We start from the raw sequence: 57,671 nt of genomic DNA, 5'->3' as shown, positions 1-57,671 counted from the left end.
GCTACCAGGTTCACGGTTGCCATCGCGGCCATGGCGACGTCCGCCAGCGCCCACACCGTCGTGAGCGCGGACAAGGAGCCGAAGCCGATGGCTGCAAGGACGATGGTGCGCAACAAATTCAGCAGTTTGCCCTCGACTCCGAGGAAGTTGAGGTTGATCTCGGCGTACGAATAGTTGCCGAGGATCGACGAGAACGCGAACGTGAAGATCAGCAGTGTCATCGGAATCGTCGTCCACGTTCCCAACTGAGCCGAGATCGAGTCCTGAGTCAGAACTGCGCCCGCCACCCCGCTCGGGTTGCTGATGTCGTACACACCGGAGACCAGGATGATGAAGGCTGTCGCACTGCAGATGACGATGGTGTCGAAGAAGACTCCGAGCGACTGGATCAGACCCTGCTTCACCGGATGGGACACCGTCGCGGTCGCTGCGGCGTTGGGGGCGCTGCCCATGCCTGCCTCGTTGGAGAACAGGCCGCGCTTGACGCCGTTGAGCATGGCGGCCAGGATTCCGCCCGTCGTCCCGCCGATCGCCTCGTTCAGGCCGAATGCGCTGGAGACGATCTGACCGAAGACCGTCGGGATCTCGCCGATGTTCATTGCCACGATCACCAAAGCGAGCAAGACGTACACCAGCGCCATGATGGGAAGGAGGTATTCGGCCACCCGAGCGATTCGCCGGACGCCACCGAAGAGGATCGGAGCGGACAGCACCACCAGGAACACCGCGATCCAGCCCGCATCGATGTTCATCGTGGACGAGAACGATTCGGTGATGGTGTTCGCCTGAACCATGTTGAACGCGAAGCCGAAGGCGAAGATCAACAGGCACGCGAAGACGATTCCCCATCGGCGCGAACCCAGACCCAATTGGATGTAGTAGGCGGGACCGCCCCGGAAGCTGCCGTCGGGATTGCGCACCTTGTACATCTGCGCCAGCGTCGCCTCGATGAACGCCGTAGCCATGCCGACCACCGCTACCAGCCACATCCAGAAGATTGCGCCCGGTCCGCCGAGAGTGATCGCGATGGCGACGCCGGCGATGTTTCCCGTACCCACCCGGGACGCCAGACCGACGCAGAAGGCCTGGAATGCCGAGATGCCGCCCTCGGCGTCGGACCGAGATCCACCGATTGCCTTGAACATCGACGGAAGAAGTCGAATCTGAACGAATTTGGTGCGAACGGTGAAGTACAGTCCGACGCCGATCAACAAGTAGATGAGGAAGACGCTGTAGAGACGATCTGCCAAGAAGTCGATCACTGAACTGACGGTATCCACGGTGCCATCCTGAAGCGCTCGGTGTGTGGGTGCGTCGACAGCACTTTACTCGCAGATGGTCGAAAGTTTGCACCGAACTCAGATGCACCGGATGGGGTTCGGCGCATGATGTCAGTGCTCCGCAGGGCCCCAGATGTCGCCGAACGGTACCGAATGCCCCAGAATGCGTTCTGCTGCACGATGTCCCGACTTCAACGCCGCCGTAACCGTTGCCGGATCATCGGTCCAGGTCGCCTCACCGGCGAGGTGAAGTACATCTCCGATCGGAGTGGCAAGGTCGTCGTGATCGCGCGTGCGTGAGCCCACCGTCATGTACGAGTACGAGCCGTACGCGAACGGATCGTCCTGCCAGCGAGTGACATACACGCGGTCCGGTGTGAGGACTCGGTCGCCGTACAGGCCGCGCAGTGCGTCGATTACCGAGTCCGCGATGCGCGCGTCCGACCAGTGCCGAGTCTGCTGCGCGCATGCGCCCGCTGCGAACGTCAGAAGCGTCGGACGTCCCTGCGGCATGGTCACGTCGTACCAGGAGTGCCACCAGCGCCCGGCTTCGCCCTGCTGCCGTACGGCATAGACGTTCTCGTCCCAGAACTTGCTGGGAAACTGGAGGAACACTTTCTCGAAGGCATTCATCTCCAGTCGTTCCAGCGCACCCGAAACAGGTTCCGGCAGAGGGGGTTCCACAGTGAACTCCGGCGACTTCAGTACTCCGATCGGCACCGTCACCACAGCGCGCTCGGCCGAGAACGTCCCGGAACCGGTATCGACGAGAACTCCGTCTCGACCCCAACGGACCTCAGTCACCACGTGTTCGAGCCGGACGTCGAGTCCCTCGGCCAGGTGAACGGCCAGTCGATCGTATCCGTCGGGGAACACGACCTCGTCGCCCTCGATGGCGTCGTCGTCCAAGCCGTGCGCGTCGAGGAGGTCCTTTCCTACGCCCAACTGCTCCTCGGCTCGATGTCCGAGAAACTCACGGACTCGTTCGAGTCGGTCGTCGTTCCAATCCAGTTGCGTCAGAGTTGCTTCCACGGCGTCACCGAACGAGGTTCCCGGGGACGACTCCGCGATCGTCCTGGCGAACAGTTCGTCGAAGTGGTGAACGTCGGTGCCGAATCGTGCGGCAGCCTCATCGCTCAACCTGGTCCCGGTGGGGGAGTAGTAAGCGATGGGTCTGCCGTCCGGCTGGTAGCTGCCGACGGTGAATTCGACGGTACGCATTCCGAAAGCGTGCACGGCGTCGGTGAGAGGGTTGTCGTCTGTTCCGTGAATCCAGGAAGCGCCCACGTCGAGGGTGCCTTCGTCTGTGCGCATCGTCCAGACCCGACCGCCCACGCGGTCTCTGGCCTCGAGAACGGCAACGCGCTGACCGGCGCGATGCAAGAGTGTCGCAACGACCAAGCCGGAAATGCCTGCTCCCACCACGAGGGTATCGACGTGTGTCACCGTCGCTCCTGTCTGTCGACGGCCGTGGGGTCAGTTCCCCCGGCCGGAGTTGCCATTGCCGTTCCCACCGTTCCCGTTCCCGTTCCCGTTTTCCGAGTTGCCGGAGTTTCCGTTGCCGTTGCCGTTGCCGGAGTTCCCGTTCCCGTTTCCCGAGTTCCCGGTGCCGTCACCCGGCAATATCGGGGCCGGCGCAGCCGGCTCGATCGGAACCGGATTCGTCGTGGAGGCGGGAGCGGGCTCGGGCGCGTTCGAGAAGACCGGAATCGAAGTCGCAGGTGCAGGTGCAGATGCAGGTGTTGTGGGCGCAACGTTCGTCGACTTCACGAGGGTCGGAGTCGGTGTCGACGGCGTCATGGGCTCCGGCTCGTCGCCGGTGCCGACTGCGACCCAGACGATCGCCGCTCCCAGCGAACCGAACAGAGCCGCTGCGGCCGGGATCATCCATCGTCGGTGTGGAGATTTCGCTGCAGCCGACGCTGGAACTGCCGTTGTCGCAACCATGTTCGCGGGTTCGGCGGGTATCACGGCAGTGCGGGGCAGGTTGGTGTCGAAGCGGGGTGTCGTGCTGCGCGAGAGCCCGCGCAGTCGGTGGGCGACGGCGGCTGCGGCCGGCCGATCCTCCGGGCGTCTGGACGTCATGTCCGTCAACAGTGCGTGCCAGTCCGATCCGAGCCTCTCGGGGACGTCAGGATCGCGGTGTAGGCGCGCCACCGCTGCTGCCACGGCGCTTCCCTCGAATGCCATTGTGCCGGTGAGGCACTCGATGAGAACGAGCCCCAGCGTGTAGACGTCCGTCGGTGGCCCTGCGGACGTACCCGTCGCCTGCTCCGGGCTGAGGTAGTGCGCAGTACCGACTGTGGTGCCGTGCTCGGTGAGTCGTTCGGAATCGACGATGCGGGCGATGCCGAAATCGGCGAGTTTGGCGCACTGTCCCACGCCGACGTCCGGAGACTGCGCAACGAGGATGTTGGCCGGTTTGATGTCGCGATGCACCACACCCTGATCGTGGATGTAGGCGAGAGCCTCCGCCAGCTCGAACCCGATCCGCGCGACGTGGGAGCCGTCCATCGCTCGGCCCTGGCGATACGCACTCAGAGTAGGACCGTCGATCAGCTCCATCACCAGGTACGGCACCGGCACCCCGCTGGCATCGAGTGCAGTGCCCGCGTCGTACAGCGTCACCAGACCCGGGTGCGACAGCGACGCGAGAGTCCGAATTTCTGCATCGATGCGCTGGGCAGTGTCCGGCGGCTCGTCGTGGCGGAATATCTTCACCGCTACGGATCGGCCGAGAACGTGGTCGTCGGCGTGCACGACGTCGGCCATCGCGCCGCGTCCCAATACGGTGCCCAGTCTGTATCGACCCGCGAAGACGTTGTCGAGAGGGGCACGAGCGCGAGAGTCCGCTCCCACCATCGGTCACCGCCGTTCGTCGAGTCCTTCGAGCACCTTATAGCCAGTCGATCGACGCACAGACCGCAGTCGAGTAACGACATCACGGTGCGGTCGGGCATGATGATGCCGCGGGTGGGGACCGATCGATCGATATCGAGGGAGGTTCCACCCATGCGTCGACGTACGACGAGGGCCGAGAAATCGCCGATGTCGATCGATATCACGTCGGTCTACCAGCCGATCGTCACACTGGACGGACGCGCCGTCGTGGGGTTCGAAGCGTTGGTGCGGACCTGCGGAGACGGTCCGCCGATTCCGCCGCCGGAACTGTTGGGCGTGGCACGTGCACAAGGCGTCGCTGCAGATTTCGATTGGCGGTGCCGACTCAGCGCGCTGCGCGGTGCCGTCGAGTCCGGCTATCCCGACCGGCTCGCGCTTTTCGTCAATGCCGAACCCGTCGCCCTCGATGCACCGCCTCCTCGGGACTGCCTACCGATGCTCGCGGACGCGTCGCGGCTGTCCATCATCATCGAGATCACCGAACGAGACCTGATGGGTGATCCGGCAGGTCTGCTGCGAGCGGCCGAGCACGCTCGAAACCTGGGGTGGCGAGTCGCCGTCGACGATGTGGGGGCAGATTCGTCCAGCCTGGCGCTGATTCCACTGCTGCGTCCCGACGTGATCAAGCTGGACATGGCTCTCGTACAGGGGCGTTCGAGCCGCGAGACCGCCGCCATCGTTGCTGCCGTTGCCGCCGAGGCCGAACGGACCGGTGCCCTGGTTCTGGCCGAAGGGATCGAAACCGAGCACCACGAGAGTTCTGCACGAGCCATGGGCGCGGTTCTGGGGCAGGGATACCTCTACGGCGCACCGGACGCTCTCCCGGATTTCGGTGAGGTGCAGGGGCCGGTCCGTTCGCTCGATCTGGATGGAACGGTGACCGTGCGTGCCCCCGTTGCAGTCACTCCGTACGGGCTCACCCACTCACTCGGTGCCCGCAGACAAGCGGATTCGACGTTGCTCGACGCCATCGAGAACAGCTTGTTGCACAGTGCGTACGGCACCGGCTCCTCGACTGTCGTACTGGCGACAGTGAGCGCGTCCACCGGCCTGACGCCTGCGCGGCGTGCGATCTTCGACGACCTTGCCGCACGTACTGCGCTCACGGCTGTCTTCGATTCGCACGCCGCGCCGCCTGCCTCCGGCTTCCGGACCGTGGCCGTGGGCGCGGACGAGCCGTTGGCGCTGGAACGTTCGATCGTGATCGTGGCTCCGATGTCGAGCGTGGCGCTCATCGCCGTGGAGCGTGGAACGGCCGAGGACGGTACCCCGATGTACGACTACCGCCTCACCTACGACCGACATGTCGTACTGGATGCTGCAACAGTGCTTTTGAGGCGAATACCCGCCCGATCTGCGGTGTGAGCCCGCGGGCTCTCGGTCAAGATCACGTAAATTATTGCTAGAAATTCGGTAAATCACGTCCTCTGCCGTCCACGTGCTGTTCACTCGAAGCCATGAGCTCTCACCCCCTCGCAACCGATGTACTGGCCGCGGACGGAGGCACGATCAGCTCCATCGAGACGGCGATCAACAATGCCTTCGATCCGATCTCCGCTGCCGTGTCGAATGTCGTCTTCTTCACCGTGAATATCGGTGGAGCCGCCGTTCCACTGATCGTCCTCTGGCTCATCGTCGGTGCCGTCGTCTTCACGGTGGCGTTCAAGTTCATCCAGGTCCGCGGAATCAAGAGAGCGTTGATTCTCGTCAGCGGCAAGGAGGACGAGGCGGACGCGCCCGGTGAAGTCAGCCACTTCAGAGCTCTCACTGCCGCGGTGTCCGGAACCGTCGGGCTCGGCAACATCGCCGGTGTCGCCGTCGCCGTGACACTCGGTGGACCCGGTGCCACACTCTGGATGATCCTCGCCGGCTTGCTGGGCATGGCATCGAAGTTCGTCGAGTGCACGCTCGGCGTGAAGTACCGAGACATCAACGAGGACGGCACCGTCTCCGGCGGACCCATGAAATACCTGACCAAGGGTCTCGCAGAGCGGGGACTCGCCAAGGTCGGCAAGGTCATGGCCGTCTTCTACGCCATCGTCATCACGTTTTTCGCCATCAGCGGCGGCAACATGTTCCAGGCCAATCAGACGTACGCACAGGTCCGTTCGGTCACCGGCGGTGACGATGGGTTCCTCGCTTCCGACGGAGCCAAGGCAGTGTTCGGTATCGTCGTCGCGCTGATCATCGGACTGGTCATCATCGGCGGCATGAAGTCGATCTCGGCGGTGACCGCCAAGCTCGTACCGACCATGGCGCTGATCTACATCGTCGCGTGCGGCGTCGTCATCGCCGTCAACTTCCGTTCGGTCCCCACGGCGTTCACCGCGATCTTCGAGGGTGCGTTCTCGCCCGAGGGCGTGGCCGGCGGCGTCCTCGGCGTCATGATCATCGGATTCCAGCGCGCCGCATTCTCGAACGAGGCCGGATTGGGTTCGGCGGCCATCGCGCACTCGGCCGTCAAGACCAGGCATCCGGTCACCGAGGGCTTCGTGGCCATGCTCGAGCCCTTCATCGACACGGTCGTCATCTGCACCGCGACCGCACTGACCATCGTGATCGCCAATACCGTCACCTGGCAGGACCAGCGCGCGATCGTCGCCGAGACCGGCGAGCTACCCGCCGGAGGTGTCACCCTCACCTCCGACGCCTTCGAGACCGTGCTGCCGTGGTTTCCGTACGTGCTGACTCTTGCGGTGGCTCTGTTCGCACTGTCCACTGCCATCACCTGGGCCTACTACGGACTGCAGGCGTGGACGTCGTTGTTCGGACGCAGCCGCTTCTCGCGCACCTTCTTCAACGTGATGTTCTGCATGTTCACCGTCATCGGAACCGTGCTCTCGCTCGGCTCAGTGCTCGATTTCGCCGACGCGACCCTGTTCCTGCTGGCGTTGGTCAACATCACGGGCCTGTACCTGCTGTTGCCTGTGGTCAAGCGCGAACTCTCCGAGTACCTGGCCATGCGCCGAGGCGAGACGGACAAGGTCGACGCCGAGGTGTGAGAAGGATCGGTCGACGGGTCAGCCGCCAGGGCCGGTACTGCCTTGGCGGCGGGCCTGTTCGAGAAACACCGCAGTGGCGATCCCCGGGAATCGAGGGGAGCCTGCCGGCAGTGGACCGAGAACGTCGAAGAGCCTGTCGAGCCGTTGGTAGAGCGTTTGCCTCTGTATCCGAAGGCTCTTCGCGGTCTCGGTCTTGCTACCCCAATGGGTGATGTACGCCAGCAGGGTCGCGAACAACTCTCCGTGCCGCTCTCGATCGTGAGCGAGCAGTGGTCCTATCTGCTCGTGGACGAACTTCTCGACTGTGGATTCCCCCGACATCGACTCCACCAGAAGGGCAAGCGCGAAATTGCGCGCATCGCGGATGCGGTCGTCAGGGCCGAGGTCCAGCGCGAGCACTGCTGTGGCCGTGCCGAAACACCGACGCAGACCGTGGCGGTCGGAGGTTCCAGGACCGACACCTGCTCGCCTGATACGCACCTGCGTCGCCTGCAACATCGACAGCACAACCGGCCGTTGGGCGTCGAGCATCTCGTGGCCGGCGAAACCGAGAACCGCGACGTGTCGGTCGCCGATCTTCTGACACCAGATGTTCGGTGACACCGAACTCAACAAGCGCTGCAACGTGCCCGCTTCCGGGTCGTCGTCGAATTCGACCGACACGGTCAGGTAGGCGTCGTGTTCGGGCATACCCATACGCTCGGCGACGCCGTCGAGATGGTCGGTGACATCGGAGGCAGGGTAATTCATCGCCGACAACAGAGAGAAGAAGCGGGTACGCAGTCGGTCCTCCACCCTGGCCGGGCGCGCGCTGAGCAACGCGATCGACAGGATTTCCGGAGCTCTCTCCAATCCGGCGTTGATCGAGTAGATGTCCGCATCGGGGCCCGGAGTCACGGTCAACACCGCGACGTCCCGACCGACACTGGTGACGGGTACCTCGAACGTGGTGAAATCCGATGGCTCGGTGACGAGTCCGGATTGCCCGATCAGATCTCCCGACGCAGAACGCAGCGTCACCGACGACCGAGTCTCGACGCCGAGCACATCGAGAACGGCGTCCACCGCTCCGTCCGTTTCGATCGACGCCGACAGCAACCGAGACATCCGGTTTGCCATCTGCAGCCGACGCAGAGCCGAGTCGGCAAGCTGGCTGTTGATGCTCTCGCATACCTGTACGAACGGCACCCGCCGTCGAAGATGCACCACGGGAAAGTCGATCCGCTCGGCATGCTCGACCAGTAGCGGCGGAATGACGTCGAGTGTTCCCCCCGTCTCCACCGCGATTCCGACGACTCCCGCGGCATCGATCGAGTCGAGGTACGTCACCAGATCGGCGTCGGAACAGGCGCCGAAGTACACACCCTCCATCAGAATCAGCTCCCCGCCGCGCAAGAGCGGTGCGATGTCGAGTTGCTCGCTGGCGTGAACCCACCGCAGAGATCGCGTCGACGAACGCCTTCCCGCGACGAGTTCGGGTCGCGCCGCGGACAGATAGACGTCGTCGAAGGCGTCGAGCACATTCATACGTGACATTTTGTCCACCCGCTGTTACGAGTGGCTTACATTACGTAAGGGTTCGGGAAACACACGGGCACGAGGCTTCTCACCAGGCCGACCGAACCGCCGGTCGACCGCATCCCGAGGAGCTCACGGTGACCACACATTCCCACGACATCGAGGATTCGCTGCAACCGATTCCCGAGAGCCAGAGAACCACCGTGCTGTCCGGTCAGTTCTGGATATGGGCGGGTGCGAACATCGCACCGATCAACTGGGTGCTCGGCGCGCTCGGCATCAGCATGGGCCTCGGCCTGGCCGATACGCTGACAGTGCTCGTCCTCGGAAACGTCATCGGAATGGCGATCTTCGGATTCTTCGTTCTGCTCGGGCAACGAACGGGAACGACCGGAATGCTGTTGGGCCGGTCGGTCTTCGGCCGTCGAGGCAACTATGTCCCCTCCGCCGTCCAGGCCGTGGTGGTCGTCGGCTGGTGCGCGGTGAACACATGGATCGTCCTCGACCTGGTGATGGCTCTGTTCGGCGAACTCGGCTGGGTCGACCCGGATGCCGCGAACGTCGGATGGAAGGTAGCGGTGGCCACAGCCATCATGGCGGTCCAGGTCGGTATCTCCATGGCCGGATACCGGGCGATCGCGGCGTTCGAGCGCTGGACGGTGCCGCCGACCGTCGTGGTGCTGGTCTTGATGTCGATCGTGGCCTGGTTCCACCTCGACATCGACTGGAGTTACTCCGGTCCGGACGGCGTCGCCTTGGCCGGCACCGAGCGCATCGTCGCCATGTCGGCCGTGATGACGGCCATCGGAATCGGCTGGGGCCTGACGTGGCTGACCTACGCCGCCGACTACTCCCGCTTCGTCAGTACGCGTGTTCCCCGACGCAAGCTGTACCTGGTCAGTGCATTGGGACAGTTGATCCCCGTCGTGTGGCTCGGTGTGCTCGGAGCGACGTTGGCGACCACCAACGGCTCCATCGATCCGGGCAAGCTCATCGTCGAGAACTTCGGTGCGCTCGCCATACCGGTGCTGCTGTTGGTTCTGCACGGCCCCATCGCCACGAACGTTCTCAACGTCTACAGCTTCGGTGTGACGGCGCAGGCCCTCGACATCAAGTTGAGTCGGCGCACTTTGAACCTTGTCGTCGGAGTTCTCGCACTGGCCGCGAGCGTGTTCTTCGTTTTCCAGGAAGATGCGGCGCAGACCCTCGACGCCTGGCTCGTGGGTGTGGTGGGCTGGGTGGCGACGTGGGGCGCGATCATGCTGGTGCACTACTACGTCTTCGAGCGCGCCAGCACCCGTTACGGCCATCTGTTCGACGACGTGGGCTCGACGAGGATGCAGGACGTCAACTGGCGTGCACTCGCGGCGTTCGCAGTGGGAATTTTCGGCACCTGGATGTTCCTCAACGGTATGGTCCCGGCATTGCAGGGGTTCGGTTCGCAGGCACTCGGCGGTCTCGACATCTCGTGGCTCGTCGGCGGTAGTGCGGCGGCGGCCACCTACTACCTTCTCGCACGAAAGTCGCATCGGCAGTGGATAATTCGTCAGCAGCAGCCCGAAGAGCAGGCTCCGACACCACAGCCGGTCGAATAGCTCCTCGCCGTCATCGCACCGCGCAGTCAAGGAAGGAAACATGGGAATCTTCATCAGGAACGCGCACGTCATCACCATGGACGCGTCCACCGGTTCCGAGCCGATCGTCCGTAGCATCCGAATCGAGAACGACGTCGTCACTGCAGTCGCCGGTGATCTCGAACCCACCGACGGCGATACGATCATCGACGGCACCGACAGGCTGGTGACACCGGGTTTCGTCAACGCACATACCCATTCCTGGGAGACGTTCTACAAGGGCAGATACGACAACATGCCCCTCGAGATGTGGATGGCCATGGCCTACCCGATCCTCGGCGACAGTCGCGTCGAACCCGATCTGGTTCGTCTGCGCAGCACGTTGTTCGCAATCGAGTCCCTCGAAGCGGGCGTGACGACGATCGTCGACGACGTCCTCGAAAACCCGACTCAGGATTGGGCGCAACTGTCGGCGGTGTTCGACGCCTACGAAGAGATCGGCATCCGAGCGAACATTTCCGGCCATGTGATCAGCAAACCGTTCGTCGATACCGTGCCGTTCGTCCTCGACCACCTACCGCAGGAGATCACCGCCGAGATCCTGTCACATCCCGTTCCCACGACGGGGGAGTATCTCGCCTTCAGCAGGCAGGCATTCGAGCAGTATCACGGTCGAGGCAACGGTCGTCTGCGATACATGGTCGCGCCGTCCGCACCCCAACGGTGCGGTGCGGAGCTCCTGGTCGGTGCCACGCAGTTGGCGACCGAATTCGACGCCGAATGCCACATTCACGTCCTCGAGACCAAGACCCAGTTGGTCACGGGAGCGGAGATGTACGGCGGGTCGCTGGTGGAATACATGGATCGGATCGGCGCGCTGTCACCCAATACCACCCTGGCGCATGGCATTTGGCTGACCGAAGACGATATGTCGATGATCGCCTCGGCGGGCACGTCTATTTCGCACAATCCGATCTCGAATCTCAAGCTCGGATCGGGAATCGCTCCGTGGCACGCCCTGCGTACCGCAGGCGTGAACCTCGGATTGGGAACCGACGGATGCTCGAGCAGTGATTCCCCCCGGATGCTCGACGTCGTGAAAGCTGCTGCGCTGCTGCACAAGGTGACCAACCCGGACTTCACCACCTGGCCGACGGTGGACGAGGTACTGCACGCAGGCACCGTCGGCGGGGCCCGCAGTGCGCTCCTTCAAGACACTGTGGGCACGGTGGAGGTGGGGATGCAGGCCGACCTGGTGATCTTCGATCTCGACACCATGGCTTTCACGCCTCGGCAGAAGCTCGACCGGCAACTGGTGTACTCCGAGAACGGCTCCTCGATCGATATCGTGATCGTGGCAGGCCGGATCGTCGTAGAGGGCGGACGCGTCACCACGGTCGACCGTTCGGCGGTGCTGGCCGAACTCTCCGAGCGCCTCGACGAGATCGTGGCACGCCAGAATGCACTCGATTCGCTGAACAAGCCCCTGCTGGACGCGCTGGCGACCATGTACGACAGGGCGATTGCGACCCGCGGGACCGTCAACCGATTCAGCGACGACGAACGCACGTGGCTCGTCTGAACGGTCGTCTCAGGGACCGTGCCGGAGGGCGCGCAACGTTCGGTACGGTGAAATCCACGGTCGAATGGGAACGGGTGTCATGAAGATCGATTTCAAGAAGACGCTCGACGCATATTCGGTGCGGCACAACACCTTTCGCACCCTTGTCGTTCCGCCGCTGAGCTACCTGATGATCGACGGGCACGGCGACCCGAACACCGCTCCGCAGTATGCGGAAGCGATCGCCGCGCTCTACCCCGTCGCCTACGCGCTGAAGTTCGCCAGCAAGAACAATCTCGACCGCGATTACGTCGTCCCGCCGCTCGAGGCTCTGTGGTGGGCCGAGGACATGAACTCGTTCACCACCGCGAGGGACAAGAGCGAGTGGAACTGGACCACCATGATCATGGTGCCCGACTGGATCGACCGTCCGATGTTCGAGGCGGCGGTGGCGACCGCCGCCTCGAAGAGCGACTCGGATGCGTCGAGCAGGGTTCGGTTGGAAACTCTCGACGAGGGACTGTGCGTGCAGACGCTGCACATCGGGTCCTACGACGACGAGACGCCGGTACTCGAGGAGCTCCATCGTCGATACATCCCCGAATCTGGATTGACGATGACGGGCAAACATCACGAGATCTACCTGAGCGATGCGCGCCGGGTCGAACCCGCGAAGCTGCGCACCATTCTTCGCCAGCCGGTAGCGCATTCGGCGAAATCGGCCTCGCTCTGACACGATGACCGGCATGACCAACGCGGTGCGCCCGGCGTCGTTCACCGCCGGGACCCTCACTCTCCTGGGTGCGCTCTACTTCGCGCAGGGACTGCCGTTCGGATTCTTCACCCAGGCCCTTCCGGTGGTACTGCGGGAGTCGGGGTTCTCCTTGGTGAAGATCAGCGCGACCGGTGTGCTGTTCCTGCCGTGGGCGCTCAAGTTTCTCTGGGCGCCGTATGTCGATCGGTACGGATCCCGGCGGCGGTGGCTGCTGTCGCTGCAGTGCTCGGCCGCGGCGGTGGCACTGGCGTTGTCGTTCCTCGATCTGTCCTCGACATTGCGCTGGCTGTTCGTCGGCATCTTCGTCATGAATGCTCTCTCGGCGACGCAGGACATCGCGACCGACGGCATCGCAGTGCGTACGCTCACGGTGGCGCAGCGCGGGTTGGGCAACGGTCTGCAGGTCGGTGCTTACCGTATCGGGATGGTGTGCGGTGGCGGACTACTGTTGTGGCTGTTCACCTTCGCCGGATGGCGGGTGCTGTTCGTTGCGATGGCGCTGCTGATCGTGCTGACGACGATCCCCGTGTGGTGGATGCGCAGACAACTCGACGCGGCGGACGGGGACTCCGATCCACACGCCGAGCGTCCGACGCCGGGGCGGCTCGCCGGCGCGTGGTGGTCGCGGCTTCGCAGACCCGGAATGGTGGCATTCATTCTGCTGATCATCGGGTTCAAGTTCGGCAACTCGATGGGATCGGCACTCGTGGGTCCGTTTCTGTCGGACAGCGGACTGTCGCTGCCCCAGATTGCGCTGGTCGAGGGCGGACTGTCGTCGGTGGCTGCGGTCGGGGGAGCAGCCCTCGGGGCATGGTTGGCGTTTCGGCACGGACGCCGTCGGGCGCTGCTGGTGGGCGGAGTGAGCCAAACGCTGAGCCTCGCGCTGTATGTCGTTGCGTCCCTGGGCGTCGGCGGCTTTCCTCTTCTCGTCACCGCCAACATCACCGAACACGTGCTCGGTGGTGCGGCCACCGTTGCGGTGTTCGCGCTGATGATGGACGCGTCCGAGAAGCGTTTCGCAGGAAGCGATTACACACTGATGGCGTGCGCGATCGTCTTCGCGCAGGGAGTGGCCGGAATTGCCGCCGGTGTGGTCGGAGACCTGTTCGGATACACGGCGATGTTCGGTTCAGCACTCGTCCTGTCCGGTCTCGGCTGCGCGTTGTTGCTGGTGGCACTCGACCGGGGCTGGGGGCCCGAAGGTCTCCGGCAGGTGATCCCGCCGAAGACCGTCGTCGTGTAGAGGCGGTCAGCTCCCAGTGCTCGAGCCTGCGATGTTGACCATCCACTGCACACCGAACTTGTCGGTCAACATACCGAACGCGTCACCCCACGGAGCCTTCTCCAGGCCCATCGTGAACTGCGCGTCGACGGCCAACTTGTTCCAGTAGCCGGTCAGTTCGTCCTCCTCGTCGCCGCTGAGCGAGACGCTCATGGTGTTGCCGGGGGTGTGCTCCATCGACGACGGCGTGTCGGCTCCCATCAGAGTGAAGCCGTTCGGGGTGGTCAGCTGGCCGTGCATGATCTTGTCCTGATCGGCGGGATCCTCGCTGGCATTGGCCTCGCCGAGCGTGGTGACGGTGAGCTCGCCACCGAAGACCGACCGATAGAACTCCATCGCCTCGCGGGCATTGTCTCGGAACGACAGGTATGGATTGAGAATGGACATGATCGAAGTCTCCTTCTTCGCTGAACGAGCGGGCTGAACTACGTCGACGTCATCCGTCGAAACAGTAGACACGCACTGCGATAGAAAGTCACCGCGGACGATCAGATGGAGGCGTCGGTGTCGGCCAGGATGGTGCGCAGTGCAGCCACATGACGTCGATACGCCGATCTACCGTCCTTGGTCAACGACAACCACAGTCGACGCGAGTCCGTGCGTGATCGCTGCTGCTCGATGTATCCCGCATCGACCAGAGCGGCGACCTGTTTGCTGAGCGCGGACGCGCTCAACCCGCTGTGTTCCTTGACGATCGAGAGTTCGAGAGTGGTCGCCGCAACCAGTAGAGCGCAGATCCGTAGCCGATGTGCCGGATGAATGATCGGGTCGAGGTCGTCCGTCATCGGCGTGTGCTGCGGTAGTGCAGGACCGATCCGGTCGAGAAGATCGCCGCGGCCGCGGCCGCGAGCAGAACCACCGGCCAGGCAGGTCCGCTTGGATTGCCGACAGCCTGTGCCAGTGCGACGCAGAGCGCCGAGAGCGCCACGCAGGTGAGGAAGCCTCGGTTGGTGGGTAGGGCCCACGGCGTCCCCATCCGATATCCGGTGATGACGTTGACCGCGACGATCACCGCGGCGATCCCCAGGAAGGCGGCCCGGCTGTCGAGCAGGGCGGTCAGTGCGAACAGTGCGAGCAGCGCGGCGTTGATCGGATACAGCCACACCGGCCACGGAGTGTCTCGTACCGCGCGCTGGACGCGGTCGATGTCGTCGAGAGCTGTTCGTGCTTCGGCAGGTGTGGGTCTTCCGATGCTTTCCATGGTGGAAACTGTATTGGATAGTTTCCACCATGGCAACAATCCGACGAGGGTCAGGTGTCGGCAGGCCGCGATACTTCCGATTCCCATCGGGCCCGTCGTTCGTCGTCGGACTGCTCCCACCACGGTGTTCCTCGCTCGCCGAGGGCGACTTTGGTGGCCTGCACACCTGCACGAGATTCCGGTGCGCCCGACGTGCGTTTGACCTCCCTGCGCCACGCCATCAGAATCGACCGCAATTCGGCATTGCGATCCTCCGGGATGTCAGGATCCGTTGCGCGCCAACGCCGACCCTTGATGACGATGTAGTGACCGTCCTCGGTGCGTTCCGGTTCTTCGGCCATGGGTCCACACTGCCATGTGTCAGCTGCTCAGATACTGCGGCACTGCAATTCCGTCGAGTCCGAGCGCCACCGCGGCACGAGCGGCGACCGGTCCGACCAGATTGCCTGTCCCGTTGTAGCCGCCGAATGCGATCACGGTGTCGTCGACGAATGTGCACAGCGGGCGCCCATCCGCGGTGAACCCGACGGATGCTGCCCATCGCGCACGAACCGAGACAGGTTCTCCTGCAAACGATGTCGCAACAGATTCGATGTAGTTCTGCACCTGAGCTGTCGGTTCACCGGACGGTGTCCACTCGTCCTCGGCGAAGAGGTCACGACCGCCCCCGACGTACAGCCGTCCGGACGCATCCTGCTGCGCGTAGTCGTAGCCCCATCGTCCGTACACGGGGCACGGCAGTCGTCCCGGCGGGACGGGCGAGGTGGCGAGCATCTGCAGACGTGCGGTCCGAACCCGGCCGTCGAGCTGGGGGAGTACCTGTTCGAGGCGACCGTCGACGGCAACGAGAACCAGGCCGCACCGAACCACCCCACTCGGCGTAGTGACCGTTCCTGGCCCGATGGTGGTTGCGGGCGTGTGCTCGTACAGCCTGGCGCGGCCCGCGAGGATCGACGCCAGCCCGATTGCGCGACGTGCAGGATTCATCGCCGCGTCGTCCGGTAGGAAGATGCCGCGCCCCAACTCGCCCGAATAGTGCTCGACGGCAATCTCGTTCTCGCGCAAGCACTGTGCCAGCGCGTCGCAATCCTCCGAATCGGCGTGCTCGATCGGCGCACCGGGAACTCCCGCGAGCCTGATGGATCCGGTGCGGCGGACGACCTCGGATCCGAGAAGACCTTCCAGAGAGTCGATCTCGGCCAGAGTCGCTCGATACAGATTCACGGCGCACGGACCCCATGCTGCGAGCGCAGTGTGCAGAAAGGTCGCAGGACCGCCGAGCAGGAAGCCACCGTTCCGACCCGCGGCTCCGGCAGCGATACGCCCTGCGTCGATTCCGACCACATCGAGACCACGGTCGACGAGGTCGGCGACAGCGGCCAGACCCGACCCTCCGAGGCCGACGACGCAGACGTCCGCGGTGCTCTCACGCTCCAGTGCGGGTAACCCCGCCCAGCCGGACACGACCGGGTCGTCGTCCCACGCCGGGCGGGAGCTGTCACTGGCAATCATCGGTCGATGGTATCGGCGGATTCGGCAGGCGGATGGTTTACGATTCCGGCACCCGCATCCCAGCACCGGTAAGGACCGTCCATGCGCACTGTGATCGTGACCGCGTTCGTTTCACTCGACGGCGTGATGGAAGGACCGGGCGGCGAGGTGGGCTATCGCAACTCCGGGTGGACGTTCCAGGGCATCGAATTCGACCCGGCAGCGTACGAGATCAAGGGCCGTGAGCAGGAAGAAGCCACTGCGCTGCTGTTGGGCCGCACCTCGTACGAGGCATTTGCGCCGATCTGGCCCACCATGGACGATTTCGCCGGGTACAACGCGATGCCGAGGTACGTGGTGTCGTCGACGCTCGAACAGGACGACTCACGGTGGCCGGCAACCATTCTGCGCGGTGTCGACGACGTTGCCGAGCTCAGGAACTCCGATGGTGGGCCGATCTCGATACACGGCAGCGCCACCCTGGGAAGAAGTCTCGCCGACGCCGGGCTCGTCGATCGGTACCACCTGCTCGTCTTTCCGCTCCTGCTCGGGGCGGGAAAACGACTGTTCAGTGAGGCCGACAAGGACACCACGCATCTCGAACTGGTCGAACACGAGGTCTACGGCAACGGAATTCAGAAGCAGGTGTTCGACGTACGTCGATGAGCCGGCGGGGCAGGCCTCAGACGTCGTCGCTTCGGATGGTGCGCCGCCGAACGGAGACGAGTTGCAGCTCGGGACGTGAGGCCGCCACGCGCTCGATGCGGTCGAGAACATCGGTGACGTGGTCGCGATCGCCTGCCACGACGGACGCGCCGATACCCGCTCGTCTGTGCAACTCGCGGTGATCGGTCTCCGCGACCGACACCGCGAACTTGCGTTGCATTTCGGAGATCGCCGGCCGGATCACGGAGCGCTTCTCTTTGAGAGAATGAACATCTCCGAGAAGGAAGTCGAATTCTATCCATCCAATCCACATATGCCGACCATTCTAACGCTGGGGGGATACCCGAGCGCTCTGGATTCGACTCGGCGATGTTTTCCGATGCGCACCATTCGCCGAACATGTTCGTACACTGGCGTCATGGCTGCACCGGCGGAACACGGCTCCTTGCCGCCGAGCCTTGTCGAAATGGCGACTCGCCAGGTCCGATCCGAGGTTCTCAGCGGTGCGCTCGAGCCCGGATCCCGAGTGGTCGAGGAAACCCTGTGCGCGCGCCTCGGGATCAGCCGAGCACCGGTACGTGAGGCGTTGCGCCTGTTGGCTCAGCAGGGTCTGGTCGAGCATCTCCCACGTCGCGGGTTCCGAGTGACGGTGTGGTCGGCAGAGGACATTCTCGAACTCTTCGAGCTGCGTCAGGTTCTCGAACGACATGCGCTCGAACGTGCGCTCCCGCTCGCGTCGTCTCGCGGCGATGCGTTCGCTCCGGTACGAACGGCGCTCGACGAGATGCGTGACGCGGATGCGCGGGGCGACACCCTGGAGAAGGACGACGCCCACCGACGTTTCCACGAAGCCATCGTGGCGTTGGCCGGCAGTCGGCAACTCGATGTGGCGTACGCACCGATCCTGCTGAAGTTGCAGCTACCGATGGCCCGCAATCTCAGGGAAGAAGCCCGAGTCGCCAATCCGGTCGACGGGATCCGGCGTCACGAGTGGTTGCTCGGCGCCATCGAATCGAACGACGTGTCGGTGGCGCTCGCCGCGTTGAAGCAGCATGGCGAGCTGACCTACCTCCATCTCGAGAGTATTTCCTAACAGACTCGAAACACGGCAACAACCTGCAGTAACAGAAAACTGTCGACAATCGACGGTATGAATTCAGACCCCGGACCAGCGCTCGGCCCGACCGTTACCGAGATGCTCGCGGCGTACCGAACCGGCGCGTCGACTCCCACTGCAACGGTGGAGGCGTTCTCGACCGCCGTGGCTGCACGCGGCGACGACGGTACGTGGATCACCGTCGTGGGCCGTGCGGAATTGCTCGCGGCCGCCGCGGCTCTGGAAGCGCGACCCGACGCGGTGTCGCTACCCCTGTACGGAATTCCCTTCGGAGTTAAGGACAGCATCGACGTGGCGGGATACCCGACCACCCTTGCCTGCCCCGACTACGCCTACACGCCGGATTCGACGGCCCCGGCAGTGCAGGCGTTGGTCGACGCCGGAGCCATCTTCGTCGGTAAGACCAGCCTCGACCAGTTCGCGACCGGACTGAACGGAACCCGAACGCCGCACCCGATTCCGCGAAGCGTCTACGGCAGCGACATGATCTCGGGTGGCTCCAGTTCCGGTTCGGCACTGGCAGTTGCCCTCGGGCAGGTGCCGTTCTGTGTGGCCACCGACACCGCAGGATCGGGTCGAGTGCCTGCCGCGCTCAACGGCATCGTCGGATACAAGCCGTCACGCGGCCTGATCAGCACCGTCGGACTCGTCCCCGCGTGCAAGTCACTGGACTGCATCACCCTGATGGCGACCACGATCGAGGATCTCGACCTCGTGTTCGACGTCATGTGCACCGAGGATCCGGCCGACGGTTGGTCACGTCCGCGCGGAGGGCGGTACGACGGGCGAGAGATCACCGTCGGACTACCGGACCTGCAGCAGCTGGACTTCTTCGGCGACGCAGCCATGTTCGATGCGCATTCGGTCGCGCGCCGGTCGCTTCCGGAGCGTGGATTACCAACCACAGCAGTCGATCTCACTCCGTTTCTCGATGCCGGATCGCTGTTGTACCAGGGGCCGTGGGTCGCCGAGCGGCTGGTCGAGTTCGACGAATTCCTCAGCGAACGACCCGATTCCATCGTTCCGGTCGTACGCGAGATATTCCTGGGAGGGCGCCGGTACAGCGCCGTCGATGCCTTCCGTGCACTGCAGACGCTGCAAGACCTCCGCGCCCGGGTCGCGCAGCTCTGGACGTCGATGGACGTGATGATCGTGCCGACGATCGGCACCACCTTCACCGTGGCGGAGGTGCTGGCAGACCCCATCGCGTGCAATACGAAGCTCGGTCACTACACCCACTTCGGGAACCTTCTCGACCTGACGGCCGTAGCGGTTCCCGTAGGGCTCACCGAGGACGGTCGACCGGTCAGTCTCATGGTGATCGGGCCCGCGCTGTCCGACGATACGATTCTCGCGGTTGCGGCCCGGTTGCTCGGGGAAGGGCGCGCCGACTCACCGCCTCCCGCGGCCGAAGGGTCGACAGTCGAGACCATCGACATCGTGGTTGCCGGGCACCACCTGTCGGGGGAGCGGGCCAACCCGCAGCTGCTCGAGCTGGGTGGCTCCCTGGTCGAAGCCACGTCCACCGCGGCGACGTACACCCTGCTTCGGATCGGAACCGCCGATCCGACACCCGGACTGCTGCGAGTTCCATTCGGCGGCAGCGCAATCGACGTGGAGAGGTGGCGTCTGCCCGCCACTTCTCTTGCGGTACTCGCGGGCAGAATGCCGGCGGTACTCGCTCTGGGACGAGTACTGCTGGCCGACGGTTCCGACGTTCTCGGCTACGTCTGCGACGCCACTGTGCAGACCGGCGCGGACAGGCACACCGTCGACGACATCAGCGAGTTCGGTGGCTGGCGGGCATATTCCCGGGCGATCAGTTCTGCTCACGAAAATTCCATTGCAGCACAGGAGATCTCATGACCTCAGCACCCACACCGGTAACGTCGATACCGTCGGCGTCACCATCCGAGTTCACCATCGATGCCGCAACGACGGCACTGATCGTCATCGACATGCAGAGGGACTTTCTGCTCCCCGGGGGGTTCGGTGAGAGCCTCGGCAACGATGTCGGTCTGCTCCGGACCGTGATCGAACCACTCGCAGGTCTCATCGCTGTCGCAAGAGAAGCCGGGATACCGGTGATCCACACCAGGGAGGGGCACCTCCCGGACCTGTCGGACTGCCCGCCTGCGAAGTTGCGCCGAGGGACGCCCTCGCAGCGCATCGGCGATCGAGGAGCGTTCGGCCGCATCCTCGTTCGCGGTGAGTACGGTCACGACATCGTCGACGAGCTGGCACCGCTCGAGGGCGAGACTGTCATCGACAAGCCCGGCAAAGGGGCGTTCTACGCCACCGAGCTCTCCGAGGTTCTGACGAGCGCCGGGATCACGACTCTGCTCGTCACCGGTGTGACCACCGAGGTGTGTGTGCACACCACGGTTCGGGAGGCCAACGATCGAGGATACGAGTGCCTCGTGGTGACGGACTGTGTCGGTTCGTATTTTCCTGAGTTCCAGCGAGTGGGCCTCGAGATGATTTCGGCTCAAGGCGGGATTTTCGGTTGGACCGCGCCGTCGGAGGACGTCGTGGCCGCGTTGGTTGCGTTCGTCCCCTCTACTGCGAGTCGATAGGACCGAGAACATGACCATGGATGTCAAAGACACACCCGCTGCAGGCTCCCCGTCCTCGTTCACTCTGTCGTGGTGGACGAAGGGCGACACCAACGCATTCTTCGGACTCGGTTTCAACATTCTCGTCAATGTGCTCACTCTGACGACATTGAGCATCGCGGTGGTCGGAATTCCAGGCAGTGACGTCCTCGGGACGCTGCTGCCTGCTCTCGGGATCGCCCTGATCCTGGGGAACCTGTACTACATGGTTCTCGCTCGTCGACTTGCCAAGCGCGAGAATCGAACCGACGTGACCGCTCTACCGTACGGTCCGAGCGTTCCGCACATGTTCATCGTCGTGTTCGTGGTCATGCTCCCGGTCTACCTGGCCTCGGGCGACGCGCTTCAGGCGTGGGCGGCGGGGCTCGCCTGGGCCTTCATGATCGGCATCATCGTCATGATCGGAGCGTTCGTCGGGCCCTACATTCGCAGGATCACCCCGCGTGCGGCGATGCTCGGTACCTTGGCCGGCATCTCGATCACGTTCATCGCGATGCGCCCGGCCGCGCAGATGTGGGAGGCCGCCTGGATCGGGTTGCCGGTTCTCGCCATCATTCTGATCGGCTTCTTCACGGATGTGAAGTTGCCCGGCAACATTCCGGTCGGGCTCGCCGCGCTGCTGGTGGGCACAGCGATCGGCTGGATCGGCGGATACATGTCCGTGCCGGACGTGACCGAGGCGGCGAGCAACATCGCGCTCGGTCTTCCTGATCTGCGCCTCGACCTGCTCCTCGACGGTCTCGGCAATCTGGCACCGCTGCTCGCGACCGCAATCCCGCTGGGCGTCTACAACTTCACCGAGGCGATGAGCAACGTCGAGAGTGCATCTGCTGCCGGAGACAACTACAACCTGCGCAGTGTGCTGCTCGCCGACGGCTTCGGTGCGATCGTCGGCTCGGCGTTCGGATCGCCGTTCCCGCCCGCGGTCTACATCGGCCATCCAGGCTGGAAGGACGCAGGTGGCCGGACCGGCTACTCGGTCGCGTCGGGCGTCGCGATCGGGTTGATGTGTTTTCTCGGATTGTTCGGATTGCTGGCAACGTTGCTGCCGATTCCCGCGATCGTCCCGATTCTGCTGTACATCGGACTGCTGATCGGTGCCCAGGCATTCCAGTCGGTGCCGAAGCTGCACGCCATCGCGGTGGTGGTGGCACTGCTCCCCAATCTCGCAGAGTGGGCGGTGGGTCTGATCGACAACGCACTCAGCGCGGCAGGCACATCTGCGACGGAAGTGGGAAGCGAGGCATTGGGTCAGGCGGGTGTCGTGTACGACGGGCTGAAGACGTTCGGGTCGGGAGCGGTACTCGCCGGACTGATGTTGGGCACCATCGTCACGTTCGTTCTCGACAAACGGTTTCTCGCCGCCGCAGCAGCGGGTGGAGTGGCCGCGGCACTGTCGTGGGTCGGCCTGATCCATTCACACGAAGTGGGTTGGGCTGCCAATCCCCAAGTTGCCCTTGGCTACCTGTTCTTCGGACTCGTGTGTCTGGCGTACTCCCGGCTCGTTCCTGCCACGAATCCGACGAGCGAACCACAACCGGTCGGGGAGTAGGACTTCCCGATGCGGGCCGCGTGGCCCGCATCGGGAATCGCTCTACCGCGTGCTCACGAGCTCGAGCGCCACGAGATCGGAGAGATACTTCTCGATCAACTCGCGCCCGAGGTGCGGAATATCCCCGACGGCCGAGGCGAACTCGTCGGCGGGCAGCATCGCCCCGGACGACGGGTGTTGCGGGTGTGCGTACGAATCGATCAGGGGGAGCAGCGAGTGCGAACGCTGCTTCTCCGGAAGAGCCTCGACTGCTGCGTTGAAACGCTCGAACCACTCGTCGTAGTTGTCGACTATCTCGATGTCGCGACCTGCGGCACGGATCCAATCGACGAACGTGTCCAGCGAGATGTCGTCGTCGTGTGGGTTGAGGATGTCGAAGGTTCGGTAGCCCGAGGTATCCCCACCCGCAATCGACGTGATGGCCGACGCACTGAAATCGGCAGGCAGTCCGTCGTAGTGGGCCAGCGGTCGGCCCTTCTCGTCGGTCGGTGCCCCGGTGTCGGTGGCGTAGAACGTGTGCGGAGCCAGACCGGTTTCGACGACCGACAGGATCAGACGGGTGAACACATCCGGCACGTTGAGCTGCCCCGTCCACGTGCTGTGCGCAAGAATCATGTCCGAGCGAAAGACCGACACCGGTAGGCCGAACTCGTCGAATGCGTTGCGCAACAGCACTTCACCGGCCCACTTGGAGTTGCCGTACCCGTTGGCGTAGGAATCGTCGACAGCCCGCGACGGGCTGTCAGCGCGAATGTCGCCGTTCTCTCGGAAATCCTCGACGCCCGCTGCGACGGCCACCGTCGACAGGTAGGTCACCGGCTTGACGTGGTGAGTGAGCGCCAGCCGGATCACCTCGGCCGTGCCGACGACGTTGGGGCCGAACAGGTGCTCGTAGGGCAGGGCGTGGTTGACCAGCGCGGCGGGATGGACGATGCGATCGACCCGCTCGGACAGCGTCCGGAAGTCCTCGTCACCCAGTCCGAACCGGGGCGTGCCCAGATCGCCCGCCACGACCTCGAGCGCAGCGTCGGCCAAGGTTCGATACCGCTCCGACAGCTCGGCGTCTCCACTGTCGAAGGCTGCGTCGAGTCGGGCTCGCGCGTCGGAATCGGAGCGTCCGCGCACGAGGCAGACCACCTTTCCTCCGATCTCGGCCATGCGCTCGAGCCATTCCAGGCACAGGAAGCGACCGAGGTATCCGTTGGCACCGGTCAGCAGGACCGTGCTGGTCTGTTCTCGCGGGCCCGGAATGTGGTGCGCGGCGTCGAGGAGGGCGTCGTCGAGGAATGCCGACAGCCGCAGGTCGGACGCGTCGGCGACGGTTGCGCCGCGACCGTGGATCGATGCGAATGTGGCCGTGTCGGGATCGTTGTCGCGGGCGGAGGAGATGTACTCGGCCAGTGCTGCCAGGTCCATGGCGGGCCCGGTGATCACACCGACCGGAACATCGACATCGTAGATCTCACGGAGGAGCGTCGAGAACGTCAACGCCGACAAAGAATCTCCGCCCAAGTCGCTGAAGTGAGCATCGGGGCGAACATCGGACCCGGCGCATCCCAGCAGAGCCTGTGCGGCATGGCCGACCGTGGTCAGGACAGGGGCATCGGCACCACTGCGCCTGAGCTCACGCAGGCGCTCGTTCTGACCGGATTCGAGTTCTGCGTAACGACGCTCGAGTTCGTCTCCGTAGCGCTCGACCAACTTGGGTCGCAGTTGTTTGCCTGCACCGGACAAGAGCCCGTTCTCCTGTGTGAACGGCTGGTGCTCGACGGTCACGTCACGCGGAATTTCGTACGAGTTCAGCGATTCCTGGCGAGCGATCTCTTGCAGCGATTCGATGACCGAACCCGCGGTTGTGTCCGGTCGAGCCGGAACGACGACTGCCAGGAGATACGCCCGTTGACTGTTGCCGTAGAGGAATATCTGGTCGACCAGCTCACTGGTACCGAACAGCGCTTCGAGGCGGGCGAGGGCCACGAACTCACCCTGGGCCAGCTTCAGCACGTTCTTGCGTCGGTCGACGTAGGCGAGTCGGTCCGGCTCGAGCTCGGCGACGACGTCACCGGTGCGATAGAAGCCTTCGGAGTCGAAGACGTCGGCCGTGACGTCCGGTCGCTTGTAGTAACCGGGAATGATGGACGCCGTCTTGAGTAGGAGCTCACCGCGCGGATGCGGTGTGTCGGTGGAGAAGTAACCGAGTTCGGGCACATCGTCGAGCTTGTATTCGATCACCGGTGGGCGTTGAACGACGCCGTCGTGCAACACCATTCCGGCCTCGGTGGAGCCGTAGTTGTCGCGCACCCGAATATCGAGCAGTTCCGAGACGAAGTCCTTGACCTCGGGAGCGATCGGTGCGGTGCCGACCATCGCTGCCAGGATACGTCCACCGAATTGTTCGATCCTGTTGCGTTCGAGTACCTCTCGACGCGTGCTGTCGGCATCGCCACCGGCAGAGCGTTCGACCTCTCGGTCGATCTCGGCGAGGACGTTGTGCCGAATCATCTCGCACACCCGCGGGATCAACAGGGCCATCGTGGGCCGAGCGAGCGCGAAATCCTCGAACAGGGTCGACAGGTCGCTCGCTCCTGCGAAGTGGACGGTGCCGCCGGCCGCCAGCGTCGAAAAGACCAGGCCGCGGCCGGCCAGATGGCTCATCGGAAGGTAGTCGAGGGTGATGACCGGGAAGGCCGGCCGGTCGCTGGCTTCGGAGGAAGCTCCGGTGTGATGCCAGGCACCGGTCCATGCTCCGCACACGATTCGTTCGGTGTGCATCGCCCCCTTGGGGGTTCCGGTGCTGCCGGAGGTGTAGATCAGCGTCGCGAGTCGGTCGGGATCCTCGTCGTCCGGAAGCGGAACCTCCGGGAGTTGCGCGCCGTCGCCGACCAACTCGGTGAGCGGCCGAACGGAGACTCCCACCCGGTCGGCATCGCTGCGCGCGGACTCCATGATCCGTGCATGTGCGTCGATCGCCCCGTCGTGGTCGAGGACGACGATTCGCCGAATGGACCTGCACTGCGTTGCGACCTGGACCGCGACGGACAGGTTGTCGACATCGGCTGCGAGGACGACAGGTTCGACCTCGTCGGCGATGGCCGAGAGCTGGCCCGCGGTGGCTCCGGCCTGCAACGGAACGGCAATCGCGCCGAGTCGGATAGTGGCCAGTTCCGCTACGACATAGTCGGCACTCGCGAATCCCAGCGTTGCGAAGAAGTCTCCCGAAGCGATACCGATTGCGTCGTGGGTCAGCGCCGAGGCGAGTGCACCGGCGTCGCTCCACGCCTGGCCGTAGGTGACAGTGTCGAAGCGGGGGAGCAGGCGAAGAGTGTTCTTGTCATCGATTCGTGCGATCTCTCGAGCTCGGCGGCCGAGGGCAGGCCGATCGGAGTAACGCGTCATGATCTCGGCGACCACGCGGGCCAGGTTCGGCGACAACTCCTGGGCGGCGTCGGCCACTGCGCTGTCCGGCTCTGCCGCTCGGAACTCCCGATCGGACCGGTGGAGCTCGGTGAAGCGGTCACGCTGTCTGATCTCCCGCTCACGTTCGCTGTCGACGGCCAGTGTGTGCGTCATGCTCGACTCCCCTCCGACGATGCGCACCGGAACTGCCGGGCGCTGTCGATTGTTCGATCAAATATCGTTATCAAAGGTAAGCATATGCCGATGAAGCTTCTTTCAATCGTGATGCTGCTCATAGTCCGGTTCGCCGTAAATGTCTGCCCTGCTGCGGCTTTGGACGTCCAACCGATCAACAGCCCGCAGGCCGGACGGTCTGTCGCGATGCTCGGCGTGGCCGGCGAAACGTGACTTGTATGGTGAGGAAAGTAGTCACGTGCGTCACAGCGCTCACGCAGGAGTGGAACCTCTACGGAACGACCCATGCGGCGGCGGTGCCCCCTCTCGATCGGAGAAGTGAATGTCGGACGTCCTCTCGCGACGCGACCTGGATTTTCTGCTGTACGAATGGCTGGACGTGGCGGCACTGACTGCTCGACCTCGCTTCGCGGAGCACTCGAAGGAGACCTTCGACGCGGTCCTCGACCTCAGTGCGGACATCGCCCGCAAACACTTCGCGCCGCACAACAAGAAGGCGGACGCGCAGGAGCCGACAATGAATGCGGACGGTTCGGTCGAGCTGATACCGGAAGTCAAGGAAGCGCTCGATGTCTATGCGTCGGCGGGTCTGATCGCCGGGCAGTTCGACGAATCGATCGGCGGCATGCAACTGCCCGCGACCGTCTCCCGGGCAGCTATGGCGTTCTTCCAGGCCGCCAACGCCGGGACGTCCTCGTACCCGTTTCTGACCATGGCCAATGCCAACCTGATCGCGACGTACGGCACGCCGGATCAGGTGCGTGACTATGTCCGGCCCATGCTGGACGGGCGCTGGTTCGGAACCATGTGTCTGTCGGAGCCGCAGGCCGGATCGTCATTGGCGGACATCACGACCAAGGCGGTACCGCAGGGCGACGGTAGCTTCCGCATCACCGGTACAAAGATGTGGATTTCGGGCGGAGATCACGAACTCACCGAGAACATCGTCCACCTGGTGCTCGCCAAGACCCCGGGAGGCCCTCCCGGTGTCAAGGGAATCTCGCTGTTCATCGTTCCCAAATTCCTCCCGAACGGCGACGGAGGTACAGGCGAGCGCAACGACATCGTGTTGACCGGCCTCAATCACAAGATGGGCAACCGCGGCACCACGAACACCCTGCTGGCGTTCGGCGACGGAACCCACTCTCCCGGTGGGCAACCCGGAGCAGTCGGCTTCCTCGTCGCAGAGGAGAACCGCGGATTGTCGTACATGTTCCACATGATGAACGAAGCCCGGATCGGCGTCGGATTCCTCGCGATCGCCCTCGGGTACGTCGGCTACTTGAAGTCGGTCGAGTACGCGAAGACCCGCACTCAGGGCCGACCGCTCGGCGCCAAGGATCCGGCCGCACCTGCGGTCGCGCTGATCGAACACGCCGACGTTCGTCGAATGTTGTTGGCGCAGAAGTCCTACGTCGAAGGTGCGCTGGCGCTCGGACTCTACTGCTCGCGTCTGGTCGATCATCAGGACTCGGCGTCCGACGATGCCGAAGCGGCGCGATCGACACTGTTGCTCGACGTACTGACGCCCATCGCCAAGAGCTGGCCGTCACAGTGGTGCCTCGAAGCCAACAGTCTCGCCATTCAGGTGCACGGCGGCTACGGATACACCCGCGACTACGACGTCGAGCAGCACTACCGCGACAATCGCCTCAATCCCATTCACGAGGGCACACACGGTATTCAAGGTCTGGACCTGCTCGGGCGCAAGGTGATCATGCAGGGCGGCGCGGGATTGGCTCTGCTGTCCGAACACATCGGAGAAACAGTCGAGCGGGCGCACGCTGCGGGCGGTGACGCTGCTCGGTACGCCGCCGAACTGCACGCACGCTTCGGCAGAATCGTCGAGGTGACCGCGGCAGTGTGGGGTACCGGCGACGCCGCTGTGGCGCTGGCGAACTCCACGGCCTACCTCGAGGCGATGGGGCACACGGTCATCGCCTGGATGTGGCTGGAGCAGTTGCTGGCGGTCGGCACGAAATCCGGAGACTTCTACGACGGAAAGCGTTCTGCAGCAAGATACTTCTACGTCTACGAATTGCCGAAGGTGGATGTTCAGCTCGATCTGTTGGCGAGGCTGGACCGCACCACCCTCGATATGTCACCCGCTTGGTTCTGAGTCGAAAACAAGGAGATTCATCGAACATGTCGATCTTGGACAAATTTCGCCTGGACGGTCGCGTCGTCATCGTCACCGGTGCATCCTCCGGACTGGGCGTGGCATTCGCCAAGGCAGCCGCCGAGGCAGGAGCGGATGTGGTGCTCGCCGCACGACGAGTAGACAAGTTGGCGCAGACCGCCGAGTTGATCGACAGCGTCGGAGGTCGGTCGATCACGGTCGCCACCGACGTGGTCGACCCCGATCAGTGCACCGCGATGGTCGAGGCCGCGATGACGGAGTTCGGAAAGGTCGACGTTCTGATCAACAACGCCGGGGTAGGCACGGCCTACCCCGCAACCCGTGAGACACCCGAGCAGTTCCGCTCGGTGATCGACATCAACTTGAACGGGTCGTACTGGGCAGCGCAGGCCTGTGGACGGGTGATGGCACCCGGCAGTTCGATTGTGAACATCTCGAGCATTCTGGGGCTGACCACCGCAGGCCTTCCGCAGGCGGCCTACAGCGCCAGCAAGGCAGCCATCATCGGCCTCACCCGCGATCTCGCGCAGCAGTGGGGCGCGCGAAAAGGCATCAGGGTCAACGCCATTGCGCCAGGTTTCTTCCAGAGCGAGATGACGGACTCGTACCAGCCCGGATACCTCGACTCGATGGCTCCGCGAATGATTCTCGGCCGCAAGGGCGATCCGGAAGAACTGGCCGCAACCGCGATTTGGCTCGCCTCGGACGCCGGGGGATACGTGACGGGTCAGACCATCGCCGTCGACGGTGGGATCACGATCACCTGACGGCTGTCACGGCACTGCCGGGACAGCAATCCCCTCGCGGATGAGTCTGCGCGCGACCACCAACGCGTCGTCGGTGTCGAGTCCGGGCAGCGCATCCAGGCGGCACGGTGCTCCCCGGGTCAGCAGGTCGAGAGCGTCCGCGCACTGGAGCGGCATCGTCACGGTCTTGGCGCGCACGATCACGGACACGGCATCGGCCGATCGCACGACGCGCGCGAACACACCGGGCCGAAGTCGGATCGAATCCTCGCCCCGCAACGCTCCCATCGCGGCGATGCTTGCCAGTGGGCGCACCGGTTCCGGTCGGACGAGATCGTCGTGACGATCTGCGACGCGTTCGGCCAGTCGACGTACTGCGTCGGGGTCTCGGCCGATCTCGTCGAGCGCCGCGCGCATGGCGTCCACGACTCGGTGGACATGCGGAACGATGGACTCCGGGTCGGAGTGGTCGAGGCCGGCGGGGAGGGGAGCACGCAGACTCTCGACGTCGCCCAGCGACTTCAGCACGTGGTGGGCGAGGTCGTAGTCGTTGTACGACGCCACTCCGATGGTCAGGTGCACGGTGGTGTCGCCGAGTGCTTGCGCCGAGTGGATCCACCCGCGCGGTAGGTAGAGCACATCGCCGGGCTCGAGGACGACGTCCAGTTCGGGGGTGCCGAGCGCGTGTGCTTCGACGGCCGACCGTCGGTCCGACCACGGTTGGTTGTTGAGCGGATGAACGTGCACCGGCGAGTGAATGCTCCACCGCTTGGTGCCCGCGATCTGCACGACGAACACGTCGTGCACGTCGTAGTGCGGCGAGAAGCCCTGCGACGCAGCCGGTGTCACATACGAGTTGACCTGCACAGGGTGGCCCAGCTCGCGGACGAGATCGCCGACGAAATGAATGAGCGGCGGCCACAGCCGGTGCAGGCCCTGCAGAACCAGCGTGTTCCCGGCCGCGAACGCCGCCAACACAGCGCCCGAATCCACCTGATCGGTCACCTCGGCTCCGAACCCGCCGGACGCCGTGAACTGCGTTCTGTCCAGCAGACGCCCGTCCTTGGCCATGCGCACGAACGGGGTACGTACACCGCGTTCGGCTATCAGCTCGTCCACCGAGTCGAGTGTCATCAGATCGTCGAACGATCCCGACAGCTCGGCGGATCGGGTGAGCTTGGGTGCGATTCCCCAGTGCTGGTCTGCGAACGTCCCGAAGTCGGTACCGGTGAGACGACGGAGCGCGGACCGATGATCCGATCCGCGCTCGCCGCTCGAGTCAGTGCTCAAGCGGTACCGTCCGCACCGCCGTCGTGTCCGTTGGGGTTGGATCCGCCGTCGGCCGGGCCCTCGCCCGCTCCGGCGGGGCCGTCTGCTCCGCCGTCGTGACCGTCGGGGTTGGATCCGCCGTCGGCGGGTCCTTCACCGGCTCCGGCCGGGCCGTCTGCTCCGCCGTCATGGCCACCGGGGTTCGATCCGCCGTCGGCGGGTCCTTCGCCTGCGGCTCCGCCCGTGGTGGTGATGTCGTCGTCGTTGATGCTCATCGAGGTCCTTCCGGTCGTGGAGGTTCGTGTGCCCGCGCAGCGCGAGAACATCGGAGGTATTGACGCAAACTCTGTTTCTCAAACAGCGGTGGCGTGGCGAATTTCAGGCAGAGTCATCGGCGATCTCGGGGGCGTTCTCCCGCGTCGCCATCCCGCCTCCGCCGCCGCCGTCCACAGGTCCTGGTCGGCCGCCTTTCGGCGTGTCCGATGTCTTTTCGGTCTCTGTCGGGTTCTCGTTGTCGGTGTTCTCGTCACGTCCCATGGTTCGACAGTAGACCGCCGCGGAGGCCGTGGGACCATGGAACGATGGATCGATCCCGAGCGCAGCACGTGGTGCTGCTGGACGACGAAGGCCGTGCCGTCGGTACGCATGACAAGACCACCGTCCACACGCAGGACACGCCCCTTCACCTCGCGTTTTCCAGCTACGTGGTGAGAGCGGACGGCGCTGTTCTTCTCACGCGCAGAGCGTCGAGCAAGACGACCTGGCCAGGAGTGCTGACCAATACGTGCTGTGGCCACCCGGCTCCCGGTGAGAAGCTCGACGACGCCGTACTGCGCCGAATCGGTGAAGAACTGGGCCTGCGTGCGCAATCCGCCGAGTTGGTACTGCCGCACTTTCGGTACCGCGCCGTCATGGACAACGGAATCGTGGAGAACGAGATATGTCCCGTGTACCGCGTGAGAGTCGACGAGCACGCGACACTCGATCCCGATCCGGCCGAGGTGGAGGAGACTCGATGGGTGTCGTGGCCCGAGTTCTCCGCGGGAGTGCTGGACGGCACCATCGACGTATCACCCTGGTGCCGAACGCAGGTGGAGCAGCTGACCGCTCTGGCCGACGAGCCACTCGGTTGGCCGGCGTCGCCGGACGATCTGCTTCCCCCCGCCGCCCGTCTTGCCGGTACTCACTGAGCTCCCCGGGCCTCTAGGGTCGTGCTGTGACTGTCGACGATTCCGGTAGGCCGAAAGAGGACCTGCTCGACCGGGCTTCCGTCGCGCGCGAACTCGCCCGTTTCGCCCATCGCACCGCCGAAGCCGACGGATTGCGCGCCGCTGCCGTCGCCGTTGCGATCGGTGGGCCGCCGGGGGACAGGCGGATGCTTCTGACGAGGAGGCCGGATCGGTTGCGCGCGCATCCGGGCCAGTACGCGTTGCCCGGCGGCGGTGTGGACCAGGGCGAATCCAGGATGCAGGCCTGTCTGCGGGAATTGGCCGAGGAGTTGGGGATTCGAGCCGATGAGACCGACGTGCTCGGCAGGTTGGACGACTACGTCACTCGATCCGGGTATGTCATCACGCCGTTCGTGGTGTGGGTCGGCGACTACTCGTCCTCGTTGCAGCCCAGCGAGGACGAGGTGGCCGAAGTGTTCGAGGTGACGGTCCACGAACTCGACGTCGACGCCCAATTCGTGTCGATTCCCGAATCGACGCGTCCGGTCATTCGATGGCCGTACCGATCCGGGGCCATCCACGCTCCGACCGGCGCGATCGTCCACCAGTTCCGTGAAGTGGCACTGCACGGTCGACACACCCGAGTCGCGGACTTCGAGCAGCCGGTGTTCGCGTGGCGCTAACGTGGCCGCAGGCCCGGGTGGGCAGACCACGACGAGCAGGACGAGAAGGAGGTGATCGCCGATGACGAACGATCGTGAGCTCGAGGTGTCGGATCGCATCGCGACCATCCCCAACCTGCTCAGCGCAGTCCGGCTGTTGGGCGTTCCTCTGTTCCTCTACCTCATGCTGGGCCCCCAGGCCGACGGGTGGGCGCTGGTGATCCTGCTCGTCAGCGGTGGAACCGATTGGCTCGACGGCAAACTGGCTCGCATGCTCGGCCAGGCATCGAAGCTGGGTGCCATCCTCGATCCGCTGGTCGATCGGCTCTACGTCGTCAGCACCCTGGTGGCGTTCGTTGTGCGCGGCATCATTCCCTGGTGGGTTGCAGCGATACTCATCGGGCGCGATGCCGTACTCGGATTGACGATGTTCGTCTATCGCCGCAGATCCCTCCCGCCTCCGGACGTCATCTACCTCGGTAAGGCCGCCACCTTCGTGGTGATGATCGCGCTGCCGGTCCTGCTGGTCTCCGCCGGCAGCAATTCGGTGGCCGACGCTGCAGGACCACTCGGATACGCGTTGCTGATCTGGGGCACGGCGTTGTACGTCTGGACCGGTCTGCTGTACCTCGGTAAAGCGATCGCTGTCGCGAGGTCAGTCGAGCCGACTGTGGCCGGCACCTGACGGTGGAGCCTGCGGAACGACCGGCCAGGTCAGGAGTGGAGCCTGCGGAACGACCGGAAAGGCAGGTCAGGAGGAATCCCGTCCCGTCGCTGCTGACGTCCTTGTTGACCGACCATCTGGACCCGGGATACGGCGCAGCGGCCGCCGAACGTACGGCGCAGCACACCCGCAAGCCGCGGGTACCTGCGGCGCTCTGGTTGTTGGGCGGTGCCGTCGTGGTCGGGGTGATCTTCGGTATCGCGTTCTCGCAATTGGCTTCCGGCGCCGACGTGGACCGTGCAGGTTCCGATGCGTCGGCTGCTGTCCGCGCCGCGCAGGATCGCAGTGCCGAATTGGAAGCGACGCAACAGGCTCTGGCCGAGCAGGTGTCCTCGGAGCGTGACAGAGCCCTGCAGTCCGATGTCTCGGGCAGTGCGTTGCTGGACCGGTTGAGCGCTGTCGAATCCGCCGCGGGCATCGATTCGGTGTCCGGTCCCGGGCTCTCGGTAGTCGTCACCGAACCGGTGGCCGAGGACGGCGCGTCGGATCGGTCGGTTCGCCGGGGTTCGGGCGCGGCCGTGCTCGATCGAGACATCGCAGCGATCGTCAATTCGTTGTGGGTGAGCGGTGCCGAGGCGGTGTCGGTGGACGGTATTCGCGTCGGACCGAACGTGACCATCCGGCAGGCAGGCGGGGCAATGCTGTTGGACAATCGTCCTATCGACTCGCCTTACGAGATCGACGCGATCGGGCCGCCGCAGCGCATTCAGGTCCAGTTCGTCGTCAGTGACGCCTATCTGCGGATGAGCACGGTGGCGCAGTTGTACGGCGTCGGATTCACGGTGCGCCCGGCAACCGATCTCGAGTTCGGTCCCGCCGCTGTGAGAGAGTCGTTCCAGGCAGAGGAGGCAGGCCCACGATGACGGAGCACGATCCACCGAATGCCCTACCGGCCGAGTCCGACGTGCCGGTGTCGGCGGACGCTCCGATCACCCCCACCCACGGCGTCTACGCCCTCGCCGCAATTGCCGCACTGATCGTCGGGGTCGTCATCGGCACGGTCGCGGGTCCTCAGGTTCCGGCCGTGGTTGCGCCCTACCTGCCGATCGCCGTCGTCGCGGCGATCGACGCGGTGTTCGGCGGTGTTCGGGCTTTCCTCGACGGAATCTTCGACGCGAAGGTGTTCGTGATCTCGTTCGTCTTCAACGTCCTGGTCGCGGCCCTGATCGTGTGGCTCGGCGACCAGCTCGGGGTGGGAACTCAGCTGTCGACGGCCATTGTCGTCGTCCTCGGAATTCGTATCTTCGGCAACGCGGCCGCTCTGCGCAGACGTCTGTTCGGTGCCTAGACCATGACGGCAGGCGGCGGTAGGCACGGATGGCGCGCGCGACGTCCCGATGCAGAGGGGCGAAGGCGCGGAGCGGCATTCGGTGTTCTCGCGCTCGCACTGCTGTGCGTCCTGGGAATCGGCCTTGCCACGCAGGTACGAGAGGCGAGCACCACCGATGGCCTGGAGAACTCGAGGCCCGAGGACCTACTGGTCGTGCTGGACACCCTGACCCGTCGCGAGGCGTCCATCCGGGACGAGATCAGCACCTTGCAGGCCACTCTGGCAACGCTGCGCGAGTCCGGTTCGGGATCGGAGGCCGCAGTGGCGGAAGCCCAGGAACGATTGTCCGCGTTGTCGATTCAAGTAGGCACCGTCGCAGCCCAGGGGCCAGGCGTGACGCTGGTGATCGAGGACCCGAGCTCGGGTGTGGGATCCGAGGTGCTGCTGGACGCCATGCAGGAACTGCGCGCCGCCGGTGCCGAAGCCCTCCAGCTCGAGGGCGGGGCAGATGCCGTCCGCATCGGCGTCGATTCGTGGATCGCCGGTTCCGCGGGTCGGGTGGTGGTCGACGGTCGAGAACTGCGAGCTCCGTACACCTTCACTGCAATCGGAGACCCGCCGACGCTCGCGTCGGCCCTGAACATTCCCGGCGGGGTCGTGGACACGGTGACTCGCAACGGTGCGACGTCGAACATCGCGCAGTCGGACCAGGTCACGGTGTCCGCCTTGCGGGACCCGCGCCCGCGTCAATACGCTCAGCCCGGTAACTGACCGCCCGCTCGCCCCGGGCCACGATCGAAGGGAATGCCGCGTTGAGCGACATCGACACACCAGCTGATCTGTACTACACCCCCGAGCACGAGTGGGTGCAGCGCACGGGGCCTGCAACGGTGCGCATCGGTATCACCGACTTCGCGCAGGCGCAGTTGGGCGACGTGGTGTTCGTTCAGCTTCCCTCGATCGGCGACACCGTCACTGCGGGCGAGTCTCTCGGCGAGGTCGAATCCACCAAGAGCGTGTCCGACGTGTTCAGCCCTCTGACCGCGAAAGTGGTTGCCGTGAACCAGGATCTGGACGGTGAACCGGAGAAGGTGAACTCGGGACCCTACACCGGAGGCTGGCTGATCGACCTCGAGGTTTCGACACCGGAGGAGTTGGACGCGGCACTGGCGCAGATGCTCGATGCCGCCGGATATGCTGACATCACGGCCGAGTGATCGGCCGGCTGTCGACACCAGCCAACAGGCCGCACGGCCCCCGCTGCGCAGGGTACGGTCGACACCGAGCGAATACCCTGTCGGGGCGAAGGTCCAGCAAGCTGTACGACGCTACGCAACACCGAACGCCAAGCAACACCTGATGTGAAGACCATGTACTGCGTTACCCGCGGCGTTCTCTGCCCCGGGTGAACGGACTGAGAAGGAGTAACGGTGAGCCAGAACGACAACGACAGCAACTACGGGGAGTCACCGGCAGAGACCACCTCGGTCTTCCGTGCAGATTTCCTGCAGGAGCTGGACAACTCCGCGGCCGCCCAGAGCACCGAAGCTCCGGTATCGGGTGTCGAGGGGTTGCCTGTCGGTGCCGCACTGCTCGTCGTCAAGCGAGGACCGAACGCCGGATCGCGGTTCCTGCTCGACCAGCCGACCACCTCGGCCGGTCGGCATCCCGACAGTGACATCTTCCTCGACGATGTCACCGTCAGCCGTCGGCACGCAGAGTTCCGGCAGGACGAGGACGACTTCCAGGTCGTCGACGTCGGCAGCCTGAACGGCACGTACGTCAACCGCGAGCCGGTCGACTCCGCTGTGCTGGCCAACGGCGACGAGGTCCAGATCGGCAAGTTCCGCCTGGTGTTCCTCACCGGACCGCGGGGCGGCAACGGATCTCAGGTCGGCGACGCGTCTGCGGGTGCAGGAAGCCAGTGACCGCCGTCGGGCAGCAGTCCAACGGGGGGATGTCGATTGGCTCCGTCCTCGATCGACTTCGGCCCGACTTTCCTGATGTCACCATCTCGAAGATCAGATTCCTCGAAGCCGAGGGGCTGATCTCGCCGGAGCGCACACCGTCGGGGTACCGGCGGTTCTCCATCGCGGATTGCGAGCGTCTGCGTTTCGTGCTGACCGCGCAGCGCGATCAGTACCTGCCGCTCAAGGTGATCAAGGAACAACTCGAAGCCATCGACCACGGGGTCGCCACCGTGGAGCGGGCCGATGCGTCGGTCAAGCGTCCGCGGTCGCTCACGGTTGCCGCGGGTGAGGTGTCCCCAGAGGAGTTCCTGCCCGATCGTGAGGTTCGTATCGCCAAAGCGGATCTACTCGCTCAGGCGGGGATCGACGATGCGTTTCTCACCGAGCTGCTGCGAGCCGGTCTGATCACCCCCGGGCAGGCCGGTTTCTACGACGACGGAGCCGTGACGCTCGCCCGAACGGCGCACGCGATGTTGCAGTTCGGTCTCGAAGTGCGCCACCTCCGCGCCTTCAAGCTGGCGGCGGACCGCGAAGCCGGCCTGGTCGCGCAGATCGCCGGACCCGTTGCCAAGGGACGAGACGCCGGTGCGCGCGATCGCGCAGAAGAAATGATTCGCGAGTTGGCCGCACTGTCCTTGACCTTGCACACCTGCCTGGTCAAAGCGGCGGTGCGCGGTGCACTCGATCGGTGACGCTCGCTCGCGTCGTTTCGAATTCCAATAGACTCGGCAGCGACGAGCTGAGCCAGTTTCAGTGCAGCCCGGATTTCTCGAGGTGAGAGGCAGACACGATGAGTGAGATGCGTGTGGTCGGTATTCGTGTCGAACAGCCGCAGAACCAGCCCGTGTTGCTGTTGCGCGAGGCCGACGGCGACCGGTACCTCCCGATCTGGATCGGTCAAACCGAGGCTGCTGCAATTGCTTTGGAGCAGCAGGGTGTGCAACCCGCTCGGCCACTCACCCACGATCTCGTCAAGAATCTGATCTCGGCACTGGGGCACCAGCTCAAGGAGGTGCGCATCGTCGATCTGCAGGAGGGCACCTTCTACGCCGATCTCGTGTTCGACAAGGACATCAGAGTCTCCGCTCGGCCGTCGGATTCCGTTGCCATCGCTCTTCGGGCCGGGGTGCCGATCTTCGCCGAGGAGCCTGTGCTCGCCGAAGCCGGGTTGATCATGCCCGACGAGCGCGAGGACGAGGTCGAGAAGTTCAAGGAGTTCCTCGAATCGGTCTCTCCGGACGACTTCAAAGCCACCGACGGGTAACAGAAGAGTCTCAACCTCAACTTTAGGTTCAGGTTTACGGCGCGTTGCGTTGAATCTGCACGATCGTCCCCATAACGTTCGTGCCAGTGAAGTTCATCGCCGCCGCTGGACCTATCCGGTGCAGTTCACGCCTCTTCGACACCTGTCGAGGCGTACTCTGGCCTGGTACACGGTATGACTTCACGCGAGTACACCGAGACATTTTCCAGTGTCTCGGACGGATCGCAGTACTGACTCGATCCGAACGCAGTGAGACATCCGAGAGGGAGCAGTCAGTGGGAGATCAGCCGCAGCAGCATCACGGCAGTCGAGGTTCCGAAGCCGCAGGCCGGACCGAGGACACGCCCGTCGGTGCCGATGCTCGGGTCGACACCCCCGAACAGGCGTCGAGCGCCCGAATCGAAGCGCCCCAGGACATTCAGCCGGGATTGTTCCCGGACGACTCCGTGCCCGACGAACTCGTGGGCTACCGCGTGCCGAGTGCCTGCCAGATCGCCGGCATCACCTACCGTCAGCTCGATTACTGGGCCCGCACCGGGCTCGTCGTCCCGTCGATCCGCGGCGCAGCGGGTTCGGGAAGCCAGCGGCTGTACTCGTTCAAGGACATGCTGGTCCTCAAGATCGTCAAGCGGCTGCTCGATACCGGTATCTCGCTGCAGAACATCCGAGTCGCAGTCGATCACCTGCGCCAGCGTGGCGTGGGCGATCTCGCCAACATCACGCTGTTCTCCGACGGCACCACCGTCTACGAGTGCACCTCGGCAGAAGAAGTTGTCGACCTGCTCCAAGGCGGGCAGGGCGTGTTCGGCATCGCCGTGAACGGTGCAATGCGCGAGCTCACCGGCACCATCGCCGACTTCCCGGCCGAACGTGCCGACGGCGGTGAAAGCCAGCCGAGCCCCGAGGACGAGTTGGCCTCGCGACGCAAGAATCGCGCGAGCCGCAAGACCGGCTAGACTTTCCCCGTCGCGCCCGCGCGGGAGAGTTCCGAGGCATCCAGTCTCGGACGCCGAAGGAGCAATACCTCCCCGTCAATCTCTCAGGCACACGGACCGTGTGGGCTTCGACAACTCTGGAAAGTGGTGGGAGCACCCACCCGCCCAAGGGGAAAGGTGCCGGCGCGCCGAAGTGGCGCGCCGTGTCCGACCGAATCTCTCAGGCGCACGCGTCAGCGGGCACACGACAGAGGGGGAGGAGCGGCCGGAGCGTATGCCTCGGTCGTCCGACGCCTCGTCTTTCCGGCACCTGGGAGCACATCGTGACCGACCGAACCGCTTCGCCCGCACACACTTTCGTGGACCGTCACATCGGCCCGGACCCGACCGAGTTGGTTCGCATCCTCGACACGATCGGCGTCGCCTCGCTCGACGAGCTGGCCCGCAAGGCCGTTCCGTCCTCGATCCTCGACACCGTGGTCGACGGCGTTCCCGACGGCTTGGCGATGCTTCCGCCTGCGCTGAGCGAGCACGAGGTGCTTGCCGCACTGGCCGACCTCGCCGGGCAGAACACCGTGGCGACGTCGATGATCGGCCTCGGCTACTACGACACGCTGACCCCGCCGGTGCTGACCCGGGGCATTCTGGAGAACCCGGCCTGGTACACCGCGTACACGCCGTATCAGCCCGAAATCAGCCAGGGGCGACTCGAAGCGCTGCTGAACTTCCAGACCATGGTTGCCGACCTCACCGGCATGGACGTGGCGAATGCATCGATGCTCGACGAGTCGACGGCGGCCGCCGAATCCATGACCTTGATGCGTCGCGCGAACAGGGCATCGAAGTCGCCTCGACTACTGGTCGATTCCGACATCTTCCCGCAGACCGTGGCCGTATTGGCCACTCGCGCCGAGCCGTTGGGGATCGAACTGGTCTACGCCGATCTGACCGACGGCCTCCCCGATGGAGAATTCTTCGGTGTCCTCGCGCAGCTGCCCGGAGCGTCGGGCCGTCTGGTCGATCACACGGCGATCATCGAGGCCGCGCACGAGCGCGGCGCGCTGGTTGCCGTGGGAGTGGATCTGCTCGCTGCCACCGTGGTGACTCCGCCCGGTGAGATCGGTGCGGACGTCTGCTTCGGAACCACCCAGCGATTCGGCGTTCCGATGGGATACGGCGGACCGCACGCCGGCTACCTCGCAGTGCGATCCGGTCATTCCCGTCAGCTACCCGGCCGTCTGGTCGGGGTCTCGCTCGATGCGGACGGTCACAGCGCCTACCGACTGGCGCTGCAGACCCGCGAGCAGCACATCCGCCGCGAGAAGGCCACCTCCAACATCTGTACCGCTCAGGTCCTGCTGGCCATCGTCGCTGCGATGTACGCCAGCTACCACGGCGCAGACGGACTGCGGGCCATAGCAACTCGGGTGAATACGCATGCTCGAACCGTGGCGGCAGGTCTGCGGGCAGCGGGTATCGACGTGGTGCACACGGAATTCTTCGACACCGTCCTCGCTGCCATCCCGGGTGGCGCTCAGGCCGTCGTCGACGGTGCCAAGCAGCGGGGCATCAATCTGCGGCTGGTCGACGCCGACCACGTGGCCGTCGCGTGCGACGAGGCGACGACGCCCGAGCACATCGCGAACGCGCTCGCCGCGTTCGGTGCAGAACCCGCCGGTTCCGGGGCCGTGTCGTTGCCCGCGAACACGACTCGCACCTCGGAGTACCTCACGCACCCGGCCTTCACCCGGTACCGCACCGAGACCGCCATGCTGCGCTATCTGCGTGCGTTGTCCGACAAGGACATTGCGCTCGATCGCAGCATGATTCCGCTGGGCTCGTGCACGATGAAGCTGAACGCGACCGCGGAGATGGAGTCCATCACCTGGCCGCAGTTCGCCCGTCAGCACCCCTTCGCCCCGGCCTCGGACGTGCCCGGACTGCTGCGGGTGATCGCCGACCTGGAACGGTGGCTCGTGGACATCACCGGCTACGACGCGGTCAGCCTGCAGCCCAACGCGGGAAGCCAAGGCGAGTACGCGGGTCTGCTCGCCATTCGTCGCTACCACCTCGGCAACGGTGATGCCGAGCGCACCGTGTGCCTGATCCCGTCGAGCGCCCACGGAACCAACGCAGCCTCGGCGGTGATGGTGGGCATGCGCGTGGTGGTCGTGGCCTGCCGGCCCAACGGCGACGTCGATGTCGACGACCTGCGCGCCAAGATCGCCGAGCACTCCGACACCCTGGCCGCGATCATGATCACCTATCCGTCCACCCACGGCGTGTACGAGCACGAGATCTCCGAGATCTGTGCAGCGGTCCACGACGCGGGCGGTCAGGTGTACGTCGACGGTGCCAACCTCAACGCTCTCGTCGGGCTGGCACGCCCCGGCCGATTCGGCGGCGACGTCAGCCACCTGAACCTGCACAAGACATTCTGCATCCCGCACGGAGGCGGCGGGCCCGGGGTCGGACCCATCGGTGTGCGGTCGCACCTGCAGCCGTACCTGCCGGGTCACCCACTGGCCCCGCAGCTCGGTTCGGGACCGACGGTGTCCGGTGCCCCCTACGGCAGTGCCTCGATCCTGACGATCACGTGGGCCTACATCGCGATGATGGGTGCGACGGGGCTGCGGCAGGCGACGTTGACGGCGATCGCGTCTGCCAACTACATCGCCCGTCGCCTCGACGAGTACTTCCCGGTGCTGTACACCGGCGACAACGGCATGGTTGCCCACGAGTGCATCCTCGATCTGCGAGGCCTGACCAAGGACACCGGAGTCACCGTCGACGACGTTGCGAAACGGTTGGCGGACTACGGCTTCCACGCGCCCACGATGAGCTTCCCGGTGCCGGGAACGCTGATGGTCGAGCCGACCGAGAGCGAGAATCTCGAGGAGATCGACGCGTTCTGCGATGCGATGATAGCCATCAGGGGAGAGATCGATCGCGTCGGATCGGGCGAATGGACGGTCGAGGACAACCCACTTCGAGGTGCACCGCACACCGCTCGGAGTCTGGTTGCCGAGTGGGATCACCCGTACTCACGGGAACTCGCTGCCTACCCGGCGGGCTACGACCGTCCCAAGGTGTGGCCCGCGGTGCGTCGCATCGACGGTGCCCACGGTGATCGCAATCTGGTGTGCTCGTGCCCACCGATCGAGGCGTTCGCCTGAGCCGAGAACAGAGCCCGCCACGTCGACGTGGCGGGCTCTGTCGTATTCGCTTCGGAGGCTTCAGCCCCGGGTGAGCTCGAGCATCGCGATCTCGGGCGGAGCGGCGACGCGGACCGGTGGACCCCACGCACCCGCGCCGCGGGTGGTGTACAGCGTGGTGTTGCCGATCGTGTCCAGCCCTTCGACACTGGGCTGCTGTAGCGGCACCAGATAACGGATCGGCCAGATCTGACCCCCGTGCGTGTGCCCGGACACCTGCATGTCGACTCCGAAGTCCGATGCCTCCACTGCCTGCAACGGCTGGTGTGCCATCAGTAGTACGAATCGATCGGGATCGATCCCGTCCAATGCCGCGGCGAGATCGGGTTCGTACGGGGCCGGTGCGGTGGCGTCGTTGATGCCGGCGATATCGATTGCAGCGTCGCCACGAGTGATCGTCGCGCGTTCGTTGCGCAGAACGTCGATTCCGAGCGTCGACCAGAAGTCGAGCCATTCGCCGCCGTCGCCCGCGTAGAACTCGTGATTGCCGCTGACGGCGAACACACCGAGCGGGGCGTCGAGGTCGCGGAGCGGCTCGAGATCTGCTCCCACCAGAGCAACCGTGCCGTCGATGAGATCGCCGTCGAGCAGCACGACATCTGGATTCTGGGCGTTGATCGAATCGACGACCTCTTGAACGAAGTCCGCGCCGCGGGAGGGACCGGCATGCAGATCCGACACCAACGCCACTCGGACTCCGTCGAATTCGGTCGGTAGCCGGTCGAGTGCGACGTCGGTGTTCGTCGCACGCGGAGTTGCCGCCTCGACGAGTCCGTACCCCACTGCGACCACGCTGACCAGTGCCACCGCCGCCGAGCCGATCCTCGACACACGCAGTCGAGCAGCGGACGAATCACGATGCCTCGCAGCGAAAACCACTCTCGTGACGGTGCATACCACGGCCACCAGAAGCGTTCCCAGGAACAAGTACAGCACGACGGCGAGCCAGCTGAGGCCGACGAACGCGGGGCCCCGTGCCCAGGACGGATCGAATGCGACGCCGCTGCCGAAGCCGATCACCGCACACAGCCACAGGAGCGCCAGCACGGCATCGACAGCCCGTTTGGGACGAGTCGGCATCCTGGTCACGGAGAGGAATCGCCAGTGCAGAAACAGGGTGACGAGGAGTAAGAAGACGCCGACAAAAAGTACACGAGACATGTTCTAGTACAGCAACTTTCCGAGTCGATCGATGAGGTCTGGCGAATCCGATGTCGATACTGCTTCCGCGGTGCCGCCGGTTTGGGCGGCGATGTCGTCGAACGAGGACACATCCGGGTTGTCCCCGATCTGCACGATGTTCACCGCGACCGGACGCGCCGGATCGGCCGCGGCGGTCAGGTCGGTGAGCAAATCCTCCATGGACAAAGAGGAGTCGTCCGGGCCGTCGGTGATCAGCACGACGGAATTGACGCGGCCGGGAACGTATCCGGCGACGGCGTCGAGATACGCGACCAGTACGGACGCGTACGTGAACGACCCGGTTGCCGGCGTCAACGCCGCCGCGGTGGTGGAGAGTGCTGCGCGTCTGGGAGTGGCTCCGACCGGAACCGTCATCGGGCCGGTGGGGACATCCACTCGGAAAGGCAGCGAGTTGTCCAGATCCTCGCTGAAGCTCCACAGGCCCAGCTCGGTGGAGTCGGGCACTCGCTGGAACTGCTCGTCGAGGGCGCGAACCGTGTTCTGCAGCCGAGTTGCACTGCCTTCGGTGGTGCCCATCGACTCCGATACGTCGAGCAGTACCGTGGCGCGGCGCGGCAGGACCGGATTTCGCAACACGGCCAGCAGTGCGTCGGCGACCGGTCCGGAAGGAGCAGTGACCGCGTCCGCGTTCACTGTCTCGCCGACGCCGAAGCCCGCCTCCGTGAGCAACTGCGCACCGTCCGGCTGCCGGACGAAATCGACGAACGCGGCGGCAGCCCGGGTCGATGTCTCATCACCGGAGAGCACGGCCGCGGGATGATCGGCAACGGGAGCGGGGCCCTGAGGCTCGACGACGGTCAACGTCGAGGAATCGGTCGATGCCAGCTGTTGTTCGGTGACCGGAACCGCGTGGACGGGGCCGTCGGGGCCGGGCGCGTTCTCGAGGGCCGCGAGCGCGTCGTAGGTGGTGGACGCGGACGTCGCGGAGGCACCGGTGTCGGTGAGAGCCAGCTCCGACACGGCCGAGATCAGTTCTCTCGACGAGACCTGTTCGAGGGTCAGTGCAGTGGTCGGATCGCCGCGTACCCCGGCAGCGATCGCGGCGACCGCGAGTGTGGTTGCGCCGGAATCGGATCCGGTCGGAAGGGCGAGACGGAGTGCGCCCCACTCGCCGAGACCGAGTGCCTGTGGGTCGCGTTGCAGTCGGACCAGGTCGGCCCAGCTCACAGTGGTCAGAGCATCGGCCACAGCAGACGGCACCGCGAGTACGACCGGACTCGTCGCGAGTGGCCGCGGGGTGCCGTCGACGGCACCCCTGTCGGTGACGGCTTCGACGTCGCCCGAGGACTGAGGTATCCACAGGCCCGGCCGAGCACCGAGTGCTTCGACGTCCCAGTTGTCGATACCGGCGTTCAACGCCGTCCGCACGGCGTCCGAAGACGTCGCTCGAACCTGCACCGTCACACAGTGATCCCGCACCACCGGTGCAGTGTCGTTGAATCGAGCAGCCAGTTGTTCGACAGGCCCGGAGATGTCGGGATCGGCGGCGACAGTGAGCACCGCCGATCCCTCCACACAGGTGTCGGCAGCTTCGACCCCTTGATCGAAGATGCGATCCCGCAGCTGAAACCATCCGAACACGGCCGCAACCAGCACCGCGATCGTTATCACGACGATCACGGGTCCGGCGGCTATCGAACGCCCGCGCCCTGTGTTCCGATGTTCACCCACGTGATCGACAAGTCCGTCAGGCGTTGACGGCCTTGTACTCCCGTCGGCGACGATGCAGGATCGGCTCGGTGTAGCCGTTGGGCTGGCTCGTGCCCTGGAAGATCAGGTCACTGGCAGCCTGGAAGGCGATGTTGGTGTCGAACTCGGGAGCCAACGGCTTGTACGTCGGATCGGATTCGTTCTGACGGTCCACCACCGGGGCCATCCGCTTCAGCGACTCGCGTACCTGGTCTTCGGTGACGATGCCGTGGCGCAGCCAGTTCGCGATGAACTGACTCGAAATGCGCAGAGTCGCACGGTCTTCCATGAGTGCGATGTCGTTGATGTCGGGAACCTTCGAGCACCCGACGCCGTGGTCGATCCATCGCACCACGTAGCCCAGGATCGACTGCGAGTTGTTGTCGAGTTCGTTCTGCTTCTCCTCGACGGTCCAGTCCGTGGACGGCGCGAGAGGGATTTCGAGAATGTCGTCGACAGTGGCGCGCTTGGCCTGTGCGATCTCGTGCTGACGGGCGAACACATCGACCTTGTGATAGTGCAGGGAGTGCAAGGTCGCCGCGGTGGGCGAGGGAACCCACGCCGTGTTGGCCCCGGCCTTGGGGTGGCCGATCTTCTGCTCGAGCATGTCGTGCATCAGATCGGGCATGGCCCACATGCCCTTGCCGATCTGGGCCTTGCCTTCGAGGCCTGCAGCCAGGCCGGTGTCGACGTTGAAATCCTCGTAGGCGGCGATCCACTTCTCGCCCTTCATCGCGCCCTTGCGAACGACGGGACCTGCCTCCATCGAGGTGTGGATCTCGTCGCCGGTGCGGTCGAGGAAGCCGGTGTTGATGAACACGACCCGCTCGGAGGCGGCCTGGATGCACGCCTTGAGATTGACCGTCGTGCGGCGTTCCTCGTCCATGATGCCGACCTTGAGCGTGTTGGTCGGCAGCGAGAGAACCTGCTCGACACGGCCGAACAGCTCCGCGGTGAACGCGACCTCGTCCGGTCCGTGCATCTTGGGCTTGACGATGTACAGCGAACCGGTGCGTGAGTTGGACAGCACGTTGTCCGAGGTCAGCGAGTGCATACCGGCCAGCGAGGTGAACAGTGCGTCGAGAATTCCCTCGGGCACCTCGTTGCCGTCGGCATCGAGGATCGCATCCGACGTCATCAGGTGACCGACGTTGCGGACGAACAGCAGCGAGCGACCGTGCAGTGTCAGTTCGGAACCGTCGACCGAGGTGTAGGTGCGGTCCTTGTTCATGGCACGAGTGAAGCTCTTGCCACCCTTGGAGACTTCCTCGGTCAGATCGCCCTTCATCAGACCGAGCCAGTTGCGGTAGCCGAGGACCTTGTCGTCCGCATCGACTGCAGCGACGGAATCCTCGAAGTCCATGATGGTGGTGACAGCCGACTCGAGCAGGACGTCCTTGACGCCTGCGCCGTCGGTCTTGCCGATCGGGCTCTCGGGGTCGATCTGGATCTCGAAGTGCAAGCCGTTGTGCACGAACAGGATTGCCGACGGCGCGTCCGGGGTGCCCTGGTATCCGAGCAGCTGTGACGGATCCTTCAGCCCGACCGTGCTGCCGTCGGAGAGAGTCACCGTCAGCGACGCCGCGTCGACGACGTATCCGGTGGTGCCGACGTGCGAGCCGGAGCTCAGGGGCAGCGCCTCGTCCAGGAAGTCCCGCGCGAAGGCGATGACCTTGTCGCCGCGGACCCGGTTGTAGCTGGTGCCCTTCTCGGCTCCGTCGGTCTCGGGAATGGCATCGGTTCCGTAGAGGGCGTCGTACAGCGAGCCCCACCGTGCGTTGGACGCGTTGATCGCGAACCGGGCATTGAGCACCGGCACCACGAGCTGCGGTCCTGCAGTGGTCGTGATCTCGGTGTCGACACCGGAGGTGCTGATCTGGAAGTCGGCAGGCTCGTCGAGCAGGTAGCCGATCTCCTTCAGGAATGCCTTGTACGCGGCTCGGTCGTAGTTCGGGCCTGCGTGCTCGCCGTGCCAGGCGTCGACCTTGCCCTGGATCTCGTCGCGGACAGCCAGCAACGACTTGTTCTTGGGAGCGAGATCGGCGATCACCGACGCAGCACCGGCCCAGAAGGCATCCGAATCTACGTTCGTACCCGGCAGCGCCTCCTTCTCGACGAAATCGAATAGGACCTTGGCGACCTGAAGTCCACCAGCCTGCACACGATCGGTCATGAATTCCTCACTCTTTCCGGTCACGGACACCGGCTGACCGGTGTCCCCACGACAACGCTGTCGATGTTACTCGGCGGTAGGTCCGACGCCGAACTCGCCGCCGATCAGTAAATTCTGGCATCGAGCGATCAACGCCGAACGCAGAGGTGCCGCTTCGCTCGACAATTCTCCCTGCGCACGCACGTATTCCGCGCGACCGGCCGCGGTCTCGATCCGAATGGGTTCGAGATCGTAGTCGCTCAGGTCGTACGGACTCGCGCGCATGTCGATCGTTCGCGCGTGCAGAGCCAGCTCGAAGCAGTCGGTGAGAAACTCGGAATCGATCAGTGGCCCCAGCTTGTAGCACCACTTGTACAGATCCATCGAGGCATGGATACAACCGGGTTGCTCGGATGTCAGACGCGAATCCGGAGACAGCGCAAGAGCGTTGCGCGGCGCAGCATCGGGGGTGAAGAACCGGAAGGCGTCGTAGTGGGTGCAGCGCAACGTCGTCGAATCGACCACGGCATCGGTTCCGTCGTGTCCGAGACGCAACGGCACCTGGTCGTGACGCTGTGCCGAGGTACCCCCGCGATAGACCATCGCCCACTCGTGCAGTCCGAAACAGCCGAGCACCGGGGGCTTTTCCCGGGTGGCGGCGAGCAGGCCGAGGGTGAATTCGATACTCGATCGTCGTCGCTCCACCAGATCCGACCGCACCCGAAAACCCGGGCCGTCGTCGGTGTCCACCTGCTCGTAGGACGCGAACGCCGCGAAATCGTGCGCACTATCACCGGTGAGGACAACGCCGTGGCCTGGATTCCACCGGCGCAGCTGACCCGGGCGATGACTGTAATAGGTGAACAGGAAGTCGAGAACCGGATGAACGCCGCCGTGACCCCGGTCGGTCAGATAGTCACCGACCAGGTTCTCCACCCGCGCTGCATGCGCAGCGCGACGAGTGATCCACTGCTCCTCGCGCAGCAACGTCGAGTCCGACATTCACACGTTCCGTGGGGGAGCGGGCGTGGACTCGACGCTGGACGACGATTGACCAGGACGAGGACCGGCCACTCGGTGGGTGCCGTCTCGAACCGTACCGACGAATTCCTCGACCAGGTCCTCGAGGGCGACGATGCCGACCGTGGCACCGGTTGCGTCGTGCACGGCACCGAGATGGCTGCTGGCCCGACGCAACTTGGTCAATGCGTCGTCGAGCACCGTGTCGATGGAGACCACCGGTAGCGCCCGCACATCGCTGCGGGGAATGACCGTGTCCGGTCCTGCCGACTCGTCGGCCATGTCGTCGAGGACGTCCTTCAGGTGCAGGTAGCCCACCAGTGCCCCCGAGGCGTCGCGAACCGGATAGCGAGAGAATCCCGTTTCGATGACAGCACGTTCGACGGAGCCGAGAGTGGGTCCGAGGGTGTGGTCGGGCCCGGACAACTCGATACTGCGAACCTGGTGCGAGGGAATCAGAACTTCACCCACCGTCCGGCCGGATGTCTCGAGCGCCTGCCGCAATCGTCGATGCTCCTCGGCGTCGATCAATCCTTCCGATCGTGATTCGCCGATCATCTGCGACAACTCGACCGCCGACACCGAGGAACTCAGCTCGTCCTTGGGTTCGATCCGCAGCAGTCGAAGGGTCAGGTTGGCGCACATGTTGTAGAACGAGATCAGCGGCAGCGCCACCTTGATGAACAGCAGATGGATGGGCACCAGAACCATCGCAGTGCTCTCCGGGCCCGCGATGGCGATGTTCTTGGGCACCATCTCGCCGATGAGAATGTGCAGCACGACCACGAGCGTCAACGCGATGGCGAAGGCGATCGGGTGCAGGAAGGACTCGGGAATGCCGACTGCCTCGAGCGGAACCTCGATCAGGTGTGCCACCGCGGGCTCCGCCACACGACCGAGAAGAATCGAACAGATCGTGATACCGAGCTGGGCAGCAGCGAGCATCTGCGACAGGTTCTGACCGGCCTCGATGACACTCTGCGCGCGCTTCTTGCCTTGCGCGAGCAGAGCTTCGAGGCGATCCCGCCGGGCCGAGATCAGTGCGAACTCGGCACCGACGAAGAATGCGTTGCCTGCGAGCAACAGAACGGCGAGACCGACTCCGAGGAAATCACCCATCGATCTCACCGTCCGATCTCATCCGAGCCACCGCTGCCGCGTCGACGGGCAGGAGCACCACCCGGTCGATGCGGCGTCCGTCCATACGGATCACCCGTGCCACCCAACCGCCGTCTCGTTCGAGCGGATCCTCGTTGGCCGGGGGAGGCAGCAGAACTGCGTCCCCCTCGGTCGGAATGCGACCCAACTCGGTCAGCACCAGACCGCCGATGGTTTCGTACTCGCCCTCCGGCGCGGAATACCCCGTGGCCGACGCGACCTCGTCGATACGCAGCAGGCCTGCGCAATCCCATCCGTCGCCCGACCTGGAGACGTCGAGCTCCGGCTCGTCGTGTTCGTCGCGCACGTCACCGACGATCTCCTCGATCAGATCCTCCATCGTGACCATGCCCGCGGTACCGCCGTATTCGTCGACGACGAGCGCGACCTGCATGCCGTCGGCGCGCACCCGTTCCATCACCGCATCGCCGTCGAGGCTGGACGGTACGACCGGTACGTCGCGTGCCAGAGACTCGACCGTCGTCGAGCGACGGTGCGATCCGGCGACGGTGAACGCATGCTTGATGTGAACGACGCCGATGGTGTCGTCCAGATCGCCGTCGACCACCGGAAACCGCGAGAAGCCGGTTCGCGCAGCCGTTTCGATCAGATCGGCCACGGTCGCGTCGGTGGCGAGCGTTTCGATCTTCACTCGTGGCGTCATCAGTTCCTCGGCCGTGCGATCACCGAACTGCAACGACCGATCCACCAGTCGGGCAGTGTTCTCGTCGATCGATCCCTGCCGTGCCGACGTGCGGACCAGTGAACCCAGTTCCTGCGGCGACCGCGCGGATCTCAGTTCCTCGGCCGGCTCGATCCCGAGCCGGCGTACCAGCCAGTTCGCCGACCCGTTGAGCCCGTTGATGGCCCATTTGAAGACCAGCGAGAACCCGGCCATCGCACCGGCGGTGACACGAGCGGTCGACATCGGTTTCGCGATGGCGATGTTCTTGGGAACCAGCTCACCGAAGATCATCGAGAACGAGGTGGCCAGGATCAGAGCCACCGCGAGCGAGATGCCTGCGGAGAGGGTCTCGGATGCGCCCAACGCGTCGGCCACGGGTCGAATGAAGCCGGCCAGTACCGGTTCGGCGAGATAGCCGGTGATCAGTGTCGTGATGGTGATGCCGAGTTGGGCGCCGGACAGCTGAAAGGACAGTGTCTTGTGGGCGTGCAGAACTTGGCGGGAGCGCAGGTCGCCGTTCGCTGCCTGTGACTCGACTGCACTGCGTTCGAGAGCAGTGAGGGAGAACTCGGCCGCGACGAACAGCGCGGTTCCTGCCGTCAAGGCGACGAAACCGAGCAGGCTGACGATGGTGAGAAGAAGTGCCACGCGTCAACTCCGCCTGAGCCGGGACCGTCGAAGCTGGGAAAGGAGCATCGCGCCGCCGGAGTGCGCGTGGCTGCCGAAATCTGTGTCGCCGGGTTTCTCTCCCGGCTCGATAGAGGATCCCTCCGAAGTGGAACCGTCGTCGTGTTGTTCCGCAGTTGCCGCGACGGCAACCGAGATAGTGGGTGCCTCGGGCACCTGATTCCCTTCTGTCCGGTTCGCGCTGTGGTCCCACTCCGTGCGGAACCGACCGTTCGGCGCGCGTCGGCAATCGAATGCTCGAATTTCCGACGCGTGGCGAGCGCGAACAACTGTGTGTGCTGTTGGTGAGTCTAACCGTGCCCGACGGTCACCACCCGGAGGGCAGGGGCCGTCCCTCGGCGAATCCGGCGGCGGACTGGACTCCCAGAACCGCTCGTTCGGCCAACTCCGGAAGCGATCGGGCTCCGGCATACGTACAGGTACTGCGAACTCCGGCACAGATGTGATCGATCAGATCCTCGACACCCGGCCGATCGGGATCGAGGCGCATCCGCGAACTGGAAATGCCCTCCTCGAACAAGGCCTTGCGAGCCCGGTCGAATGCCCCGTCGGTGGCGGTACGGGCGGCAACGGCCCGCTTGGACGCCATGCCGAAGCTCTCCTTGTACCGATTGCCCGATGCGTCCACTCGCAGGTCGCCGGGCGACTCGTAGGTGCCGGCGAACCACGAGCCGATCATGACGTTCGCGGCACCGGCAGCCAGTGCGAGTGCAACGTCACGAGGATGGCGCACACCGCCGTCGGCCCACACCGACGCCCCGAGTTCGGCCGCCGCAGCGGAGCAATCGGCAACAGCCGAGAACTGGGGGCGTCCGACGCCGGTCATCATGCGTGTCGTGCACATCGCTCCTGGCCCGACGCCGACCTTGACGATGTCCGCCCCCGCCTGCACCAGATCACGCGTGCCCTGGGCGGACACCACGTTGCCTGCCGCAAGCGGAACGCCGAGATCGAGGGAGCGCACGGCAGCGAGGGCTTCGAGCATCTTCTGCTGATGCCCGTGAGCGGTGTCCATGACGAGCACATCGGCTCCGGCCTCGACCAGTGCGGTCGCCTTCTCGGCCACGTTGCCGTTGATGCCGACCGCGGCAGCGATACGGAGGCGTCCCGACGCGTCGACTGCAGGCGCGTAGATACCGGTCCGAATGGCGCCGGTCCTGGTCACGACACCTGCGAGGGAGCCATCGTTCTCGACGACGACGGCAAGGTGGGCGTGTGCCGCCTCCATCAGCTCGAAGACTTCCTTGGGCGACGCGTGGCGAGGGGCGCGCACGAAGTCGGCCGACGCCACGGAACTGAGCCGCGCGAATCGGTCGACGTCGGCGCAGGCACTCTCGGACACCACTCCGATCGGCTTGCCGTGTTCGACGATCACAACCGACCCGTGTGCACGCTTGTGCATCAGGGCCAGGGCGTCGGACACGGACGCGTTGGGGCCGAGGACGACAGGTGTGTCCGCGATCAGGTCACGACTCTTGACGAATGCGACGGTCTCGGCGACGGCCTCGGTGGGGAGATCCTGTGGGATCACTGCTATCGCTCCGCGGCGTGCGACGGTTTCGGCCATGCGCCGTCCGGACACCGCGGTCATGTTCGACACGACGATCGGAATGGTGGTTCCCGAACCGTCGACCGTACTCAGGTCGACATCGAACCGCGACGTGACGTCGGTTCGGTTGGGGACGAGGAAGACATCGTCGTAGGTGAGATCGTAGGGCGGTCGGTGACCATCGAGGAACTGCACGTTGATCGAGACTACCGGTCGGTCGCAATCGGTGGGGCCGACGCCCCGTCCACCGTCTCCGTTTCGATGCGGGTCGACGCCTGAGTCCGCGACAGTCGAATCGTCGTGACGACCATGACGAACACCGCCACGGCGATGATGGCGAGGGAAGCCCCGTCGGTTCTGATTCGCTCGTCCAGAACCGCGATGCCGATGAACGCCGCGCCGAGAGGCTCGCCTATCGTGACGGCCGGTAGCGACGCGGACAGGGGGCCGACCTGAAATGCGCGCTGCTGCAGGTAGAACCCGAGAGCACCTGATCCCACCAGGGCGTAGGTCTGCCAGGCGGCCAGTGCACCGAGCAGGTCGCTCTCGACCAGATCGGTGACGAACTTCGTCAGAGCCGCAGCCAACCCGAACAGCAAGCCCCCCGCGGCTCCGAGCAACAGAGCCCGCGCGCCGGGAGTTCTGACCAGGACACCACCCACCGCAGCGCCACCGATCACGACCGCGGCGATGATCAGCGGCACGATCCAGTCGGACAGAGGGGCGTCGGTGTCACCTTCGCTGGGATCGCCGACCACGATGAACACCGCGAGGGCCGCAGCCAGGAGAAATGCGAGCACCCACGTCGAGGCGGGGAGTGCCCGGCCCGCCAATTTCGCCGACATCGGGAGGGCGAACAGCAAGGCGGTGACCAGCAAGGGCTGTACGACCAGGACAGAACCGACCCACAGCGCAGCGATCTGAACCGCGTAGCCGCCCCCGTCGCCGAGTACGCCCACCCACCATCTCGGGCTTCGGATCAGGGCCGAGAGCAGTGACGTTCCCTCGGGAACCGATGCTGCGGCGCTCTGCTGTGCCACCGATGCACAGGCGAACAGGAATGCCGAAACCAGGGCGAGCGCGATCGAGAACCAGGAGGCCGTCACCCGCGTCGTCCTCTGCTGCCGCCCCGCCTGCCTCCGGCCCGCCCGCTTCGCTCGTGTCGGACGGGTGCGGCACCGCGTCGTGAACCACGAGGTGCGGGTGATTCCGCAGCCTCGGCCGGCAGCGGTCTGCCGATGGGTGTACGCGCCCCGGTCAGACGACGCCACGAGGTGGGATCGGTCTCGGTGTCGACCACCGTTGCCGAGACACCGGCGTCGCCTGCCATCGCACACACGTGATCCAGCTGTTCGGCGGTGGCCAACGTCACGACGGTTCCGCTGGCTCCGGCGCGTGCAGTGCGGCCTGCGCGATGCACGTAGTCCTTGGAATCCAACGGTGGGTCGACGTGGACCACGAGGGTGACGTCGTCGACGTGAACCCCGCGTGCCGCGACGTCGGTCGCGATCAGCGCGGTCGATGCGCCGTCGCCGAAAGCGGCAAGCGAACGTGTGCGGTGTGCCTGAGTTTTGTTGCCGTGAAACGACGATACCGATACGCCCAGCCGGCGACAGTCGTCGGTGAGTCGGTCGACCGCGTGAGTGGTGCGGACGAACAGCAACGTGCGACCGTCTCTGTTGGCAAGTGCGGCAGCCACTTCGGTCTTGCGGGCAGCATCGACCCTGAACACGTAGTGCGCAATGTCGGGCTCGCTCACCGACTCCGCCGTGGAATGTTCGGCCGGATCGTTCAGGAACTTCGCGACCAGGCGGTCGACGTCCTCGTCCAGGGTCGCCGAGAACAGCAGCCGCTGGCCGACGGCCGGTGTCGCGGCGAGAAGCGACTCGACCTGAGGCAGAAATCCCATGTCCACCATGCGATCCGCCTCGTCGATCACGGTCACCTCCACGCGATTCAACGTGATCGAGCGTCGCGCGAGCAGGTCGTTGAGGCGACCGGGGGTGGCAACCACGATGTCGATTCCGCGCTGGATCTCTCGAACGTTGCGCTCGAGCGGAACGCCGCCGACCACACCGACGCTGCGCAGGCCGAATGTCGCACCGTGGACGTCGAGCACTTCCTGGATCTGGAGCGCAAGTTCGCGCGTGGGAGCCAGGACGAGTCCACGCGGTGCACCGGGCTCACTGCGACGGCCGGCGAGCCGCACGAGCAGTGGTAGCCCGAATGCGAGAGTCTTCCCCGATCCGGTCGGAGCACGGCCGAGCACATCGCGGCCGGCAAGCGCATCGGGCAGGGCGGCGGACTGGATCGGAAACGGCTCGGAGACACCCGCTTTCCTCAGTGAGTGCACGAGAACCACGGGCAGTCCCAGTTCTGCGAACGATCGAACGGATTGACCCGGCATGGATGTGACCCTACCGCTGCGTCGACCAGGCGTCGGAATCGTCTTGTCGGTGCCCCGCGCAATACTCGGGGTAGAACGCATGTTCGATCGGCGTTCGACACAGTGATTGCCGAGGGGGCGATCGCACGCAGAGTGTGGGGGAGCTATGTGCAAGATGTGTCAGGGCTTCGGCGTCGACGAGTACATCGGAGACGTCAGGCGCACCATGGAGCAATTCGGGTGGGCATTGCAATACGTCGAATCCGAGGTCGACCGTGACGGAATCCACCCGGCGTTCTGTTACACCGTCGGCCTCACCGATTTCGGGAGTCCGGAAATAGTCCTGACGGGGCGTGGGCCGACCGAATCCTCTCGGATACTCAACGCACTCGGCGCGTCGGTGGCCTCGGGGATGCTGGAACTCGAAGCCGGAATCGGTTGCTCTGCCGCGGGATTCGAGATATTCACCATCGATGTTCCGGACTGTGCGGACATCCTGTACACGGCATCCGACGTGTACGGCACAGGCTGCTTCAGTGCCGTACAGGCGGTGTGGAAGGACCTGGAAGGTGCACTGCCGTGGGAGGGCATCCCGTCGACGGTGGTCCAGCCGGTCCTCGGGCCGGTGCCCGTCTGACCGGGTTTCCGGTACGTCTCACCGGTGGCGCTGCGTGATGCACGCAGCGCCACCGGCGCACGATCGTCGGTCAGGCTTCGATCTCGGATCGATCGCCGCTCCACAGAGTGTGGAACTTCCCTTCCGAGTCGGTTCGCTCGTAGGTGTGCGCACCGAAGAAGTCCCGTTGTCCCTGGGTCAGAGCGGCAGGTAGACGCTCTGCCCGCAACGCGTCGTAGTAGGAGAGCGAGGACGCGAACGCGGGGACCGGAATGCCCAACGAGGCCGCGGTGATGACGACCCGACGCCAGCTGTCGATGGCGTTCTCGATGGCATCACGGAAGTACGGGGCCAGGATCAAGCTCGGCAGTTCGGCGTTGTCGTCGTACGCGTCCTTGATGCGATCGAGGAACCGAGCGCGAATGATGCAGCCACCGCGCCAGATCGTGGCGAGGTCACCGGGATGCAGATTCCAGTCGTATTCGGTACTGCCCGCGGCGATCTGATCGAAGCCCTGTGCGTAGGCGACGATCTTCGACGCATACAGAGCCCGACTGATGTCGTGCGTGAACTGCTCGGCGTCGGTGGGCTTGTCGGCGAGTGTTCCCGAGGCGAGCCCGACGGCTGCCTTGCGCTGAGCGCGTGACCCCGACAGAGCTCGAGCGAACACCGCCTCGGCGATACCGGTGACGGGAACGCCGAGGTCGAGGGCCGCCTTGACGGTCCAGCGACCGGTGCCCTTCTGCTCCGCGGCGTCGACGATCACGTCGACGAGAGGCTGACCGGTCTTTGCATCGACCTGGCGGAGAACCTCGGCGGTGATCTCGACGAGGTAGCTCTCCAGATCACCGTTGTTCCACTCGGTGAACACGTCCGCTACCTGAGCCGGCGTGTAGCCGAGGGCATCGCGGAACAGGTTGTACGCCTCACCGATGAGCTGCATATCGGCGTATTCGATGCCGTTGTGGACCATCTTGACGAAGTGGCCGGAGCCGTCGGGTCCGATGTGGGTGCAGCACGGCGTGCCGTCGACCTGTGCTGCGATGGATTCCAGCAGCGGCCCGAGGGCTTTGTAGGACTCTGCCGGACCACCGGGCATGATCGACGGTCCGTTGAGAGCGCCTTCTTCGCCGCCGGAGATACCGGCACCGACGAAGAGCAATCCGCGCTCCTTCATGGCCGCCTCGCGACGGATGGTGTCGGTGTACAGGGCGTTACCACCGTCGATGATGATGTCGCCCTCCTCCATCGCGCCTGCAAGCTCCTCGATCACCGCATCGGTGGGGTCGCCTGCCTTGACCATGATGAGCACTCGGCGCGGCTTCGCGAGAGCGGCGACGAACTCCTCGATGGTTTCGGTGCGAATGAAGGTGCCCTCGGTGCCGTGATCGGCGATCAGGGCATCGGTCTTGGCGACGCTGCGGTTGTGCAATGCGACGGTGTGGCCGTGATGGGCGAAGTTGCGGGCGATATTGGAGCCCATGACGGCGAGTCCGGTGACTCCGATCTGAGCCAGTTCTGTCGGTTCTGCTGCTGAGGTCATACCGACAGCTTTCCCTGCCGAGAGATTTCGCGCGAGCCAACCCCCCGGCAACGACAACGGGTGCCGCATTCGCGAAGAATGCGGCACCCGTTGGTGCAGTTCAGGTCGGATCACGACCTCACGGTGACGAACCGATCAGTGGCTGCGAGCCGGACCGTCGAAACCGTCGTACGAACGGCGTTCCGTGCGGCTGCGGAAGCCTCCGGAGCGGTGCTCGTCCTGGCGGGGGCCGGACGCGGGACGACGGTTGTCGGAGCCACGGTACGAGCTCGAGTCGGAGCGACGCGGGCGATCGCCCTGGTAGCCCTCGCTGCTGCGCGGGTTGGAGCCCTGGTATCCGCCGCTGCTGCGGGGGTTGGAGCCCTGGTAGCCCTCGCTACGCGGGCTCGAACCCTGGTATCCGGTGCGGGGACGGTCACCCTGGTAGCCCTCGCTGCTGCGCGGGTTGGAGCCCTGGTATCCGCCGCTGCTGCGCGGGTTGGAGCCCTGGTATCCACCGCTGCTGCGCGGGTTGGAGCCCTGGTATCCACCGCCGCTACGGGGATTCGATCCCTGGTATCCGGGACGGCTGTTCCGGTCGCGGGGAGCGGACTCGGCGCGCAGGGGCTCACCGGTCGGCTTCTTCGCCCCGGTGATGCTGTTCAGCTCGGCCGAACCGGGCGAGACGTTGACGGCGGTGGCCTTGACACCGGCCATCCCGGTCAGACGCAGAACCTGACGACGCTGGTTGGGGAGCACGATCGCGACGACGGTGCCCTTCTCGCCTGCGCGCGCCGTGCGTCCTGCGCGGTGCAGGTAATCCTTGTGGTCTGCGGGCGGATCGACGTGAACGACCAGGTCGATACCGTCGACGTGGATGCCGCGAGCGGCAACGTCGGTAGCGACGAGGACGGGGGTACGGCCGTTCTTGAAGCGCTCGAGAACGCGGGTGCGCTGATTCTGTGCCTTGCCGCCGTGCAGTGACTCCGCGGCGATACCGAGCGCACGCAGGCGGTCGGTGATTCCGTCGCAGCCAAGCTTGGTGCGCGCGAACATGATGGTGCGGCCGCCTTCGCGGGCACCGATCTCGGACAGAACCAGATCCTTCTGACCCCGGTCGACCATGAGCACGTAGTGATCCATGGTCCGGACGCTGGCCTTGCCGTCCTGGGTGGAGTGCTCGACGTGATCGGGCAGGAACTGGCGTACCAGCGACTGAACCTCACGGTCGAGGGTGGCCGAGAACAGCATGCGCTGTCCGTCTGCCGGAGTATCGGCGAGGACGGCACGTACCTCGGGCAGGAAGCCCATGTCGGCCATCTGATCGGCCTCGTCGAGCGCGGTGATCTCGATGGAGTCCAGGATGCAGGTGCCCTGACGGAGGTGATCGGCGAGGCGACCCGGGGTGGCGACGAGGACATCGACTCCGCGGCGGAGCTGCTCGACCTGCTTGTTGAACGGGGTGCCGCCGACGGCGGGCATGACTCGCAGGCCCTGGGCATTGGCATAGGGAG

General features: G+C 64.9%; 52 protein-coding genes and 1 riboswitch (2 of these 53 running past the window's edge). Of the genes, 27 read left to right on the top strand and 25 right to left on the bottom strand.

Annotated features, from left to right (window positions below):
* From CH271_RS18905 to CH271_RS18895, 3 genes are all read right to left on the bottom strand, one after another.
* Window positions 1-1,262, bottom strand: the 5' portion of a protein-coding gene (locus CH271_RS18905; protein ID WP_256986449.1) for an alanine/glycine:cation symporter family protein. 187 nt of this gene lie to the left of the window's left edge; the window shows 1,262 of its 1,449 coding nt (coding positions 1-1,262); its start codon is at window positions 1,260-1,262; the stop codon falls past the left edge of the window.
* A gap of 129 nt (window positions 1,263-1,391) precedes the next feature.
* Window positions 1,392-2,726, bottom strand: coding sequence for a flavin monoamine oxidase family protein (locus CH271_RS18900; protein ID WP_094634461.1), 1,335 nt, complete (start codon window positions 2,724-2,726; stop codon window positions 1,392-1,394).
* A 30-nt stretch (window positions 2,727-2,756) separates the two neighbouring features.
* A complete protein-coding gene (locus CH271_RS18895) occupies window positions 2,757-4,142 on the bottom strand; it encodes a serine/threonine-protein kinase (RefSeq protein ID WP_094634460.1) in 1,386 nt (461 codons plus the stop codon).
* Window positions 4,143-4,328: 186 nt separating this feature from the next.
* Here CH271_RS18895 and CH271_RS18890 point away from each other — a divergent pair, with 186 nt between their 5' ends.
* The gene (locus tag CH271_RS18890; protein WP_252342134.1) at window positions 4,329-5,546 is read left to right on the top strand and encodes an EAL domain-containing protein; all 1,218 of its coding nucleotides are present in this window, start codon (window positions 4,329-4,331) and stop codon (window positions 5,544-5,546) included.
* Between the two features lie 92 nt (window positions 5,547-5,638).
* Complete coding sequence (locus CH271_RS18885; RefSeq protein ID WP_037189225.1) at window positions 5,639-7,183, top strand: alanine/glycine:cation symporter family protein; 1,545 nt, start codon at window positions 5,639-5,641, stop codon at window positions 7,181-7,183.
* Window positions 7,184-7,201: 18 nt separating this feature from the next.
* Here the strand turns inward: CH271_RS18885 and CH271_RS18880 are convergent, their stop codons facing one another.
* Entirely contained in the window at window positions 7,202-8,719 is a 1,518-nt protein-coding gene (locus tag CH271_RS18880) for a PucR family transcriptional regulator (protein WP_143546070.1), read from the bottom strand.
* Between the two features lie 119 nt (window positions 8,720-8,838).
* Between CH271_RS18880 and CH271_RS18875 the strand changes: the two genes are divergently transcribed.
* The 4 genes from CH271_RS18875 to CH271_RS18860 all read left to right on the top strand — a co-directional run bounded on the left by CH271_RS18875 (window position 8,839) and on the right by CH271_RS18860 (window position 13,854).
* Complete coding sequence (locus CH271_RS18875; protein WP_094634457.1) at window positions 8,839-10,296, top strand: purine-cytosine permease family protein; 1,458 nt, start codon at window positions 8,839-8,841, stop codon at window positions 10,294-10,296.
* A gap of 40 nt (window positions 10,297-10,336) precedes the next feature.
* Window positions 10,337-11,857 (top strand): amidohydrolase family protein, encoded by a 1,521-nt coding sequence (locus CH271_RS18870; protein WP_037189227.1) that lies wholly within the window; start codon window positions 10,337-10,339, stop codon window positions 11,855-11,857.
* A gap of 79 nt (window positions 11,858-11,936) precedes the next feature.
* Window positions 11,937-12,569, top strand: a complete 633-nt coding sequence (locus CH271_RS18865; protein WP_094634615.1) for a GyrI-like domain-containing protein — start codon at window positions 11,937-11,939, stop codon at window positions 12,567-12,569.
* Between the two features lie 13 nt (window positions 12,570-12,582).
* Window positions 12,583-13,854 carry an MFS transporter gene (locus CH271_RS18860; protein ID WP_094634614.1) on the top strand — a complete coding sequence of 424 codons (1,272 nt, stop codon included), beginning with the start codon at window positions 12,583-12,585 and terminating at the stop codon, window positions 13,852-13,854.
* Between the two features lie 6 nt (window positions 13,855-13,860).
* Here CH271_RS18860 and CH271_RS18855 read toward each other — a convergent pair whose 3' ends face one another.
* From CH271_RS18855 to CH271_RS18835, 5 genes are all read right to left on the bottom strand, one after another.
* The gene (locus CH271_RS18855; protein WP_094634613.1) at window positions 13,861-14,283 is read right to left on the bottom strand and encodes a VOC family protein; all 423 of its coding nucleotides are present in this window, start codon (window positions 14,281-14,283) and stop codon (window positions 13,861-13,863) included.
* A 98-nt stretch (window positions 14,284-14,381) separates the two neighbouring features.
* Complete coding sequence (locus CH271_RS18850) at window positions 14,382-14,678, bottom strand: transcriptional regulator (RefSeq protein WP_094634456.1); 297 nt, start codon at window positions 14,676-14,678, stop codon at window positions 14,382-14,384.
* Complete coding sequence (locus tag CH271_RS18845; RefSeq protein ID WP_094634455.1) at window positions 14,675-15,094, bottom strand: hypothetical protein; 420 nt, start codon at window positions 15,092-15,094, stop codon at window positions 14,675-14,677. The genes CH271_RS18850 and CH271_RS18845 overlap by 4 nt, the downstream gene beginning before the upstream one ends.
* A 50-nt stretch (window positions 15,095-15,144) precedes the next feature.
* Complete coding sequence (locus CH271_RS18840) at window positions 15,145-15,435, bottom strand: hypothetical protein (RefSeq protein WP_094634454.1); 291 nt, start codon at window positions 15,433-15,435, stop codon at window positions 15,145-15,147.
* Window positions 15,436-15,454: 19 nt separating this feature from the next.
* Entirely contained in the window at window positions 15,455-16,606 is a 1,152-nt protein-coding gene (locus CH271_RS18835; protein ID WP_094634453.1) for an NAD(P)/FAD-dependent oxidoreductase, read from the bottom strand.
* A gap of 81 nt (window positions 16,607-16,687) precedes the next feature.
* Between CH271_RS18835 and CH271_RS18830 the strand changes: the two genes are divergently transcribed.
* Window positions 16,688-17,251: a dihydrofolate reductase family protein gene (locus CH271_RS18830; RefSeq protein WP_037189232.1), complete on the top strand. Its 564-nt coding sequence runs from the start codon at window positions 16,688-16,690 to the stop codon at window positions 17,249-17,251.
* A gap of 16 nt (window positions 17,252-17,267) precedes the next feature.
* Here CH271_RS18830 and CH271_RS18825 read toward each other — a convergent pair whose 3' ends face one another.
* Complete coding sequence (locus tag CH271_RS18825) at window positions 17,268-17,564, bottom strand: DUF503 domain-containing protein (protein WP_037189233.1); 297 nt, start codon at window positions 17,562-17,564, stop codon at window positions 17,268-17,270.
* Between the two features lie 105 nt (window positions 17,565-17,669).
* Here CH271_RS18825 and CH271_RS18820 point away from each other — a divergent pair, with 105 nt between their 5' ends.
* Genes CH271_RS18820 through CH271_RS18805 form a run of 4 tightly spaced genes read left to right on the top strand, consistent with a single transcriptional unit; the run spans window position 17,670 to window position 22,535 of the window.
* Window positions 17,670-18,344, top strand: a complete 675-nt coding sequence (locus CH271_RS18820) for a GntR family transcriptional regulator (RefSeq protein WP_094634612.1) — start codon at window positions 17,670-17,672, stop codon at window positions 18,342-18,344.
* A gap of 57 nt (window positions 18,345-18,401) precedes the next feature.
* Entirely contained in the window at window positions 18,402-20,234 is a 1,833-nt protein-coding gene (atzF, locus tag CH271_RS18815) for an allophanate hydrolase (RefSeq protein ID WP_082323573.1), read from the top strand.
* On the top strand, window positions 20,231-20,944 hold the full coding sequence (locus CH271_RS18810) for a cysteine hydrolase family protein (RefSeq protein ID WP_094634452.1): 714 nt from the start codon (window positions 20,231-20,233) through the stop codon (window positions 20,942-20,944). Before atzF ends, CH271_RS18810 begins: the two co-directional genes overlap by 4 nt.
* A gap of 10 nt (window positions 20,945-20,954) precedes the next feature.
* Window positions 20,955-22,535, top strand: a complete 1,581-nt coding sequence (locus CH271_RS18805) for a hypothetical protein (protein ID WP_037189235.1) — start codon at window positions 20,955-20,957, stop codon at window positions 22,533-22,535.
* A gap of 42 nt (window positions 22,536-22,577) precedes the next feature.
* On the opposite strand, the gene car is transcribed toward CH271_RS18805, so the two are convergent.
* The gene (gene car, locus CH271_RS18800; protein WP_094634611.1) at window positions 22,578-26,105 is read right to left on the bottom strand and encodes a carboxylic acid reductase; all 3,528 of its coding nucleotides are present in this window, start codon (window positions 26,103-26,105) and stop codon (window positions 22,578-22,580) included.
* Between the two features lie 90 nt (window positions 26,106-26,195).
* Here car and CH271_RS28910 point away from each other — a divergent pair, with 90 nt between their 5' ends.
* From CH271_RS28910 to CH271_RS18790, 3 genes are all read left to right on the top strand, one after another.
* Window positions 26,196-26,339, top strand: a complete 144-nt coding sequence (locus CH271_RS28910; RefSeq protein ID WP_179274674.1) for a hypothetical protein — start codon at window positions 26,196-26,198, stop codon at window positions 26,337-26,339.
* Window positions 26,340-26,448: 109 nt separating this feature from the next.
* Window positions 26,449-28,245: an acyl-CoA dehydrogenase gene (locus CH271_RS18795; protein WP_094634451.1), complete on the top strand. Its 1,797-nt coding sequence runs from the start codon at window positions 26,449-26,451 to the stop codon at window positions 28,243-28,245.
* 26 nt (window positions 28,246-28,271) lie between these two features.
* Window positions 28,272-29,033 (top strand): SDR family NAD(P)-dependent oxidoreductase, encoded by a 762-nt coding sequence (locus CH271_RS18790; RefSeq protein WP_094634450.1) that lies wholly within the window; start codon window positions 28,272-28,274, stop codon window positions 29,031-29,033.
* Window positions 29,034-29,039: 6 nt separating this feature from the next.
* Here the strand turns inward: CH271_RS18790 and CH271_RS18785 are convergent, their stop codons facing one another.
* From CH271_RS18785 to CH271_RS28905, 3 genes are all read right to left on the bottom strand, one after another.
* Window positions 29,040-30,302, bottom strand: a complete 1,263-nt coding sequence (locus CH271_RS18785) for a cupin domain-containing protein (RefSeq protein ID WP_094634449.1) — start codon at window positions 30,300-30,302, stop codon at window positions 29,040-29,042.
* On the bottom strand, window positions 30,299-30,556 hold the full coding sequence (locus tag CH271_RS18780) for a hypothetical protein (protein ID WP_032398144.1): 258 nt from the start codon (window positions 30,554-30,556) through the stop codon (window positions 30,299-30,301). Before CH271_RS18780 ends, CH271_RS18785 begins: the two co-directional genes overlap by 4 nt.
* A 103-nt stretch (window positions 30,557-30,659) precedes the next feature.
* Entirely contained in the window at window positions 30,660-30,818 is a 159-nt protein-coding gene (locus CH271_RS28905; protein ID WP_170946016.1) for a hypothetical protein, read from the bottom strand.
* Window positions 30,819-30,862: 44 nt separating this feature from the next.
* On the opposite strand from CH271_RS28905, the gene idi reads away from it, so the two are divergent.
* From idi to gcvP, 12 genes are all read left to right on the top strand, one after another.
* Window positions 30,863-31,471 (top strand): isopentenyl-diphosphate Delta-isomerase, encoded by a 609-nt coding sequence (gene idi, locus CH271_RS18775; RefSeq protein ID WP_094634448.1) that lies wholly within the window; start codon window positions 30,863-30,865, stop codon window positions 31,469-31,471.
* Between the two features lie 26 nt (window positions 31,472-31,497).
* On the top strand, window positions 31,498-32,133 hold the full coding sequence (locus CH271_RS18770; protein ID WP_094634447.1) for an NUDIX hydrolase: 636 nt from the start codon (window positions 31,498-31,500) through the stop codon (window positions 32,131-32,133).
* Window positions 32,134-32,194: 61 nt separating this feature from the next.
* Window positions 32,195-32,797, top strand: a complete 603-nt coding sequence (locus CH271_RS18765; protein ID WP_094634446.1) for a CDP-alcohol phosphatidyltransferase family protein — start codon at window positions 32,195-32,197, stop codon at window positions 32,795-32,797.
* 104 nt (window positions 32,798-32,901) lie between these two features.
* Complete coding sequence (locus CH271_RS18760; protein ID WP_230596205.1) at window positions 32,902-33,699, top strand: DUF881 domain-containing protein; 798 nt, start codon at window positions 32,902-32,904, stop codon at window positions 33,697-33,699.
* Window positions 33,696-34,124 (top strand): small basic family protein, encoded by a 429-nt coding sequence (locus tag CH271_RS18755; RefSeq protein WP_252342135.1) that lies wholly within the window; start codon window positions 33,696-33,698, stop codon window positions 34,122-34,124. The genes CH271_RS18760 and CH271_RS18755 overlap by 4 nt, the downstream gene beginning before the upstream one ends.
* Window positions 34,125-34,127: 3 nt before the next feature.
* Window positions 34,128-34,877 carry a DUF881 domain-containing protein gene (locus CH271_RS18750; protein WP_037189243.1) on the top strand — a complete coding sequence of 250 codons (750 nt, stop codon included), beginning with the start codon at window positions 34,128-34,130 and terminating at the stop codon, window positions 34,875-34,877.
* A gap of 41 nt (window positions 34,878-34,918) precedes the next feature.
* Window positions 34,919-35,323, top strand: a complete 405-nt coding sequence (gcvH, locus tag CH271_RS18745; RefSeq protein ID WP_037189244.1) for a glycine cleavage system protein GcvH — start codon at window positions 34,919-34,921, stop codon at window positions 35,321-35,323.
* A gap of 213 nt (window positions 35,324-35,536) precedes the next feature.
* Window positions 35,537-36,034 carry an oxoglutarate dehydrogenase inhibitor Odhl gene (gene odhI / locus CH271_RS18740; RefSeq protein ID WP_032377955.1) on the top strand — a complete coding sequence of 166 codons (498 nt, stop codon included), beginning with the start codon at window positions 35,537-35,539 and terminating at the stop codon, window positions 36,032-36,034.
* Complete coding sequence (ftsR, locus tag CH271_RS18735; protein ID WP_037189245.1) at window positions 36,031-36,768, top strand: transcriptional regulator FtsR; 738 nt, start codon at window positions 36,031-36,033, stop codon at window positions 36,766-36,768. The genes odhI and ftsR overlap by 4 nt, the downstream gene beginning before the upstream one ends.
* A gap of 98 nt (window positions 36,769-36,866) precedes the next feature.
* Window positions 36,867-37,340, top strand: coding sequence for a bifunctional nuclease family protein (locus CH271_RS18730; protein ID WP_037189246.1), 474 nt, complete (start codon window positions 36,867-36,869; stop codon window positions 37,338-37,340).
* Between the two features lie 398 nt (window positions 37,341-37,738).
* Complete coding sequence (locus tag CH271_RS18725; RefSeq protein ID WP_052047548.1) at window positions 37,739-38,296, top strand: MerR family transcriptional regulator; 558 nt, start codon at window positions 37,739-37,741, stop codon at window positions 38,294-38,296.
* An 11-nt stretch (window positions 38,297-38,307) separates the two neighbouring features.
* A riboswitch (glycine riboswitch) is annotated at window positions 38,308-38,405 on the top strand.
* A 193-nt stretch (window positions 38,406-38,598) separates the two neighbouring features.
* Window positions 38,599-41,451, top strand: coding sequence for an aminomethyl-transferring glycine dehydrogenase (gcvP, locus tag CH271_RS18720; RefSeq protein WP_094634444.1), 2,853 nt, complete (start codon window positions 38,599-38,601; stop codon window positions 41,449-41,451).
* A 60-nt stretch (window positions 41,452-41,511) separates the two neighbouring features.
* Here gcvP and CH271_RS18715 read toward each other — a convergent pair whose 3' ends face one another.
* The 9 genes from CH271_RS18715 to CH271_RS18675 all read right to left on the bottom strand — a co-directional run bounded on the left by CH271_RS18715 (window position 41,512) and on the right by CH271_RS18675 (window position 54,040).
* On the bottom strand, window positions 41,512-42,651 hold the full coding sequence (locus tag CH271_RS18715; RefSeq protein WP_094634443.1) for a metallophosphoesterase: 1,140 nt from the start codon (window positions 42,649-42,651) through the stop codon (window positions 41,512-41,514).
* Between the two features lie 3 nt (window positions 42,652-42,654).
* Window positions 42,655-44,313, bottom strand: coding sequence for a substrate-binding and VWA domain-containing protein (locus CH271_RS18710; RefSeq protein ID WP_256986448.1), 1,659 nt, complete (start codon window positions 44,311-44,313; stop codon window positions 42,655-42,657).
* Between the two features lie 67 nt (window positions 44,314-44,380).
* The gene (locus CH271_RS18705) at window positions 44,381-46,555 is read right to left on the bottom strand and encodes a malate synthase G (RefSeq protein ID WP_094634609.1); all 2,175 of its coding nucleotides are present in this window, start codon (window positions 46,553-46,555) and stop codon (window positions 44,381-44,383) included.
* 66 nt (window positions 46,556-46,621) lie between these two features.
* A complete protein-coding gene (locus CH271_RS18700; protein WP_094634442.1) occupies window positions 46,622-47,536 on the bottom strand; it encodes a 3-methyladenine DNA glycosylase in 915 nt (304 codons plus the stop codon).
* Window positions 47,537-48,673, bottom strand: a complete 1,137-nt coding sequence (locus CH271_RS18695) for a hemolysin family protein (protein ID WP_037189251.1) — start codon at window positions 48,671-48,673, stop codon at window positions 47,537-47,539.
* Window positions 48,666-50,045: a hemolysin family protein gene (locus tag CH271_RS18690; protein ID WP_094634441.1), complete on the bottom strand. Its 1,380-nt coding sequence runs from the start codon at window positions 50,043-50,045 to the stop codon at window positions 48,666-48,668. The genes CH271_RS18695 and CH271_RS18690 overlap by 8 nt, the downstream gene beginning before the upstream one ends.
* Before the next feature lie 346 nt (window positions 50,046-50,391).
* Window positions 50,392-51,828: a GuaB1 family IMP dehydrogenase-related protein gene (locus CH271_RS18685; protein WP_094634440.1), complete on the bottom strand. Its 1,437-nt coding sequence runs from the start codon at window positions 51,826-51,828 to the stop codon at window positions 50,392-50,394.
* Between the two features lie 11 nt (window positions 51,829-51,839).
* Window positions 51,840-52,739 (bottom strand): DMT family transporter, encoded by a 900-nt coding sequence (locus CH271_RS18680; protein WP_094634439.1) that lies wholly within the window; start codon window positions 52,737-52,739, stop codon window positions 51,840-51,842.
* Window positions 52,736-54,040 carry a DEAD/DEAH box helicase gene (locus CH271_RS18675; protein ID WP_256986447.1) on the bottom strand — a complete coding sequence of 435 codons (1,305 nt, stop codon included), beginning with the start codon at window positions 54,038-54,040 and terminating at the stop codon, window positions 52,736-52,738. Before CH271_RS18675 ends, CH271_RS18680 begins: the two co-directional genes overlap by 4 nt.
* A 154-nt stretch (window positions 54,041-54,194) precedes the next feature.
* Between CH271_RS18675 and CH271_RS18670 the strand changes: the two genes are divergently transcribed.
* Window positions 54,195-54,656, top strand: coding sequence for a DUF4262 domain-containing protein (locus CH271_RS18670; RefSeq protein WP_256986446.1), 462 nt, complete (start codon window positions 54,195-54,197; stop codon window positions 54,654-54,656).
* A gap of 70 nt (window positions 54,657-54,726) precedes the next feature.
* Here CH271_RS18670 and gndA read toward each other — a convergent pair whose 3' ends face one another.
* Window positions 54,727-56,178 (bottom strand): NADP-dependent phosphogluconate dehydrogenase, encoded by a 1,452-nt coding sequence (gndA, locus tag CH271_RS18665; protein ID WP_094634437.1) that lies wholly within the window; start codon window positions 56,176-56,178, stop codon window positions 54,727-54,729.
* A gap of 135 nt (window positions 56,179-56,313) precedes the next feature.
* Window positions 56,314-57,671 carry the 3' portion of a DEAD/DEAH box helicase gene (locus CH271_RS18660; RefSeq protein ID WP_037189258.1) on the bottom strand. The gene runs 364 nt beyond the window's last position, so 1,358 of the gene's 1,722 nt are visible here — the last part of the coding sequence; its start codon lies off the right edge, out of view; its stop codon occupies window positions 56,314-56,316.

This window comes from Rhodococcus sp. 05-340-2, assembly GCF_002258915.1.
Classification (GTDB): domain Bacteria; phylum Actinomycetota; class Actinomycetes; order Mycobacteriales; family Mycobacteriaceae; genus Rhodococcoides.
This window is presented reverse-complemented; position numbering and strand designations above follow the sequence as displayed.

Coding starts and splice junctions, on each gene's coding strand:
- CH271_RS18895 (WP_094634460.1), bottom strand. CDS start 4,142: ATGGTGGGAGCGGACTCTCGCGCTCGTGCCCCTCTCGACAACGTCTTC.
- CH271_RS18890 (WP_252342134.1), top strand. CDS start 4,329: ATGTCGATCGATATCACGTCGGTCTACCAGCCGATCGTCACACTGGAC.
- CH271_RS18885 (WP_037189225.1), top strand. CDS start 5,639: ATGAGCTCTCACCCCCTCGCAACCGATGTACTGGCCGCGGACGGAGGC.
- CH271_RS18880 (WP_143546070.1), bottom strand. CDS start 8,719: ATGTCACGTATGAATGTGCTCGACGCCTTCGACGACGTCTATCTGTCC.
- CH271_RS18870 (WP_037189227.1), top strand. CDS start 10,337: ATGGGAATCTTCATCAGGAACGCGCACGTCATCACCATGGACGCGTCC.
- CH271_RS18865 (WP_094634615.1), top strand. CDS start 11,937: ATGAAGATCGATTTCAAGAAGACGCTCGACGCATATTCGGTGCGGCAC.
- CH271_RS18860 (WP_094634614.1), top strand. CDS start 12,583: ATGACCAACGCGGTGCGCCCGGCGTCGTTCACCGCCGGGACCCTCACT.
- CH271_RS18850 (WP_094634456.1), bottom strand. CDS start 14,678: ATGACGGACGACCTCGACCCGATCATTCATCCGGCACATCGGCTACGG.
- CH271_RS18845 (WP_094634455.1), bottom strand. CDS start 15,094: ATGGAAAGCATCGGAAGACCCACACCTGCCGAAGCACGAACAGCTCTC.
- CH271_RS18840 (WP_094634454.1), bottom strand. CDS start 15,435: ATGGCCGAAGAACCGGAACGCACCGAGGACGGTCACTACATCGTCATC.
- CH271_RS18835 (WP_094634453.1), bottom strand. CDS start 16,606: ATGATTGCCAGTGACAGCTCCCGCCCGGCGTGGGACGACGACCCGGTC.
- CH271_RS18830 (WP_037189232.1), top strand. CDS start 16,688: ATGCGCACTGTGATCGTGACCGCGTTCGTTTCACTCGACGGCGTGATG.
- CH271_RS18825 (WP_037189233.1), bottom strand. CDS start 17,564: ATGTGGATTGGATGGATAGAATTCGACTTCCTTCTCGGAGATGTTCAT.
- CH271_RS18820 (WP_094634612.1), top strand. CDS start 17,670: ATGGCTGCACCGGCGGAACACGGCTCCTTGCCGCCGAGCCTTGTCGAA.
- atzF (WP_082323573.1), top strand. CDS start 18,402: ATGAATTCAGACCCCGGACCAGCGCTCGGCCCGACCGTTACCGAGATG.
- CH271_RS18810 (WP_094634452.1), top strand. CDS start 20,231: ATGACCTCAGCACCCACACCGGTAACGTCGATACCGTCGGCGTCACCA.
- CH271_RS18805 (WP_037189235.1), top strand. CDS start 20,955: ATGACCATGGATGTCAAAGACACACCCGCTGCAGGCTCCCCGTCCTCG.
- car (WP_094634611.1), bottom strand. CDS start 26,105: ATGACGCACACACTGGCCGTCGACAGCGAACGTGAGCGGGAGATCAGA.
- CH271_RS28910 (WP_179274674.1), top strand. CDS start 26,196: ATGAAGCTTCTTTCAATCGTGATGCTGCTCATAGTCCGGTTCGCCGTA.
- CH271_RS18795 (WP_094634451.1), top strand. CDS start 26,449: ATGTCGGACGTCCTCTCGCGACGCGACCTGGATTTTCTGCTGTACGAA.
- CH271_RS18790 (WP_094634450.1), top strand. CDS start 28,272: ATGTCGATCTTGGACAAATTTCGCCTGGACGGTCGCGTCGTCATCGTC.
- CH271_RS18780 (WP_032398144.1), bottom strand. CDS start 30,556: ATGAGCATCAACGACGACGACATCACCACCACGGGCGGAGCCGCAGGC.
- CH271_RS28905 (WP_170946016.1), bottom strand. CDS start 30,818: ATGGGACGTGACGAGAACACCGACAACGAGAACCCGACAGAGACCGAA.
- idi (WP_094634448.1), top strand. CDS start 30,863: ATGGATCGATCCCGAGCGCAGCACGTGGTGCTGCTGGACGACGAAGGC.
- CH271_RS18765 (WP_094634446.1), top strand. CDS start 32,195: ATGACGAACGATCGTGAGCTCGAGGTGTCGGATCGCATCGCGACCATC.
- CH271_RS18755 (WP_252342135.1), top strand. CDS start 33,696: ATGACGGAGCACGATCCACCGAATGCCCTACCGGCCGAGTCCGACGTG.
- CH271_RS18750 (WP_037189243.1), top strand. CDS start 34,128: ATGACGGCAGGCGGCGGTAGGCACGGATGGCGCGCGCGACGTCCCGAT.
- CH271_RS18730 (WP_037189246.1), top strand. CDS start 36,867: ATGAGTGAGATGCGTGTGGTCGGTATTCGTGTCGAACAGCCGCAGAAC.
- CH271_RS18715 (WP_094634443.1), bottom strand. CDS start 42,651: ATGTCTCGTGTACTTTTTGTCGGCGTCTTCTTACTCCTCGTCACCCTG.
- CH271_RS18705 (WP_094634609.1), bottom strand. CDS start 46,555: ATGACCGATCGTGTGCAGGCTGGTGGACTTCAGGTCGCCAAGGTCCTA.
- CH271_RS18700 (WP_094634442.1), bottom strand. CDS start 47,536: ATGTCGGACTCGACGTTGCTGCGCGAGGAGCAGTGGATCACTCGTCGC.
- CH271_RS18695 (WP_037189251.1), bottom strand. CDS start 48,673: ATGGGTGATTTCCTCGGAGTCGGTCTCGCCGTTCTGTTGCTCGCAGGC.
- CH271_RS18675 (WP_256986447.1), bottom strand. CDS start 54,040: ATGCCGGGTCAATCCGTTCGATCGTTCGCAGAACTGGGACTGCCCGTG.
- CH271_RS18670 (WP_256986446.1), top strand. CDS start 54,195: ATGTGTCAGGGCTTCGGCGTCGACGAGTACATCGGAGACGTCAGGCGC.
- gndA (WP_094634437.1), bottom strand. CDS start 56,178: ATGACCTCAGCAGCAGAACCGACAGAACTGGCTCAGATCGGAGTCACC.